Origin of the sequence: Burkholderia sp. AU44665 (assembly GCF_030504405.1) — a bacterium.
In the GTDB taxonomy this organism is placed as follows: domain Bacteria; phylum Pseudomonadota; class Gammaproteobacteria; order Burkholderiales; family Burkholderiaceae; genus Burkholderia; species Burkholderia semiarida.
On record NZ_JAUJRI010000031.1, the window covers coordinates 1 to 57,671 of the forward strand.

The window sequence follows — 57,671 nt, forward strand, 5'->3', positions numbered from 1 at the left end:
GGGCCGGCGGTTGCGCGGTGGCCCGCGCGGCGGCGGGCAGCGGCGGGCGCGGTGCGAGCAATTCGTCGAGCACGTCGGTCGGCTCGCGCGGGACGGCTTCCGGGTCGGCCGGCGCGGGCGCGGTCGCGAGGCGCGCCTGCGGCTCGCGCATCAGTGCCGCGAGCGGCCGCTGGCCGGCCAGCCATTGCGCGAGATGGGATTCGTAGAAGAGGCCGCTTTCGCTCACGGCCTGCGCCAACGCCGCCCGCAACGCCGCGACCGGCGGCGGCGCGGCCGCATCGCGCGCCGCTGCCGTGGACGACGCTTCAGCGGAAGCCGGCGTGGAAGACGCAGCGGGACCGGACGCAGCCGGCGCGCGCGCCGGCACGGGCGTCTCGGTGAGCAGCACGGCGGGATCGGCGAGCAGCGGCAGCCGGCCGACGATCGCCGGCGTCGCGTCGCCGCCCGAGCGCGAGATCGCGTCGAGCACGCGCCCGACGTCGGACAGCGCGGTCTGCGTGGAAGCCGGCGGCGCGGCGCTCGGGCTGCCGGCCGGCGGCGGGGACGACGCGCCGGCGCCGGGCGTGCCGACCTGCGAGGCCGCGCCGCCGCCCGCCGGCGCCGCTACGGTGCCGGTCAGCAGGCTGTCGAGGCGGCTCGCCAGCAGCGCGGCCGCAACGGAGTCGATACCGGTCATGATCGAAGCCTGCCTATATCAGCCACATCGTTGCGAATCGGGGCGCGGCACGCCGGTGCCGCCCGCGGGACCGGCACGCGCCGCGTGCGGCGCCGGGCCCGGGCGCCCCGCACCCGCCTCCGGACCACGGCCCTACCCGCGCGCGCGGTACAGATCGGTCAATACCTGGGTCGAGCGCCGCGCCTCGAACAGCGCGGACAGCCGCGCGACGTCGGGACTCGCGAGATCGCGGATCGCGGCGTCGTCGGCCAGGATGCGACGGATCAGGTCGAGCTTGCGGCCGAGATCCGACTCGTCGAGCGCGACGCCCGGATCGGCCTCCTTCAACCCGTCGACGAGTTGCATGAATTCGGCCTGCAACTCCGGCAACGCGCTCCAGTCGGCGTCGCGCGCGGCGCACAGCATCCGGCCCGACACGGCGGCGAGCGCCTCGTAACGCGCGAAGTATTCGGCCTTGTGATTCATCGTGATGCTTCCGCTACCTGTTGCGCGGCCATCCGCGCGACTTCCGGGGCGATGCCCGTCCATGCTTCCTCGAGCGTCGCGAGCAGGCGGTCGACCTCGACCAGCATCGCGTCGCTCGCCTGCGTGTTCGCTTCGAGCAGGCGCCGGCCGATATACGCATACAGCGCATCGAGCCGGTCGGCGATCTGGCCGCCCGCGTCGCGGTTCAGCGACGCCTGCAGGCCGCTCTCGACGATCCGGATCGCCTTGCCGATCGCCTCGCCGCGCCCGGACACGTTGTCCTGCTGCAAATGCATGCGCGCCAGTGCGATCGCCTGCCGTGCGCCCTGGTACAGCATCGCGATCAGCCGGTGCGGGGAGGCGCCCATCACCCCCGTCTCGACGCCGACACGCGCGTACGCATTGGCTCCAGCGTGTCCTGGGGAAAACATGCGCTTCTCCTTGTTATTTGCGTTGGCTAGTCAGGAGCCGCGGCCGTGCGTTGCACGGGACGGCCTTCACCGGAGTTATCGGAAGGGATTTGAAAAGCTTTAGGTGCGCGGAGGCTGCCGTCGGGCAAGCGATGCCGGCCGCCCGCCTCACCCGGCAAGCCCCGAGCCGTCGCCGGACGGCCGTCCCCTGATGGCCGTCACACCGCCATCTGCATGATGTCGTTGTAAGCGCTCACCAACTTGTTGCGGACCTGGAGCCCGAACTGGAAGCCGATATTGGCCTTCTGCATGTCGACCATCACGTCGTTCAGCGAGATGTTCGGCGCGCCGACCTCGAACGCCTTCGCCTCGCCGAGCGCGTGCTGCTGGTCGCCGCTGATCTTGTCGAGCGATGCCTTCATCGCGCTCGCGAACGTGCCGGCCGTCGCCGCGCCCGCGCCGGCCAGCGCCGCCGTCGGGCTCGCGACGCCGCCGGACGCCTGCGCGGCCATCGACTGCATCTGTTGCAACACCGAACCGATTCCGCTGACGTTCGCAGTCATGCTGTCCCCAGACATAGAGAAGAGACCCGGACGCACCGGGCGACCCGCTGGCGCCGCACCACGCGCACCATGCCGGATCGCGACAAAGGATAGCAGCGCGGTGCGCGTCAAAGCCGCGAAAGTACGGGGGAAACCCCGCTCTTTTCGGTCGATCGGAGTGCGCCGCGGGTCCCGATAATCGCATCGTGTCATTGTCCGCCCGCTCGTCCGAGCGAGCTCAGTCGTCCCGCTCCGGAGAAACTCGACGCATGGATTCGCAGGCCAACTCGCTGATCAACCCAGACGCCCGCGCGGGCCTCAGCCCGGTGCCCGGCGCCGCCGCGGCCGCCGCGTTGCCGGGCGCGGGCGGCGCAGGCGCAGGCGCGGACTTCGGGCTTGGCGGCTTCGCGGAACGCATTCCCGGCATCTCGCGGATGAAGGGCAACCCGAAGCTGCCGTTCGTGATCGCCGTCGCGTTCGCGATCGCCGCGATCACCGCGCTCGTGCTATGGAGCCGGGCGCCCGACTACCGCGTGCTGTACAGCAACCTGTCGGACCGCGACGGCGGCGCGATCATCGCCGCGCTCCAGCAGGCAAACGTTCCCTACAAGTTCGCCGATGCCGGCGGCGCGATCCTCGTGCCGTCGAGCCAGGTGCACGAGACGCGCCTGAAGCTCGCCGCGATGGGGCTGCCCAAGGGCGGCTCGGTCGGCTTCGAGCTGATGGACAACCAGAAATTCGGCATCAGCCAGTTCGCCGAGCAGATCAACTACCAGCGCGCGCTCGAAGGCGAGCTGCAGCGCACCATCGAATCGATCAATGCCGTGCGCGGCGCGCGCGTGCATCTCGCGATTCCGAAGCCGTCGGTGTTCGTGCGCGACAAGGAAGCGCCGAGCGCGTCGGTGTTCGTCGACCTCTACCCGGGCCGCGTGCTCGACGAGGGCCAGGTGCAGGCGATCACGCGGATGGTGTCGTCCGGCGTGCCCGACATGCCGGCCAAGAACGTGACGATCGTCGACCAGGACGGCAACCTGCTGACCCAGACCGCATCCGCTTCCGGCCTCGACGCGAGCCAGCTCAAGTACGTGCAGCAGGTCGAGCACAACACGCAGAAGCGCATCGACGCGATCCTCGCGCCGATCTTCGGCGCCGGCAACGCGCGCTCGCAGGTCAGCGCGGATCTCGATTTCTCGAAGATCGAGCAGACCTCGGAAAGCTACGGCCCGAACGGCACGCCGCAGCAGGCCGCGATCCGCAGCCAGCAGACCAGCAGCGCGACCGAACTCGCGCAGGGCGGCGCGTCGGGCGTGCCGGGCGCGCTGTCGAACACGCCGCCGCAGCCGGCCTCCGCGCCGATCGTCGCCGGCAACGGCCAGAACGCGCCGCAGACCACGCCGGTCAGCGACCGCAAGGACCAGACGACCAACTACGAGCTCGACAAGACGATCCGCCATACCGAACAGCCGATGGGCAGCGTGAAGCGGCTGTCGGTGGCGGTCGTCGTCAACTACCAGCCGGTGGCCGACGCGAAGGGCCACGTGACGATGCAGCCGCTGCCGCCGGCGAAGCTCGCGCAGGTCGAACAGCTCGTGAAGGACGCGATGGGTTACGACGCGAAGCGCGGCGACTCGGTGAACGTCGTGAACAGCGCGTTCTCGACCGTGAGCGACCCGTACGCCGACCTGCCGTGGTGGCGCCAGCCCGACGTGATCGCGATGGCGAAGGAAGCCGCGAAGTGGCTCGGCATCGCGGCGGCCGCGGCGGCGCTCTACTTCATGTTCGTGCGCCCGGCGATGCGCCGCGCGTTCCCGCCGCCCGAGCCGGCCGCGCCGGCGCTCGCGGCGCCGGAGGACACGGTCGCGCTCGACGGCCTGCCCGCGCCGGAGAAGGCGGCGGAGGAAGCCGATCCGCTGCTGCTCGGCTTCGAAAACGAGAAGAACCGCTACGAACGCAACCTCGACTACGCGCGCACGATCGCCCGCCAGGATCCGAAGATCGTCGCCACCGTCGTGAAGAACTGGGTGTCCGATGAACGCTGAAGGCTTGACCAAGAGCGCGCTGCTGCTGATGTCGATCGGCGAGGAAGAGGCCGCGCAGGTATTCAAGTTCCTCGCGCCGCGCGAGGTTCAGAAGATCGGCGTGGCGATGGCCGCGCTGAAGAACGTCACGCGCGAGCAGGTCGAGGACGTGTTGCAGGAGTTCGTGAAGGAAGCCGAGCAGCACACCGCGCTGTCGCTCGATTCGAACGAGTACATCCGCTCGGTGCTGACGAAGGCGCTCGGCGAGGACAAGGCCGGCGTGCTGATCGACCGCATCCTGCAGGGCAGCGACACGAGCGGCATCGAGGGCCTCAAATGGATGGATTCGGCCGCAGTGGCCGAACTGATCAAGAACGAGCATCCGCAGATCATCGCGACGATCCTCGTGCACCTCGACCGCGACCAGGCGTCGGAAATCGCGTCGTGCTTCACCGAACGGCTGCGTAACGACGTGCTGCTGCGGATCGCGACGCTCGACGGCATCCAGCCGGCCGCGCTGCGCGAGCTCGACGACGTGCTCACCGGCCTGCTGTCCGGCAGCGACAACCTGAAGCGCAGCCCGATGGGCGGCATCCGCACCGCGGCCGAGATCCTGAACTTCATGACGAGCGTGCACGAGGAAGGCGTGCTCGAAAGCGTGCGCCAGTACGACGCCGATCTCGCGCAGAAGATCATCGACCAGATGTTCGTGTTCGAGAACCTGCTCGACCTCGAGGATCGCGCGATCCAGATGATCCTCAAGGAAGTCGAGTCGGAAACGCTGATCATCGCGCTCAAGGGCGCGCCGCCCGCGCTGCGCCAGAAGTTCCTCGCGAACATGTCGCAGCGCGCGGCCGAACTGCTCGCCGAGGATCTCGACGCGCGCGGCCCGGTACGCGTGTCCGACGTCGAGACGCAGCAGCGCCGCATCCTGCAGATCGTGCGCAACCTCGCCGAGAGCGGCGCGATCGCGATCGGCGGCAAGGCGGAAGACGCCTATGTCTGATTCGGCGAGCGATCGCGTGGGCACCCTTACCGCGTACCAGCGGTGGGAAATGGCGTCGTTCGACCCGCCGCCGCCCCCGCCGCCGCCCGACGACGCGGCGGCCGCTGCGGCCGCGCTCGCCGAGGAGTTGCAGCGCGTGCGCGACGCCGCGCACGCCGAAGGCCATGCGGCCGGCCACGTCGAAGGCCAGGCGCGCGGCTACCAGGCCGGTTTCGAACAGGGCCGCGAACAGGGTTTCGAGGCCGGCCAGGCCGAAGCGCGCGAACAGGCCGCGCAACTGGCGGCGCTCGCCGCGTCGTTTCGCGAAGCCGTCTCGGCCGTCGAACACGATCTCGCGTCCGACCTCGCGCAGCTCGCCCTCGACATCGCGCAGCAGGTCGTGCGCCAGCACGTGAAGCACGACCCGGCCGCGCTGGTCGCCGCCGTGCGCGACGTGCTCGCGGCCGAACCGGCGCTCGCCGGCGCGCCGCATCTCGCGGTGAATCCGGCCGACCTGCCCGTCGTCGAGGCGTATCTGCAGGACGACCTCGACACGCTCGGCTGGAACGTGCGCACCGACGCGTCGATCGAGCGCGGCGGCTGCCGCGCGCACGCCGCGACCGGCGAGGTCGACGCGACGCTGCCCACACGCTGGCAGCGCGTCGCCGCCGCGATCGGCAAGGTGAGCACGTGGTGACGCGCTCGCCCGACGCGCTCGCGCACGACGGCATGACGCCGCTCGAACGCGAGCTCGCGCTCGCGTCGTTCGGGCCGGCTGCCTCGCACGATCCCGCATTCGACGCCTCGCCGCACGCGGCATCCGAGGCCGCCGGCGCCGCCCCGCGCGCGCCGCACAATCCGCACCTCGCGCACTGGCGCACGCACCTGAACGGGCTCGCCGCGCGCAGCCACCGCGCGCTGCCGCTGCGGCCGTGCGGCCGCCTCACGCGCGCGGCCGGCCTCGTGCTCGAGGCGATCGGGCTGCGCCTGTCGGTCGGCGCCGAATGCACGATCGAACTGCCGCCCGGCAGCACGCTGCCGCACGCGCAAGCCGAAGTCGTCGGCTTCGCCGGCGACCGCCTGTTCCTGATGCCGACCACCGACGTCGCCGGCGTGCTGCCCGGCGCGCGCGTGTGGCCGCTCGAGGCCGCGCCCGTCGCCGATCCGCTCGCGGGCGCGAAGCGGCTGCCGGTCGGCTGGGAAATGCTCGGGCGCGTCGTCGACGCATCGGGCCGCCCGCTCGACGGCCTCGGCCCGCTCGCGTCGAAAGTCGATGCGCCGCTGTCGGCGCCGTCGATCAACCCGCTCGATCGCGAGCCGATCCACCATGTGCTCGACGTCGGCGTGCGCGCGATCAACGCGCTGCTCACCGTCGGCCGCGGCCAGCGGATGGGCCTGTTCGCCGGCTCCGGCGTCGGCAAGTCGGTGCTGCTCGGCACGATGGCGCGCTACACGAGCGCGGAAGTGATCGTGATCGGGCTGATCGGCGAACGCGGCCGCGAAGTGAAGGAATTCATCGAACAGATCCTCGGCGAGGACGGGCTCGCGCGCTCGGTCGTCGTCGCCGCGCCGGCCGACGTGTCGCCGCTGCTGCGGATGCAGGGCGCCGCGTACGCGACGTCGCTCGCCGAGTACTTCCGCGACCAGGGCAAGCACGTGCTGCTGCTGATGGATTCGCTGACGCGCTATGCGATGGCGCAGCGCGAGATCGCGCTGGCGATCGGCGAGCCGCCCGCGACGAAGGGCTATCCGCCGTCGGTGTTCGCGAAGCTGCCCGCGCTCGTCGAGCGCACCGGCAACGGGCCCGAAGGCGGCGGCTCGATCACCGCGTTCTACACGGTGCTGACCGAAGGCGACGACCAGCAGGACCCGATCGCCGATTCGGCGCGCGCGATCCTCGACGGCCACATCGTGCTGTCGCGCGCGCTCGCCGAGGCCGGCCACTATCCCGCGATCGACATCGAGGCGTCGATCAGCCGCGCGATGACCGCGCTGATCGACGAAACGCATCTCGATCACGTGCGGCAGTTCAAGCAGATGCTGTCGCGCTACCAGCGCAATCGCGACCTGATCGCGGTCGGCGCCTACGCACCCGGCCGCGACGCGCAGCTCGACCGCGCGATCGCGCTTTACCCGCGCATCGAGGCCTTCCTGCAGCAGGGCTTTCGCGAATGCGCGCCGTTCGCATCGAGCCTCACCGCGCTCGATGCGCTGTTCGACGCTTACGGAGGCTGATCCCGATGGCCCACGGCTTTCCCCTTCAGTTGCTGCTCGACCGTGCGCAGGAAGACCTCGACTCGGCCGCGAAGCAGCTCGGCACCGCGCAGCGCGACCGCACCGCGGCGGCCGAACAGCTCGACGCGCTGCTGCGCTACCGCGACGAATATCACGCGCGCTTCGCGCAATCCGCGCAGAGCGGGATGCCGGCCGGCAACTGGCGCAATTTCCAGGCGTTCATCGACACGCTCGATGCGGCGATCGCGCAGCAGCGCACCGTGCTCGCCGCGGCCGACGTCCGCATCGACGAGGCGCGCCCGAACTGGCAGCAGAAGAAACGGACCGTCGGCTCGTATGAAATCCTGCAGGCGCGCGGCGTCGCGCAGGAGGCGAAGCGCGACGCCCGGCGCGAACAGCGCGACGCCGACGAACATGCCGCGAAGATCCTGCGCATGCGGGCCGACGCGGCCCGCTCGTCGTAACCGACCACCGCCTTCGAACGAGAGAACCGTCATGCCTCCCCTGCCCCTGCTCGGCGCGCTGCTCGACACCGCCGGCGCCGCACTCAAGGCCACCCGCGGCCCGGGCGCGTCCGCCACTGCCAACGATGCGCCGGCTGCCGCGAGCGCCGTGCCGTTCGCGCAGACGCTGAAGCAAAGCGTCACCACGCGCGGCGACACGGCCAGCACCGGTACGCCGGACGTGCCGGCCAAACAGGCTGCGTCGAAGCCGGCCGCCGGTGCGAAGCCGTCCGGCACGGACGACGACGACGCAACCGACGCCACGGCCGCGAACGCCACCGCCACCGCCAACCCCGATGCAGCCGCGCTCGCGGCTGCCGCGGCCGTGCAGGCGCAACTGCAGGCGCGTCCGGACACCGCGACGCCGGCCGACGCGACGACCGCCGCCGCGGCGGCTGGCGCTGCCGCCGCGCAAAAGACGGCCGTGCCGGGGCAGCCGGACGCCGCGGCCACGCTCGCCGACCATGCGACCCAGGACGCAGCCGCCCTGCCAACCGACCCGGCATCGAGCCGCGACGCGCTGCAAGCGGCGCTCGCCAAGCTGACGGGTGGTGCGAACGCGATTGCGATGCCTGCGACCGGCACGAGCGCCGCCGCCACGCCGACGGCGCCGGCCGCGACCACGTCGAACGCCGCCGCGCCGCTCACGCCGAAAGTGCCGACCTTCGACCGTACGCTCGCCGACGCGAAAGGCGCGCTCGCCACCCAGCAGGCGCCGGCCCAGGTCACGCCGCAGACGCTGCAGGCCGACGCGAACGCGCAATCCGGCGCACAGCACGCGCTCGCGGCAGCCGGCAACGCAACCGACCCGGCCGCCAGCGCGACGCTCGCGGCAGGCGCGGCGGCCACCGCCGCCGCGCAGGCGAACCTGCAACTGTCGCCGGCCGCCGGTGCGATCGCCGCCGCCAACGCGCACGCGCTCGCGCCGCACGTCGGCACGGCCGACTGGACGGATGCGCTGAGCCAGAAGGTCGTGTTCCTGTCGAATGCGCACCAGCAGAGCGCCGAGCTGACGCTCAACCCGCCCGATCTCGGGCCGCTGCAGGTCGTACTGCGCGTCGCGGACAATCACGCGCACGCGCTGTTCGTGTCGCAGCACGCGCAGGTGCGCGACGCGGTCGAAGCCGCGCTGCCGAAGCTGCGCGAGGCGATGGAAGCGGGCGGGCTCGGGCTCGGCAGCGCGACCGTCAGCGACGGCGGCCTCGCGTCGCAGCAACAGCAGCAAAACCCGCAGCAGACCTTCGCCGGCGGCCAGCCGTCGCGACGCGGGAACAGCGGACCGTCAGCCGTCGATGCACCCGTCGACGCCGCGCGATCCGCACCGGTCGCCGCACCCGTGAGCCGCGCCGGCCTCGTCGATACGTTTGCCTGAGCATGGTCGCTGCCGTGCGCGCGCCGCGTCTAGCGACCGTGCACCGCCGCGGCCGCCTCGCCGCGCGGCACGCCGCCCTTGCGCGCCGCGGCGATGAAGTCCGCCGCGCGTTCGCCGATCATCACCGACGGCGCATTCGTGTTCCCGCCGACCAGCGTCGGCATCACCGACGCATCCACCACGCGCAATCCGTCGACGCCGCGCACACGCAGTTGCGGATCGACGACCGCGCGCGCATCCGAGCCCATCCGGCAGGTGCCGACCGGGTGATAGATCGTGTCCGCATGCGCGACGATCGTCGCGCGCAGCTCCGCTTCGCTCTGGTCCGGCCGCGTGTACAGCTCGCGCCCGCCCTGCGACGCCAGCGGCGCCTGCGACAGGATGCGGCGCATCGCCTGCGTGCCGCGCACCAGCAGGTCGAGGTCGCGTGAATCGCTGAAGAAGCGCGGATCGATCAGCGGCGCATCGCGCGCATCGCCGCTCGCGAGCGCGACCGTGCCGCGGCTGAACGGCCGCAGTGCGCACACGTGCAGCGAATAGCCGAAGCCCCAGTGCATCTTGCGGTTGTGATCGTCGACGAGCGCCGTGCAGAAATGCAGTTGCAGGTCGGGACGCTCGAGCGACGGGTCGCTCTTGATGAAGCCGCCGGCCTCCGCGACGTTGCTCGTCATCATCCCCGTGCGGCGCGAGAAATAGCGCACGAGCGCCGGCGTCATCTTCGCGATGCCGCGCAGGCACACGCCGACCAGCTCCGACGAATTCACGCGCGTGTTAATGATGAAGTCGATGTGGTCGATCAGGTTTGCGCCGACGTCCGGCGCATCGTGCACGACCGCGATCCCGTGCCGGCGCAACTGCTCGGCCGGGCCGATCCCCGAACACATCAGCAGTTGCGGCGAATTGAACGCGCCGGCCGACAGGATCACTTCCGCGCGCGCGCCGAGCGTCTCGACCCGCCCGTTGCGCGACACGACGACGCCGACCGCGCGCTTGCCGTCGAACCCGACGCGCAGCACCGTCGCATCGGTGATCACGTGCAGGTTCGGCCGGTTGCGGCCGTAGATATACGCGCGCGCCACGCTGCAGCGCGCGCCGTCGCGGTGCGTGACCTGATAGAAGCCGACGCCTTCCTGCGTCGCGCCGTTGAAGTCGTCGTTCAGCGGATAGCCGGCCGCATGCGCGGCCTGGATGAATCGTTCGGAGAACGGATTGCGAAAGCGCAGATCGGACACCGTGAGCGGGCCGTCCGCGCCGTGCCATGCATCCGCGCCGCGCTCGTTGCCTTCCGCGCGGCGGAAATACGGCAGCACGTCCTGCCAGCCCCAGCCCGTCGCGCCCAGTTGCGCCCACTCGTCGTAGTCGCCCGGGTGGCCGCGCGTATAGATCATCGCGTTGATCGCGCTCGAGCCGCCCATCCCGCGCCCGCGCGGCTGGTAACCGCGCCGCCCGCCGAGGCCCGGCTGCGGCACCGTCTCGTAGCCGTAGTTCGTGCCGAGCTTGAACGGCACCAGCGCCGCGATGCCGACCGGCATGTTGACGAGCAGGTTGCGCTCCGTATGCGAGCCGGCCTCGATCAGCGCGATCGTCGCATCGGGGCAGGCGTCGGCGAGACGGCCGGCAAGGCTCGCTCCGCCCGAACCACCGCCCACGATGATGTAGTCGTATTGCATGTCACGTCTCCGTCGTGTCATGGAGGGCGCCCGGCACTGCCGCGCGACCGTGTCTCCTCTTTGGAGGGTCTGTTTGCAGATGGAACACGCATGCGAATGCCCGAAATCGCTCGTAGGGCAAGGAGCGCCGAGCGACGCCGCCATACGCCCCGAAGGAAGTCCCCTTGGGGGACGGGCGATTTCGGGCATTCCCGTGACATGATTTTTTTAATTTGGAGTTGCCACGAGAACGGCCGCTCGCGAGGCGCGCGACGCCGCGAGCGGCCGTTCTCGTGGCAACGCATGCGTGTTCCATCTGCAAACAGACCCTCGGCGCATTGTAGGAATGGCCGTCCCGTGCGCGGCGCGCCGATTCAAGAGCGATTCCTCTAAACGCCCGCGTGAACTAAATTTAAGATGTGTCGATGCGCTTCGCGCGATGCACCGGCCACGAGAAGCCGATTCGTCGCGAAACGGGAGGAATGACGATGCAGCGCCAGATCCTGCAGGCCGCGTGCCGACCGGGTGATCCAGAGGTCAAGCGCGCGGCCCGCATTTCATTTCAAACGGCGGCCCGCGCGACGCTGCGCGGCGTGATGCGCGTCCTCGGTCGAAATCGAACGGCGCGTGTCGTCGCCGACCGTTTGGACGGTGTCTCGGCGCCGTCGCACGATGCGCGGCGACACGCCGTCACGGCCCCGTCGCGCGACGCTGCCGCGGTGCACCGGCATACGCTCGCAAGACGGCGTCGCGTGCCCGCGCGTCACCGCATCGGGCCGTGCGCGCGTGCCGTGCGGCACGACTTTCGGACACGGACACCGTCGCGCGGATACGACGCCGGCCGCATGCATCAACCGGTTTTCGAGCACCCGTCGCATCCGGCCCCGTGCCGCGCGACCCGCATCACCCGATCCGCGTCGCCGCGCTCGCCGAGCGTGCGGCGTGACGGCCGGCCGACCAGCCCGGCCCAACTGGAGGAGACGACATGAAGAACGACCTGCCCGAACTGGCTCCGCAAGCACGCCCGTCGGTCGATGCGCTGACGTCGCTGCTGCACGACCAGCGCGCGGCGTACCTGCGCGCACCGTACCCGGCGTGGGACACGCGTGCGCAGCACCTGCGCGCGCTGCGCACGATGCTGATCGACCATGCGGATGCGCTCGCCGACGCGATCAGCGCCGATTTCGGCCATCGCGCGAAGCAGGAAGTGCTGCTGTCGGAAATCTGGATGGCGAAGGAAGAGATCGACGACGCGCTGAAGCACGGCAAGCGCTGGATGAAGCCGATCCGCAAGCCGATGAACAAATGGCTGCGCCCGGCGCGCGCGAAGGTCGTGCCGCAGCCGCTCGGCGTGGTCGGCATCGTCGTGCCGTGGAACTACCCGGTGCTGCTCGCGGCCGGCCCGCTGATCTGCGCGCTCGCCGCCGGCAACCGCGCGATCATCAAGATGTCCGAACTGACGCCGCGCACGTCGGCGCTGTTCGAGCAGCTCATCGGCAAGACCTTCACGCGCGACCACGTCGCGGTCGTCAACGGCGACGCGGAGGTCGGCGCCGCATTCAGCGCGCTGCCGTTCGACCATCTGCTGTTCACCGGCTCCACGCAGGTCGGCCGCCACGTGATGCGCGCGGCCGCCGACAACCTCACGCCCGTCACGCTCGAGCTCGGCGGCAAGTCGCCGGCGATCATCGGCCCGAATGCGCGCTTCGACGCGGCCGTCGACGCGATCGTCGCCGGCAAGACGCTGAACGCCGGCCAGACCTGCATCGCGCCCGACTACGTGCTGCTGCCGCGCGGGATGGAAGGCGCGTTCATCGAACGCGCGCGAACCCGCTTCGCGAAGCTGTATCCGGACCTGTCGGCCAACGGCGACTACACGACGATCGTGTCGCCGCGCCACTACGCGCGTCTGCAGCAACTCGCGAACGACGCGCAGGCGGGCGGCGCGCAGTTGCATCCGCTGTCCGACGCGCAGTCCGATCCCGTGTCGCGCCGCTTCGTGCCGTGCGCGCTCACGCGGGTGCCGGCCGCGTCGCAACTGATGCAGGAGGAAATCTTCGGGCCGCTGCTGCCGCTCGTGCCGTACGAACGGCTCGACGAAGCGATCGCATACGTCAATGCGCGCCCGCGTCCGCTCGCGCTGTACCTGTTCGACGAGGATGGCGGCACGGTCGACCGCGTGATGCACGAAACGATCTCCGGCGGCGTAACGGTCAACGAAACGCTGATGCACATCGCGTGCGGCAGTTTGCCGTTCGGCGGCGTCGGCGCGAGCGGCATGGGCGCGTATCACGGCTACGACGGCTTCGTGACGTTCTCGAAGATGAAGCCCGTGCTCACGCAGGCGCGGCTGAACGCGCGCAACCTGCTCGCGCCGCCGTACGGCAAGCGCTTCGCCGCGCTGATCAAGCTGATGCTGAAGTTCTGAGGTAGACGGGCCGCGCGCGTCGCGCCGCGGCCCTTGCCGCACGGCATGGGATGCCGCGCACGCAGCCGTCGTCCATCACACGGGCCAGAGCGGCCCTTCCTGCATCGCGCCGATCTGCTCGCGCAATTCGAGCACGCGCGCTTCCCAGTAACGATGCGTGTTGAACCACGGGAACGCGGCCGGAAACGCCGGGTCGTCCCAGCGCCGCGCGAGCCACGCCGCGTAGTGGATCAGCCGCAGCGTCCGCAGCGCTTCGACCAGATGCAGCTCGCGCGGCTCGAATTCGCAGAAATCCTCGTAGCCGGCGAGCAGGTCCGCCAGCGCGCGCGACGCGCCTTCGCGATCGCCCGGCAGCAGCAGCCACAGATCCTGGACGGCCGGCGCCATCCGGCTGTCGTCGAAGTCGACGAAATGCGGGCCGGCATCGGTCCACAGCACGTTGCTCGGATGACAGTCGCCGTGCGTGCGCAGCAGGCGGATCTCGCCCGCGCGCTCGAACGCGGCCTCGACGCCTTCGAGCGCGAGTGCGACCGCGGTCTCGTACGCCGGCCTTACGTCATCCGGAATGAAATCGTGCGCGAGCAGGTAGTCGCGCGGCTCGTAGCCGAACGTACCGATGTCGAGCACGGGACGCGCGGCATACGGCTGCGTCGCGCCGACCGCATGAATGCGGCCGATGAAGCGGCCGAGCCATTCGAGCGTGTCGCTGCGGTCGAGATCGGGTGCGCGGCCGCCGCGCCGCTCGAAGATCGAGAAGCGGAAGCCGTCGAACGCGTGCAGCGTGCGGCCGTCGAAGGCTCGCGCGGGCACCGCCGGAATCTCGCGCGCGGCGAGTTCGGCGACGAACGCATGCTCTTCGAGGATCGCGTCGTCCGACCAGCGCGCCGGGCGATAGAACTTCGCGACGACCGGCGGGCCGTCTTCGATACCGACCTGGTAGACCCGGTTTTCGTAGCTGTTGAGGGCGAGCAGGCGCCCGTCGGTGCGCAGGCCGGCCGGCATCAGCACGCTGTCGAGCGCGTCGAGCACGCACTCGGGCGTGAGGCCGGCGAACGGCGGGCTGGCGGGAGAAGCGGGAGCGGAAGTGGTGTCGGTCATGCCCCGCATTGTGCCGCTAGCCGGACCGAAAGACGAGCGTCCGGTACGAGCGTCCTTAGTGAAGCGCCGCGCCGGCCGGCAAGACGGATTCGCCGGTGTCGATCAGGTCCTCGAGAAAGAACGGCTCGGTGTTGAGTTCTTTCGACTCACCCGGCACGCCCGCGTACCAGGTCACCATGGCCATGTCGCCCAGGATGCGCTGGACGATGCCGCGCGCGCCCTTCGGCACCGCGATATGGGTAGTGCAGACGATCGACCCGATATGCATGATGGTTCCCCACTCTTGAATCTTGAAACCCGGCCCGCTGGCGAGCCGGCAAATGCACGATCCGCGCCGCTCTCGGCGGAGCGTTGCGCGTGATCCCATTGTTCACGGTTTATCGAAGCGCGAAAAGAAGAAGAAGCGGGCGAAGTGCCGCGAATTCGTCGAATGTCTCCAATCAACCACTGCGCCGGGCACGCACTTGCCCGCCCGGTTACCCCCATCATACCCTGTCGAATGCGGCTGCCTACCGAAACCGTCCGGCGCCGCCGCGCACGCGCGATCGACGCAACGCGCGTCCCGTTTCGCTTGCGCCGCGCGGGATCGTCGGAACACGCCCGCGATCGGCGCTGACATCACCTCGCGCGCGTCGCTTGCCGATCGCCTTCTTCCGGTCGTCGAAAGCTTGCATGCGCATCGGCCAGCGAGCCGGCGCCGTCTTGCATCGCCCCACCCGCGATGCGCCGCCGCCGACAGCAGTTGCGTTCGACGGCTGCCTTGCGGTACCTTTGGCTTTCATTCGCGTTCAATCGCATTCCGACACGATGCATCCGCTCACGTCCGCCCGCGCAACATCCCGGCCGCAGTTCGACTCGCGGCCGCGGGCGTGCGTGCATCCGTCGGTCCTTCCTCCTCCTGTCGCACCGCCGCGCGTCTGCGCCGCGCCGCCCCCGCCGGCGGCACGCGCCGGCTGACTCGCCGGCTTCTTCGTCTTCCGTTCGCCCCGTTGTCTGCACGTGCGTGCGTCATGACGCACGGCACGTTGCCGCGCGCGGATGGAACGTTTCGATCCGTTCGACAGGTGGATTCACATGGTTTCGTTCAAACGCGCGCTTGCCGCGCATGGCGCGACGTCGCTCTTCGTACTGCTGTGGAGCAGCGGCGCGATCTTCGCTGAACTCGGTTTGCGGCACGCCTCCGCGTTCGCCTTTCTCACTGCCCGTTTCGCGCTCGCCTCATTCGTGCTGCTCGTGCTGGCCTTCATGCGCAAACGCTGGCTGCCGCCGCGCGGCGAGCGGCGCATGGCCGCGCTGACCGGATTGCTGATGATGGGCGGCTATTCGATCTTCTATCTGCTCGCGCTCGAGCGCGGCATCGCGCCCGGCGTGCTCGCGACGATCCTCGGCGTGCAGCCGATCCTCACGCTCGCGATCGTCGAGCGGCGCTGGCAGCCGGCGCGCATCGCGGGGCTCGCGCTGTCGCTCGCGGGCCTCGCGCTCGTCGTCGGTCGCGGCGTGAGCGGCGGGACGGGCGGCCTGTCGGCGGCCGGCATCGCGTGCGCGCTCACGGCGCTCGTCGCGCTGACCGTCGGCTCGTTGCTGCAAAAGCGCGTGCGCGCGGCGCCCGCCGACGTGCTGCCGATGCAGAACGCGATCGGCCTCGCGCTGTGCGTCGCGATCGTGCCGTTCCGGCCGGTGTCGTTCGAGCTGAACTGGGCGTTCGTCGTGCCGCTGCTGTGGCTCGGCATCGTGATTTCGGTGATCGCGCAACTGCTGTTCTACCGATTGATGCAGCGCGGCGATCTCGTGAACGTGACGAGCCTGTTCTATCTCGTGCCGGTCGTCACCACGCTGATGGATGCCGCGTGGCTCGGCAACCGGCCCGAGCCGCTCGCGCTCGCCGGCATGGGCGCGATCATCGCCGGGCTCGCGCTCGTGTTCCGCGCGCCGGCCGGCCGCCCGCAATCCGACCGCGCGTGAGCGGGCCGGCCGCCGCGCCCGCGGGTGCGGCGGCCCGTATCGGACACATACGACGATTCCGCGAAAATCGAAAGGAACGGGAAAGATGCGTGCAAGGCGATCGTCTTGTTCGCACGGAAAATGCGGGATTCCCGGGGCTTTCCGCTGATTTTTAATGGTTCGGATAGCGAAAAACGCCGCCGGTTGCCTATACTCGAATGGACCGGCCTGCTCGTAACGGGCCGGACCAACTAGAAACACCCGGCATGGGGCCGGGGTGAGCGCACGCGTGCCGGCTCGGCCGATATCCCGCGGGGATGGAGCCGCCCAGGCACGCACTGAAGCGCTCACCTCGGCCGACACTGGAGACACGCATGACGACCTACTTCACGATCGGCGACTTCATCCTGTTGATTCCGATGGCGCTGGCCGGAGCGCTATTTCTCGGCGCGGTGCCGTGCGCCACCCAGTTCCGTCACAACCTGCTGCGCGTACTCGGCGTCATTCTCGGCGTCGGCGTCGCGGTATTGCTCGTTGAAGGCCTGCCCGCGCTGATCTAGCGCCACCGCCGTGCGCGACACACCTCGCTGCACGGCAGCGACGTGACGCACTGCCTGCGCGTCGACGATACGGCGCGCGATGTTTCGCATGCCGTATCGACTTCCGGTCAGATCGCCTGATCGGTGGACGGCTTTTCCCACAGATTGATGCCGCCTTCCGTCGCGTAGCGATCGATCTCCGCGAGCTCCTCTGCGGAGAATTCGAGGTTCTTCAACGCGCCGACGTTCTCGCGCACCTGCTCCGCCCGGCTCGCGCCGATCAGCGCGGACGTCACGCGGCCGTCACGCAGCACCCACGCCAGCGCCATCTGCGCGAGGCTCTGCCCGCGCCGTTCGGCGATCGCGTTGAGCTTGCGTACATGCTCGAGGTTGTCCGCGCTCAGGTGCTCCTGCTTCAGCGAGCCGCCACCCGGCTTGTTCACGCGCGCGTCGGCCGGCACGCCGTTCAGGTACTTCGACGTGAGCAAGCCCTGCGCGAGCGGCGTGAACGCGATGCTGCCCGCGCCGACGTCGTCGAGCGTGCCGAGCAGGTCGCGCTCGATCCAGCGGTTCAGCAGGTTGTACGACGGCTGGTGAATCAGCAGCGGCACCTTGTACTGCGCGAGCAGGTCGGCCATCTCGCGCGTCTTCGCGGCCGAGTACGACGAGATGCCGATGTAGAGCGCCTTGCCCTGCTGCACGGCCGAGGCCAGCGCGCCCGCCGTTTCCTCGAGCGGCGTATGCGCGTCGAAACGGTGCGAATAGAAGATGTCGACGTAGTCGAGCCCCATCCGCTGCAGGCTCTGATCGAGGCTCGCGAGCACGTACTTGCGCGAGCCGCCACCGCTGCCGTACGGGCCCGGCCACATGTCCCAGCCGGCCTTCGTCGAGATCAGCAGCTCGTCGCGATACGGCCGGAAATCCTCCTTCAGCAGCCGGCCGAAGTTGGTTTCGGCGCTGCCGTACGGCGGCCCGTAGTTGTTCGCGAGGTCGAAATGGTTGATGCCGAGATCGAACGCGGTGCGCAGGATCTCGCGCTGCGTCGAGATCGGCGTCGAATCGCCGAAGTTGTGCCACAGGCCGAGCGACAGGGCGGGCAGTTTGAGCCCGGATTTGCCGCAGGTACGGTATTGCATGTCGGCATAACGTTCGGAAGCTGCTTCGTAGGCCATGAGTCTGTTCCGTCAGGACATCGGGGGAAGGGACGCGCGCCGGCCGCGCCGATGGCGCGACGGCGGCGAAGGAGTCATACGACGACTATGGTAGCGAAAGCGGCCGAATCGCGCACGGCGGCACGGCGATGGACGCGACCGCGGCGCTCGCCTACACTGCGGCGTCTCGAATCACCGTTTCAGCGAGGTTGGTATGTCCCGGGTCATCTCGGTTGCACTGCTCGTCGGCGGCATCGTGCTGCTGTATTTCGGCGGCCAGTCGTTCCATTCGATCAACGACAACGTGTCGCGCTTCTTCACCGGCTCGCCCGCGACGAAGACGATCCTGCTGATCGTCGGCGGCGCCGTCGCGTCGTTCATCGGCCTGATCGGCCTCGCGATGCCGGGCGGCAAGCGCTGATCGCGACGCATCCGCGGCTCGCGTCACGCGCGGGGGCCGCGCCAAACGAAACGGGCGGCCAGGCCGCCCGTCGTTTCATCCGCCCGCGATGCGCCGCATCGCGTGGCCGCGGCGGCTTCACCGGCCGCCAGATCCGCGCCTAGAACTGCACTTCCGGCTTCGACTCCGAGCGCGTGCCGGGCACCGGCCGGTTGCTTGCACCGTGGTACGTGTACACGAGCGAGAACTTCACCTGGTCGGAACGGTTCTGCCCGGCCGAATGCAGCGTGTTGCAGTGGAAGAACACGACGTCGCCCGTCTGCAGCGACGGGCACGTGGCCGCGTCGATCATCCTGCGATTTTCCGGCAGATCGCCGCGGAAGAACTTCGCGTCATCGAACGCTTCCGGCCCGAATTCGGCCGTATGCGAGCCGGGCACCAGCCACAACGCGCCGTTCTCGTTGGTTTCCGGCCCGAGCGCGAGCCACACCGACACCATGTCCGGGCGCTCGAACGCCCAGTAGCGGAAATCGCGATGCCAGCCGGTCAGGCTGCCGTACGCCGGGTGCTTCGTCATCATGCAGTTGTGATGCGCGCGCGACAGCACGGGTTGCTCACCGAAATACTCGCGCATCCACGCGCCGATTTCGGGCGCGATCGCACGCTCGGCGAATGCCGGATCGCGCGCGTACGCATCGAGCAGGCGCCGCACCGTATGCCCGCCCGGCGCATGCTTCGATTCGGGCGCGCCCGGGTAGCGCAGGTCGGCCTCGAATTCGATCGGCTCGGCGGCCTCCCGCAACTGGCGCTCCGCGATCTGCCTGAGCGTCGCGCACTGCGCTTCGCCGACGAGGCCGCGCGCGACGACGAAGCCGCGCTCGCGCAATTCCGCGACTTGCGCGCGGATCGATTCCGACTGCAATGGAGACGACATGGGATGCCAGACGTTTATTGTGTGAATGTGACGATTGTAAATCGGCGCCGGATACCGCGAACAGCGCCATTGTCGTGCGCAGGGGCATGCCAATCGCGGATTTGATCCAGCGCAAGGGAACTGTGCGGCGCGGCACCTGCCTGAGCGACAGGCGGTATGCGGCACACGCGTTGCGGCACAAGGGTTTATCGCGACTTTTGCCCGTCACGAATCCCCTGTAGCCTGACGCGGCCTGTCAATTCTGGCGGGCGCGGCGCGCAACGGGTTTCGGTAAGATCCGTTGCGTCCTCCGAGGCCGTTCATACCAGTGCGCTTTGCAGGGCGCCATCCATACAAGCGAAGCATCGTTCACATGCCATTCCGTCTGACTTCCCGTTTCAACCGCGCCGCGAAGCGCGTCGTGCCGTCCGCTCCCGCCCGCCCGCTGCGCCACCACCGCGCACGCACGCAGGCGCTGGCCGAACGTACGCACCCGCACAGCCGGCTGGACGGCATCCGTGCGTGGTTTCACGCGTTTTTCTCGATGATGAGCACGCAGGCGTTCGCGCGCCGCGCCGGCCTGCGCTCGCTGCTGCAGAAGCCGTCGTCGCTGCGCGCGCTCGCGCTGCGCCGCAAGCTCGGCCCGCAGCGCCGCATCAACCGCCCGCGTCGCCTCGCGGCCAGCAACGGCTGGTTCGGGTTCGGCGCGCGCTGAGAATGTACCCGGCGGGTGTCGTCCGCCCCGATCGGCCGCCACTGCTTCGGCGATCGAACCCATAAAAAAACCCCGGCTTGGCCGGGGTTTTTCATTTCAGGCGAACGACGTTCACGCGACGCGTGCGGTCGGCTCCACGCCGGCCGCTTCGGCCAGCGCGAGCGCCTTGTCGGTCGCTTCCCACGAGAACTCCGGCTCTTCGCGGCCGAAGTGACCGTAAGCCGCGGTCTTCTCGTAGATCGGGCGCAGCAGGTCGAGCATCTTGATGATGCCCTTCGGACGCAGGTCGAAATGCTCGCGCACGAGCTTCGTGATCACCGCATCCGACACGCGGCCCGTGCCGAACGTGTTGACCATCACCGAGGTCGGCTCGGCCACGCCGATCGCGTACGACACCTGGATCAGCGCGCGCGACGCGAGGCCCGCGGCGACGATGTTCTTCGCGACGTAGCGGCCCGCATACGCGGCCGAACGGTCGACCTTCGACGGATCCTTGCCCGAGAACGCGCCGCCGCCGTGCGGTGCGGCGCCGCCGTAGGTGTCGACGATGATCTTGCGGCCCGTCAGCCCGCAATCGCCCTGCGGGCCGCCGATCACGAACCGGCCGGTCGGGTTCACGAGGAACTTGATGTCGCCCTTGATCAGTTCGGCCGGCAGCGTCGGCTTGATGATTTCCTCGATCACCGCTTCGCGCAGCGCGGGCAGCTCGATGTCCGGTGCGTGCTGCGTGGACAGCACGACGGTGTCGATCGAATCGGGCTTGCCGTCGACGTAGCGGACGGTGACCTGCGACTTCGCGTCCGGACGCAGCCATTGCAGGCGACCGTCGCGGCGCAGGCTGGCCTGGCGCTCGACGAGGCGGTGCGACAGATAGATCGGCAGCGGCATCAGTTCCGGCGTTTCGTCGCACGCATAGCCGAACATCAGGCCCTGGTCGCCCGCGCCTTGATCGAGGTTGTCGTCGTGTGCACGATCGACGCCCTGCGCGATGTCCGGCGATTGCTTGTCGTACGCGACGAGCACCGCGCAACCCTTGTAGTCGATGCCGTAGTCGGTGTTGTCGTAGCCGATGCGCTTGATCGTATCGCGCGCGATCTGGATGTAATCGATGTTGGCCGTCGTGGTGATTTCACCGGCCAGCACGACGAGACCCGTGTTGCACAGCGTTTCCGCCGCGACGCGGGAGTATTTGTCCTGCTCGAGGATGGCGTCGAGAATCGCGTCCGAGATTTGGTCCGCGACCTTGTCCGGATGGCCTTCGGAGACGGATTCGGACGTGAAGAGATAATCGTTTGCCACTTTTTCAGGCTCCTGTGTGGTTACGGTTGGTTTCACGTAGCCAGCTTCGTTGGGCCTGAAGCGGCGACGCTTTAGCGGATTACCAGGACCGGGCAGCGTGTGTCGCGCCAGCCGGCTTCGCCCCGCAAGTTGTCAGTTAACTCGGCGAAGCCCGTATTATAGCGGCTTTCCTGAATTGTCACAGAGCGCCGCCCGTGCTGCATCTTCCGCTGTCTTACCACCCTGTTCGCAACGTGCCGGCCAGCCGGCCCCACGGAGATTCCGCATGCTAGGCCGCCTCGGCACGCACCTCGCCATCGGCTTGCTGAAGCTGCTCGCGCTACTGCCGTACGGTCTGACCGCACGGTTCGGCGATGGCCTCGGCTGGCTGCTGTATCAGATCCCCAGCCGGCGAAAGCGCATCGTACATACGAATCTGAAACTCTGCTTCCCCGACTGGAGCGACGAGCGGCGCGAGGACGTGGCGGGCCGGCATTTCCGCCATGCGATCCGCAGCTACGTCGAGCGCAGCGTGCAGTGGTTCGGCTCGGAGAAGAAGCTCGCGAAGCTGATCCAGGTCGACAGCGCGGTCGATCTCACCGATCCGGACCTGCCGCCGACGCTGTTCCTCGGCCTGCACTTCGTCGGCATCGAAGCCGGTTCGATCTGGCTGAACCGGTCGCTGCACCGCCGCTGCGGATCGCTGTACCAGCCGTTCTCGAACGCGGTGCTCGAGGAGGAGGCGAAGAAGGCGCGCGGGCGCTTCGACGCCGAGATGGTCGGCCGCGCGGACAGCGCGCGCGTCGTGCTGCGCTGGCTGCGCGACCGCAAGCCGGTGATGCTCGGCGCCGACATGGACTACGGGCTGCGCAACTCGACGTTCGTCCCGTTCTTCGGCGTGCCGGCGTGCACGCTGACGGCCGTCGGCCGGCTCGCGAAGACGGGCCGTGCGCAGGTCGTGCCGTTCATCGGCGAGGTGTTGCCGAACTACAAGGGCTACCGTCTGAAGGTATTCAAGCCGTGGGATCACTACCCGACCGGCGACGACGATCTCGACGCGCGGCGGATGAACGCGTTCCTCGAGGAGCAGATTCCGCTGATGCCCGAGCAGTACTACTGGGTGCACAAGCGCTTCAAGACGCGACCGCCCGGCGAACCGAGCCTGTACTGAGCCTGCCGCGAGAGACGCGCGGGCGCGCCGTCATGGCCGCGCCTGCGCCCTCGCCACCTTCGGCGCGCCTTTTTCGCGCGCCTGCCAAAGATCGTAGGCCGACTGCTGCGCGAGCCACAGATCGGCCCTTCCCCCGTTTTCCTCGCCGAGCCACGCTTCGAGGCGCAACGCCATTTCCGGCGAGATGCCGGCATGGCCGTGCAGGATCCGCGACAGTGCGGCACGCGTCACGCCGAGTTGCGACGCGGCCTCGGTGACGGTCAGGCCGAGCGCCGGCAGCACGTCGTCGCGCAGCGTTTCGCCCGGATGGGGCGGATTGAAGATGCGGGTCATGGCTTGAATCACCTTAGTGGTAGTCCTGGTAATCGACCAGAACGACGTCGGGGCCGTCGAATCGGAACGTCAGCCGCCAGTTGCCGTTGACGCCGACTGCGTAATGTCCGCCCAGCGCGCCGGCGAGGCCGTGAAAACGCCAGCCGGGCACATTCATGTCGTGCGGCGCGCCTGCGACGTCGAGACGCGCCAGCATGCGCCGCAGCCTGGGCGCATGATCGGGCCGAATGCCCGCCTTGCTCCCGGTGACGAAAAACGCTTCCAGTCCCTTGTGTACCCATGACTTGATCATGGACCTCCCACACTCGAGCGCGACGTCGACAGCATGGCCCGAATGTGTATAGCCAAACTATACGAATCACTTGATTTCCTCGTCAATCTGACCAGTACGAAAACGTTCGTCCGGGTCACCTCACACCTTCGTCGTGCGTGCGAGCACGCATCGCCGGTCCCGCCACCGTTGCGCGCGCCACACCACGCCCATTTGTCTCCTCGCCACGTACCCGACCAGTCGGCCCATCGACATATGCCGCCCACCCGGTCCGCAGGCGCGACCCGGAGCACCGTCCCCGCGCAGGACGCCCCTGTCGGCTGCATGTATCATTTGCGGTTGAGATCGGCACGACGAACGAGGCCGCCCGGCATGGCAGCCGGCCGTCCGTGTCGTGCCGACCGCCTTGTTCGCCATGGAATTCCGGACCCAGTGAAACTCTCGTTCACCAAGATGCACGGCGCGGGCAACGACTTCGTCGTGCTCGACGGCTATTCGCGCGCGCTGCCGCCGCTCACCGAAGCGCAGGTGCGCGCGCTCGCCAACCGCCACTTCGGTATCGGCGCCGATCAGTTGCTGCTCGTCGAGAAACCGACCGTCGACGGCGCGGATTTCAAGTACCGGATCTTCAATTGCGACGGCGGCGAGGTCGAGCACTGCGGCAACGGCGCACGCTGCTTCGTGAAGTTCGTCAGCGACCGCGGCCTGACCGACAAGCGCAGCGTGCGCGTGCAGGTCATGAAGGGCCTGATCACGCTGACGCTGCAGGAGAACGGCGAAGTCGTCGTCGACATGGGCGCGCCCGTGTTCGCGCCCGCGCAAGTGCCGTTCGAGGCGTCGGGCCTCGACGGCCGCAAGGAAGGCAACGACACGCTGTGGCCGCTCGACGTCGGCGGCGCGACGCGCTGGATCTCGACGGTGTCGATGGGCAATCCGCACGCGGTGCAGGTCGTCGACGACGTCGAAGCGTATCCGGTGCTGGAAGAAGGCCCGCTGATCGAGCGCCATGCGCGCTTCCCGCAGCGCGTGAACGCCGGTTTCATGCAGATCGTGTCGCGCCACGAGGTGAAGCTGCGCGTGTACGAACGCGGCGCGGGCGAGACGCTCGCGTGCGGCACCGGCGCGTGCGCGGCGGTCGCGGCCGGTATCCGGCGCGGCCTGCTCGATTCGCCCGTGACCGTGCACACGCACGGCGGCACGCTGACGATCGGCTGGGACGGCGCGCGCGACGAAACCGCCGCGCTGATGATGGCCGGCCCCGCCACGACCGTGTTCGAAGGCGAGATCGACCTGAACGCCTGACCCTGCAACGTCCCTGATAACTGAACGCTCCAGCCACATGAACGATCGCGAAGTCGCCGACTACCTGCTCGCCAATCCCGAATTCTTCGCGCAGCACGCCGAACTGCTCGCGACGATCCGTCTCGCGAACCCGCACGGCAAGGCCGCGATCTCGCTGCAGGAGCGGCAGATGGAAATGCTGCGCGACAAGAACAAGCATCTCGAACGCCGGCTCGCCGAGCTCGTGCGCTACGGCCACGAGAACGACAGCCTGTCCGCGAAGTTCAGCCGCTGGACCGCGCGCGTGATCGCGGAACGCGATCCGTATGCGCTGCCGCGCACGATCGCCGACGGCATCGCCGACGTGTTCGACGTGCCGCAAACGGCGCTGCGCGTCTGGGACGTGGCCGACACCTACGCGCAAGCCGATTTCGCCCGCCAGGTCGGCGAGGAAGTGCGCCTGTTCACGAACGGGCTGTCGACGCCGTACTGCGGCGCGAACACGGGCTTCGAGGCCGCCCAGTGGCTCGCGCCCGCGCGCGCCGCCGCGAGCGCGGCGGAAGGCACCGAAGCCGCGCCGGCCGGCGACGGCTCGGCCGCGTCGGTCGCGCTGCTCGCGCTGCGTGCGCCGCTCGCCGGCAACGATGCACCCGCGTTCGGCCTGCTGGTCCTCGGTTCGCCCGATCCGCGCCGCTTCCACGACGGGATGGCCACCGACTTCCTCGCGCAGATCGCGACGCTCGCGAGCGCCGCGCTCACGCGCCTGCTGCCGCACTGATCCGCCGCACGCGATGACCGACGATCCGATCGCCGCCTACCTGTCGAACCTGAAGCACGTCAGGCAACTGTCGGAACACACGCTGCGCGCATACACGCACGAGCTCGACGAACTGAGGAAGCTTGCCGCCGGCCGGCCGCTCGAAGCATTGACCGCCGCCGACATGCGCGGCGCGGTCGCGCGCGCGCACGCGGGCGGGCTGTCCGCGCGCTCGATCTCGCACCGGCTGTCCGCCTGGCGCGCGTTCTACCGCTGGCTCGCGCAACGCATCGAGATGCCCGCGAACCCGGTCGCCGCGGTACGCGCGCCGAAGCGCCCGAAAACCCTGCCGAAGGCGCTGTCGGTCGACGACGCATCCGCGCTGATGGATGCGCCGCTCGCCGGCACGACCGAAGGCATCCGCGATCACGCGATCCTCGAGCTGTTCTATTCGTCGGGGCTGCGCCTCGCCGAATTGATCGGGCTCGACGTCCGGTACACGCAGGCCGACGGCTACCGCTCGGCCGGCTGGCTCGATCTCGCCGAGGCCGAAGTCACCGTGCGCGGCAAGGGCAACAAGGAGCGCAAGGTGCCGGTCGGCCGCAAGGCGATCGACGCGCTGAACGCGTGGCTCGCGGTGCGCGGCGAGTTCGTGAAGCACGATCCGCATCCGCTGTTCGTGTCGGTGCGCGGCAACCGGATGTCGCCGGGCGTGGTGCGCGAGCGCGTGAAGCGCGCGGCGCTCGCCGCCGGCATCCCCGCCAACGTCCACCCGCACGTGCTGCGCCATTCGTTCGCGACGCACGTGCTGCAGTCGAGCGGCGACCTGCGCGCGGTGCAGGAACTGCTCGGCCACGCGAGTGTCGCCGCGACGCAGGTCTATACGTCGCTCGACTTCCAGCATCTCGCGAAGATTTACGACAGCGCGCATCCGCGCGCGAAGAAGCGCGACTGACGCGCGTCCCGTGTTACCCGCCGCGCGCGGCGGCCGGCACCGGCCGGCGTCGCGCCCGGCCCCTTTCGATCTCACCATGCAAACCGTCACCCTCAAGCCGTCCAAGGAAAAATCGCTGCTGCGCCGCCATCCGTGGATCTACGCCAATGCGATCGACCGCGTCGACGGCAAGCCCGCGCCCGGCGCGACCGTGCTCGTGCGCGCGCACGACGGCCGCTTCCTCGCGCGCGGCGCGTACAGCCCCCAGTCGCAGATCCGCGTGCGGGTGTGGAGCTTCGACGAGCACGAACCGATCGATCACGCGTTCTTCAAGCGCCGCGTGCAGCGCGCGGTCGCGCACCGCACGACGATGGTGTCGGGCACGGGCGCGGTGCGGCTCGTGTTCGGCGAAGCCGACGGGCTGCCGGGGCTGATCGTCGACTACTACGTCGCGGACACCGCCGAAGCCGGCGCCGCGCCGCGCGGCCAGCTCGTGTGCCAGTTCATGGCCGCGGGCGTCGAAGCGTGGAAGGACGCGATCGTCGCGGCGCTCACCGGCGCGACCGGCTGCCCGAACGTGTACGAGCGCTCGGACGTGTCGATCCGCGACAAGGAAGGGCTCGAACAGACGACGGGCGTACTGGCCGGCGACGCGCCGCCCGCGACGCTGATCGCGAACGAAAACGGCGTGCGCTACCACGTCGACGTGCCGAACGGCCACAAGACGGGCTTCTACGTCGACCAGCGCGACAACCGCGCGCTCGTCGCCCAGTACGCGGCCGACCGCGACGTGCTGAACTGCTTCTGCTACACGGGCGGCTTCTCGCTCGCGGCGCTCAAGGGCGGTGCGAAACGCGTCGTCTCGATCGACTCGTCGGGCGACGCGCTCGCGCTCGCGCAGCAGAACGTCGTGGCCAACGGCTTCGACGCGGCGCGCGCGACCTGGCTCGACGCCGATGCGTTCAAGACGCTGCGCCGCCTCGTCGACGAAGGCGAGCGTTTCGACCTGATCGTGCTCGATCCGCCGAAGTTCGCGCCGACGCGCGACAGCGTCGATCGCGCGGCGCGCGCGTACAAGGACATCAACCTGAGCGGCTTCAGGCTGCTGCGTCCGGGTGGCCTGCTGTTCACGTACTCGTGCTCGGGCGCGATCGACATGGACCTGTTCCAGAAGATCGTCGCGGGCGCGGCCGCCGACGCGAAGGTCGACGCGCGGATCCTGAAGCGGCTCGGCGCGGGCGTCGATCACCCGCTGCTCGCGGCGTTCCCGGAAGGTGAATATCTGAAGGGCCTGCTGTTGCAAATCGTCTGATCGCCCCGATCTTGGCGGACACCCCGGTCCGCCGGCCCCGCCTGTCGGGCCGACGCTTGCCCCTGTCGTCCGGACGACGGGCGGGGGCTTGACAGGTATGTTTCAATGGATGGTTGTGCGCCCCGGCTCGCAGCGCGAGGGCGCGACGCACATCCTGGTTTTGACCCCGATTCACGAACCACAGGCGACCGACATGGCCACTCCCGTCACCATCCTTACCGGCTTCCTCGGCAGCGGCAAGACGACGCTGCTCAAGCGCATCCTGAACGAACAGCACGGCATGAAGATCGCCGTGATCGAGAACGAGTTCGGCGAAGAGAACATCGACAACGAAATCCTCGTGCAGGATTCGAACGAGCAGATCATCCAGATGAGCAACGGCTGCATCTGCTGCACGATCCGCGGCGACCTCGCCCGCGCGCTCGGCGACCTGGCCGCGAAGAAACGCGAAGGCAAGCTCGACTTCGACCGCATCGTGATCGAGACGACCGGCCTCGCGAACCCGGGCCCCGTCGCGCAGACCTTCTTCATCGACAGCGAGATCGCCGACGATTTCCTGCTCGACGCGATCATCACGCTGGTCGACGCGAAGCACGCGAACGCGCAGCTCGACGAACACGAAGTGGTGCAGCGCCAGGTCGGTTTCGCCGACCGCCTGTTCATCACGAAGTCGGATCTCGTCGACGATCAGACCGTCGCCGGCCTCAAGCACCGCCTGATGCACATGAACCCGAAGGCCGCGATCAAGGTCGTGAATTTCGGCGAGGCGGACATCAAGGAAATCTTCGACCTGCGCGGCTTCAACCTGAATGCCAAGCTCGAGATCGATCCCGATTTCCTCGCCGAGGACGATCACGCGCACGACCACCACGATCACGGCCATGATCACGATCACGCGAATTGCGACCACGATCACGGCCAATGCGCGCACGATCACGACCACGGCCACCACCATCACCACCACGCGCACCACGACGACAAGATCAAGTCGTTCGTGTACCGCAACGACCGCCCGTTCGATCCGAACAAGCTGGAAGACTTCCTCGGCGGCATCCTGCAGATCTACGGCGAGCGGATGCTGCGCTACAAGGGCGTGCTGTACATGAAGGGCGTCGACCGCAAGGTCGTGTTCCAGGGCGTGCACCAGATGATGGGCAGCGACCTCGCGGCGAAGTGGCTGCCGGTCGAGAAGAAGACCAACAAGATGGTGTTCATCGGCGTCGATCTGCCGCAGGACCTGATCACCGACGGCCTCGACGCCTGCCTCGCCTGACCCGCGCAGGCGCCCGCCGCACCCTTGCTGCCCGGCCGCCTGCGAGGCGGCGGGGGCCGCCGCGCGACGCCTTTGCCGGGCAGGGTTTCGCCGTCATCGCTTTTTCGCGATTTGCGCGTTATATTTTCTAGATATTGGCGCAGCCGACGGGGATCGACCCGATACGGCGCCCGCTTGCGATTCAGTTACAATACGTGCCCGCTGGAGTACGGCAACAAACAGGCCCGGTTCTTGCTGAACCAGTTTTCCGGGCATCGCAACCGCGCCGGATCGCCAATCCGCCTCCCGGCCGCGGCCGATGCGATGTGCCGCGCAGCACACCGGTTCGCAGCGCGCGCAAATCTGCGCCAGGCCTATCCTGGTATTTGAGAACCGGTTTTCCAGAGGCTTTCGGCCCCGCGGCGGCAAATCGCAAATGATTGCAAGCGCGGTTGCGGGTAATCCCAAAGTGCAGGCAATATCTGTTGATTTGCCGCACATTGAAGAAGCAAGCAGATGACGAAGAAACTCTTGACCGAAGCCGAAATCCTGAAGATGAGCGACAAGGATTACATGAATGAGGATCAGCTCGCCTTCTTCAAAAATCGGCTCGAACAGTTGCAGGCGGACATCCTCAAGAATGCAGGCCAGACGACCGAGAACCTGCGCGAGACGGTGATCGTCCCCGATCCCGCCGACCGCGCGACGATCGAGGAAGAGCACGCGCTCGAGCTGCGCACGCGCGATCGCGAACGCAAGCTCCTCAAGAAGGTTCAGCAGTCGCTCGCCCGCATCGATTCCGGCGATTACGGCTGGTGTGAGGAAACGGGCGAGCCGATCGGCATTCCGCGCCTGCTCGCGCGTCCGACCGCCACGCTGTCGCTCGAGGCGCAGGAGCGCCGCGAGCTGCGCCAGAAGCTGTTCGGCGACTGATCGAGCGGCATTCCGCTCCGACACACGCTGCTTCCCGAAAGCGCGCGGCCTGCCGCGCGCTTTTTGTTTTCCGGCACCGGTTCAGAGCCTGTTCCCGCCAATAACGGGCTTGCGCCGGCCGATTTGCCTCCCCCTCTTGATATCCCGGCGCCCGCCCTAAAATGAAACGGACGCGCGCCGGGCCGCTCCCTGGCGCACTGCGGATTCACGCGGCGGCGCGTCGCGCCGCCCGACTCTTCCCCGTTTTTCTCAAGGAACGCAGATGGAGCAATTTCACGGCACGACCATCGTTTCGGTCCGGCGCGGCGACAAGGTCGCGCTCGGCGGCGACGGCCAGGTAACCCTCGGCAACATCGTCATGAAGGGTGGCGCGCGGAAAGTGCGGCGGATCTACAACAACCAGGTACTGGTCGGATTCGCGGGCGGCACCGCCGATGCGTTCTCGCTGCTCGACCGCTTCGAGGCGAAGCTCGAGAAGCACCAGGGCAACCTGACCCGCGCGGCCGTCGAGCTCGCGAAGGACTGGCGCACCGACCGGATGCTGCGCCGCCTCGAGGCGATGCTGATCACGGCCGATGCGAACACCACGCTCGTCATCACCGGCAACGGCGACGTGCTCGATCCGGAAGGCGGCATCTGCGCGATCGGCTCGGGCGGCGCGTACGCGCAGGCAGCGGCCCGCGCGCTCGTCGAGAACACCGAACTGTCGCCGCGCGAGATCGTCGAGAAGTCGCTCGGGATCGCCGGCGACATGTGCATCTACACGAACCACAACCGCATCATCGAAACGATCGAGTAAGGACCGCCCCATGAGCACCATGACCCCTGCCGAGATCGTCTCGGAACTCGACAAGCACATCATCGGCCAGAACAAGGCGAAGAAGGCCGTCGCCGTCGCGCTGCGCAACCGCTGGCGCCGCCAGCAGGTCGCCGATCCGCTGCGCACGGAAATCACGCCGAAGAACATCCTGATGATCGGGCCGACGGGCGTCGGCAAGACCGAAATCGCGCGCCGCCTCGCGAAGCTCGCCGATGCGCCGTTCATCAAGATCGAGGCCACCAAGTTCACCGAAGTCGGCTACGTCGGCCGCGACGTCGACAGCATCGTGCGCGACCTCATGGAGACCTCGGTCAAGCAGACGCGTGAGACCGAAATGCGCAAGGTGCGCAGCAAGGCCACCGACCAGGCGGAAGACCGCATTCTCGACATCCTGCTGCCGCAACCGCGCGCGGTGGGTTTCGGCGGCAATGCCGATCACGCCAACGACGACAACAACGCGACGCGCCAGACCTTCCGCAAGCGCCTGCGCGAAGGCCAGCTCGACGACAAGGAAGTCGAGCTCGACCTCGAGCAGCCGTCGGTCGGCATGGACATCATGGCGCCGCCGGGCATGGAAGAGATGACCGAGCAGATCCGCTCGATGTTCTCGAACCTCGGCAGCGGCAAGAAGCAGCGCCGCAAGGTGAAGATCAAGGAAGCGCTGAAGCTGCTGACCGACGAGGAAGCGGCGAAGATGCTGAACGAAGAGGAAGTGAAGACGAAGGCCGTGCAGAACGTCGAGCAGAACGGCATCGTGTTCCTCGACGAGATCGACAAGATCACGTCGCGCAACAACGAAGGCAGCGGCGGCGAAGTGTCGCGCCAGGGCGTGCAGCGCGACCTGCTGCCGCTCGTCGAAGGCACGACGGTCAACACGAAGTACGGGATGGTGAAGACCGATCACATCCTGTTCATCGCGAGCGGCGCGTTCCACCTGGCGAAGCCGAGCGATCTGATTCCCGAACTGCAAGGCCGCTTCCCGATCCGCGTCGAGCTCGATTCGCTGTCGGTGAACGATTTCGAAGCGATCCTCGTCGCGACCGACGCAAGCCTCGTCAAACAGTACCAGGCGCTGCTCGCGACCGAGGACGTGCAGCTCGAATTCGCCGACGACGGCATCCGGCGCCTCGCCGAGATCGCGTTCGCGGTCAACGAGAAAACCGAGAACATCGGCGCGCGCCGGCTGTACACGGTGATCGAGAAGCTGCTCGAGGAAGTGTCGTTCTCGGCCGGCAACCATGCGGGCGAGCGCGTGACGATCGACGCGAAGTATGTCGATCGCGCGCTCGGCGAAGTGTCGCAGGACGAAGACCTGTCGCGCTACGTGCTGTAACGCGCGCAGTGCGGGACGAGAGACGGGCGGCCCCTTCGGGGGTCGCCCGTTTTCATTGGTGCGCCCGCTTACTGCCGCACCGGCTTCTTCGCGAGCTTGCGCTGCAGCGTGCGGCGGTGCATGTTCAGCGCGCGCGCGGTCGCCGAAATGTTGTTGTTGTTCTCGGCCAGCACGCGCTGGATGTGCTCCCATTCGAGCCGGTCCACCGACAGCACGACCGGATTCTCGAGCGCCTCGTCGGCCTGCACTTCGGTCGCGTTGGTCTGCAGCGCGGCCAGGATCGACTCGACGTTCGCCGGCTTCGCGAGGTAGTTGTCGGCGCCTTCCTTCACGGCCTGCACGGCGGTCGCGATGCTTGCGTAGCCGGTCAGCACCAGGATCCGCGCATCGGGCTGCAGGTCGCACAGCGGCGCGATCAGGCTCAGCCCCGAATCCTCGCCGAGATGCAGGTCGACGGTGATGAACTGGAACTTGCCGCCCGCGGCGAGCCTGAGCGCCGCTTCCTTGTCGTGCGCCTGCTGGACCGCGTAACCGCGGCGCTCGAGGCCGCGCGCGAGCGTGCCCGCGAACACCTCGTTGTCGTCGATCACCAGGAAATTGTTCTCGCTCATGTGGTTTCTCCGTCTACGTGTTGGTTGAGGCCGCCGGCATCGCGACGCGCACGACCGGCAGGCGCAGCACGGCCCGCGTGCCGCGCCCGGCCGCGGGTGCGCTCAGGCGGCCGTCCGGCGTGCCCGCTGGCCGTTCGGCGGTACCCGCGCTCGTGCGCGAGCCTGTCCGTTGTCCCGATGCAGCAGCGGCGTGACCATTCGCCGCACCGCCTGCCCGCCCGTTGCCCCCCGCCGCGCGCGGCGTGACATCGGACAGTTCGATCTCGCCGCCGAGCCGCGCGGCTGCACTGAACGCGAGATACAGGCCGACGCCGTGGCCGCCCTGCGTGCTGTCGACCGGCATCGCGCCGAGCGATTCGCGCAGCGCGGCCGGAATGCCGGGCCCGTCGTCGCATACCTCGAATTCGATTTCGTCGGCCGTGCCGCGATGCGCGACCTTCGCGGCCAGCGTCACGCGCTGCGGGCTCGCGCGCGCGGCGTTGTCGAGCAGGATCGTCAGGATCTGGCCAGCCGCGACCGTATCGTCGAGCGCGACGCCGGCCGGGCGCGCGCCGAGCAGCTCGAACTGCACGTGCGGATGCCGCAGGCGCCAGTGCTCGACGAACGTGTCGAGCCAGTCGTCCACCGGCTGGCGGCTCGCCGGCGCGCTCGCGCGGCTGCGCAGGCGCGCGAGCGCCGACGTGCAGAGCGTCATCTGTTCCTCGAGCACCTTCAGGTCGGCCTCGTAGCGCGCGAGCCCCGGATCGGCGCGCGCTGCGTCGCGCAGCTCCTCGGCGAGCATCGCGATCGTCGACAGCGGCGTGCCCATCTCGTGCGCGACGGTGGCGGCCTGCACGCCGAGCGCGACGGCCCGCTCGTCGCGCAGCAGGTGCTGCTGCGCTTCGCCGAGCGCCGCATCGCGCTGGCGCAGCGCATTCGACATGCGCGCGACGAACCACGCGATCAGCCCGACGCTGACCATGAAGTTCGCCCACATGCCGGTACGGTAGTAGTCGAACAGGTTCGCCGGATTGTCCATGTTGAGCGGCACCGAATCGAAGCCGAGCGCCGCGTAGCAGGCGACCGCGAACGCCGCGAGCCAGATCATCAGGTGCCACGGCAGCACGGCCGCCGCGATCGCGAGCGACGGCAGGTACAGCGACACGAACGGGTTGGTCGTGCCGCCCGACAGGAACAGCAGCGCGGACAGCGCACCGAGGTCGACCCACAGCTGGCCGAGCAGCTCGAAATTGGTCTCGGGCCGCGCGCGCAGCACGCGCACCCAGGTCAGCGCATTGAAAACGATTTCGAGCGCGATGACCATCAGCATCGCCGGCAACGGCAGATGCACACCGAAATAGGTCTGCACGACGCCGATCGTCACGAGCTGGCCGATGATCGCGAGATTGCGGAGCCAGAACAGGTGACTGAGGTTGACGCGCCCGGTGGTGGTGATTCGTTGCATGCGAGCAGTTTACCCGTTTAGCGGGCGGCGCCTCTAGCGGGGGCCGGATCGTGGCGGACGAACGCACGCACGAACGCATGAAGGAACGGCCCGACGAGCCGGCGTCTCGGCCGGTGGCACGAGCCCGCGCCGTCAGCCGGCCGCACCGGCCATGCGCTGGGCGATCTCGTCGGCGAGGCACTCGGGGCACCGGCAGCGCGTGCCGGCCGCCGGCGGCACACCGCCGGGCACGACCGGCATCGACGCGCACCAGCAGTCGAACGGCTGGGTGTGGGCGCCGCAGTCGAAGCCGCGCCCGCAATGCGGGCAGCGCGCGCGGCGCGGGGTCGAACGGGCGTCGACGGCGGAATCGGTCATGGCGAAGGCGCGGTAACGGGCATGAACGTCACCCTACGCGACAAGCATAGCGCGGCGGACGGATTTTGCACGTCGGCCGGTCGGCCGATGCGTCCCGCAAACACGTCCGGGTACGCGTGTCGCCCACCCGGCCCGCGTCGCCGTCGCGGGGCCCGGCGCCATGGCCGGCGGGCCGCCGCGTATGGCCGACGGCCCGCCATACCCACCGTCCGGCCAGCCCAAAAACCCGATGCTGCGCTGCGCCACTCCTGTACAATTCGCCCTGTTTCAACCGTTCCCAGCCTGAGCCGCCGCCATGTCCGAGCCCATCGACCTCTCGCAGATCGCCCCCACGCTGAAAGCAGAAATCCTCGCGGAGGCGCTGCCGTACATCCGCCGCTACCACGGCAAGACCGTGGTCATCAAATACGGCGGCAATGCGATGACGGAAGAGCGGCTCAAGCAAGGCTTCGCACGCGACGTGATCCTGCTGAAACTGGTCGGCATCAATCCGGTGATCGTCCACGGCGGCGGTCCGCAGATCGATCAGGCACTGAAGAAGATCGGCAAGGCCGGCACCTTCATCCAGGGCATGCGCGTCACCGACGAAGAGACGATGGAAGTCGTCGAATGGGTGCTGGGCGGCGAAGTGCAGCAGGACATCGTGACGCTGATCAACCATTTCGGCGGCCATGCGGTGGGCCTGACGGGCAAGGACGGCGGCCTGATCCACGCGCGCAAGCTGCTGATGCCGGACCGCGACAACCCGGGCCAGTACATCGACATCGGCCAGGTCGGCGAAGTCGAGGCGATCAACCCGGCGGTCGTGAAGGCGCTGCAGGACGACGCGTTCATCCCGGTGATCTCGCCGATCGGCTTCGGCGAGGACGGCCTGTCGTACAACATCAACGCCGACCTCGTCGCGGGCAAGCTCGCCACGGTGCTGAACGCCGAGAAGCTGCTGATGATGACCAACATCCCGGGCGTGATGGACAAGGACGGCAACCTGCTGACCGATCTGTCCGCTCGCGAGATCGATGCGTTGTTCGAGGACGGCACGATCTCCGGCGGCATGCTGCCGAAGATCTCGTCGGCGCTCGACGCGGCGAAGAGCGGCGTGAAGTCGGTGCACATCGTCGACGGCCGGATCGAGCATTCGGTGCTGCTGGAAATCCTGACCGAGCAGCCGTTCGGCACGATGATCCGCTCGCATTGAGCGCGCGCCGCCCGCCTGCCCGCCCCGACCTGCCGGCCCCGCTACGGCGCCGGCGCATCTCGCGCAGCCGGCCGCGCGCCGGCGCGCCCGTCTGGCTGTTCGACCTCGACAACACGCTGCACCACGCCTCGCACGCGATTTTTCCCGAAATCAATCGTGCGATGACGCAATACATCATCGATGCGCTGCAGGTCGGACACGCCGAAGCCGACCGCCTGCGCAACCGCTATACCGAGCGCTACGGCGCCGCGCTGCTCGGCCTCACGCGCCATCACCCGATCGACCCGCACGACTTCCTGCGCGTGGTCCACACGTTTTCCGACCTGCCCGCGATGGTGCGCGCCGAGCGCGGCCTCGCGCGCATCGTCGCCGCGCTGCCGGGCCGCAAGCTGATCCTGACCAACGCGCCGGAAAACTATGCGCGCGCGGTGCTGCGCGCGCTGGGCATCGAGCGGCTGTTCGAGCGCGTGATCGCGATCGAGCACATGCGCGACCGCCGCACATGGCGCGCGAAGCCCGACCATGCGATGCTGCGCCGAACGCTGCGCGCCGCGCATGCGCGGTTCGCCGACGCGATCCTCGTCGAAGATACGCGCAGCCACCTGAAGCGCTACAAGCGGCTGGGCATCGGCACGGTATGGATCACCGGCCACCTGCCCGGCCATCTGCCGGCAACCGGACGCCCTCATTATGTCGACCAGCGCATTCGTTCGTTAAAATCGCTGCGACTGGGCACACGATCGGGGCGACAAAAATGCAGCCGACTTACCCGCAGGACCAAGCCGTAACGGAAGGCCAGGCCACACCCTCCCGCCCGCGCCCGAAGCCGGGCGAGCGGCGCGTGATGATCCTGCAGACGCTCGCCGCGATGCTCGAGGCGCCGAAGCCGGAGAAAATCACGACGGCCGCGCTCGCGGCCCGGCTCGACGTGTCGGAAGCCGCGCTGTACCGGCATTTCACCAGCAAGGCGAAGATGTACGAAGGGCTGATCGAGTTCATCGAGCAGGCGCTGTTCGGGCTCGTGAACCAGATCGTCGCGAAGGAGCCGAACGGCGTGCTGCAGGCGCGCACGATCGCGCTGACGATGCTCAATTTCGCCGCGAAGAACCCGGGGATGACGCGTGTGCTGACCGGCGAGGCGCTGGTCGGCGAGGACGAGCGGCTGACCGACCGCGTGAATCAGTTGCTCGACCGGATCGAGGCGACCGTCAAGCAATGCCTGAGGGTCGCGCGCACCGAGGCCAACGCGCCCCAGGACGGCGCCGCACCATTCGTGTTGCCGGCCGACTACGATCCCGCCGCCCGCGCGAGCCTGCTCGTCAGCTATGTGATCGGGCGCTGGCATCGTTTCGCGAAGAGCGGGTTCAAGCAGGTGCCGGGTGAACAGGCCGATGCACATCTGCTGCTGATCCTGCAGTGAACGCGTGACACGGATTCCGGCCCGGCACTGAAGCGCCCGGGCAAGCAGCGACTTTCACAGCCCCCCCCATCACCACTCCGTCACGCGCCGGTGGTCGGTCAGGCGAGCCGACGTCTGCGCAGCATCGCCTTCTACCGCCGCCGGTATTGGCTTGCTCGCTTCCCGGTGCTTCAGCTCGACCCGCAACGCGCGCAGCGCGTCGCCACATGGCCAGTCGGCGCCGCATCGATCGGGCGCTCCCGATACGGACGGCTCTGCCGGCCCCGCTGGTCGAGGCTGCGCCGGCACGCGACGCAACGTAGCTTTCGCGGATACCGACCGCCCCGCCTCGGGTTCGCGGGCGCGCCCGCGCCCGCTATCGGGCCGCCGAAGTGGCGTCGCCCGCAACGCCGGTACCGGATGCCCGCTCGCCCCGCGGACTGGATGGGGTAACGCGTCCGCGGGGCTGACGATCGGCCCAGGGGGTGGCACCAAAGTCGACGCGGAATCCAAAACCGGCGTTGAAGGCGGCACCGGCACCGCCTCGGGGGCCGCCGCAACAACCGACGCGGACGCCCGTTTGCCCGCGGGCAGGCTGCCCCCGGCCAGATCGCCCAACTCCGTGCCGCGGACTGCCATCATCCAGCCGAGCAACGCGGTCAACGCCGCACCGAGCAATGCGCCGCCGATCGCGGCCAATACGCGGCGGCTGCGACCGCGACCGCGCTGTAGCGGCTGGCGGCTCCATGCCAGATTGTCGTGCCCGAAATCGGCCGCGCACACGTCGGCGGCGATAACAAAACGACGGCTCGACAGGTAGACCGCCCCCGGCGACGAGCGCGCGAAGCAGTCGGTGACGCCGTGCCGGACGCCATAGGGGGCGGGGAGGTAGGAAGCCGCCCTCGGCGGCGGCAATGCAAACCAGTTGTCGATCGATTCTGGATTCATGGTTTCCCTCGTTGCTCGGCCGATGCTGGACATGCGTCATCCCTCACGCAACCATTGCACGAGCATGCCCGCCGAAGCGTAGCCGCGCAGCGTCGCGGCATAGCCATCGAATCGGTACGCCACCTCGTTGACGCGATTGTTGTAGTCGTCGTTCTCGGCAATCAGTACGTCCAGCAGCGAGCGGCGCCCGAGGTGATACCACTGGTCGAAAAACGCGCTGCGCACGCGCGCCGACTCGACCGACAGGTCGCGATACTGATCCGCCCGCTCGCCGAACGCCTGCGCATCCTCCTCCGCGCTGCGCACCTGATATTCGAGATCCAGGCGCATCTGTTCGACTTGACTCCAGCTCGCCGACGCACGGAATGTCGCCGCGTCCGTCGCCGCAGTCGCCGAGCCGCCGGTGAACGCATTCCACGTCAGCGTGAGCATCGTCTGCCACGGCATGCGGCGTCCGATGGCATCGTGGCCGGTATTCGTGCTGACCACCCAGTTCAATTGCGGCTTGGACGCCGCGCGCACCGCATCGCGGTTCAGTTCGGCCGCGCTCGCTTCTGCGCGTGCCTGTCGGAGGCGCGGGTTTTCATCGAGCGCGGACATCAGCCGGTCGAGATTGCCGGGATGCAGCGGCCAGTGCGAGTCCGTCAGCATGAGCATCGGCACCGGCCGCTCGCCCACCAGCTTGCGAAGATTCAGCTCGACCGTTCGGTATTTCGCAAGCGCCGCATCGCGACTCGCCTCCGCCTGGAGCAAACGGGCCTTCGCCTGGGTGAGCTCGCTGCCGCGACCGCGATCGACCGCGACGATCTCCTCGAGCATCCGCACGAGACGCGTCATCCGGTCGACGAAGCGCTGACTCAACGTGGCGATGTTGCGCTGCTTCGACAGCTCGACGAGGGTGGCCGTGACCTGATAGGCGGAATCTTCCATCTGCGCAACGTAGCGCTCCTGACCCGCGCTCGCGAGATCCTGCCGGCTGCCGATCGTTTTCGCGGTGCGGCCCCAGTCGAACAGCGTCGTCGTCAGGTTCACGCTCAGCGCGTTGCCCGGATCGTATGCGTTGCCGGCGTTCGAGCCGAACTGCGCGGCGCGCGTCTGGCCGTTCAATTGCAGTTGCGGCCAACGCGCACCTTTCGCCTGATCGACATCCGACTGCGCCGCCTGGTACTCCGCGTAAAGGCGCCGCACCTGCGGACTGACGTCGACGGCCGCTTCCGCCGCGGCATACAGCATCTGCCGCAATTCGCGCTCGGTCATCGCGCGCTGCGCGGCAGGTGCCGACGCGGAATCATCGCGCGTCGGCGCGGATGCGCCCGTGGGTCCGTCTGAGCCGGTGGGCGCAGCCTGCGCGGCAGTCGATGCCGACGCCATCGCAACGCGTGGCGGCACGATATTGGCGGCGTGCGCGGTCCCGGCCGATTGCCACATCGACAAGACAAGCAGCGCCGCCGATGCGGCAACACGAAGCCCCGCGCGAGATTCGCACGCGCCATTCATTCGAAATCCGCTCATGCTCACCGCTCCCTGAAGGCCTCGCGGGCCTTGAAGATCGGCTTGAGCAGGTAATCGAGCACCGTCTTCTCGCCGGTGCGGATATCGACCGTTGCCTGCATGCCCGGCAATACCGGTAGACGCTTGCCGGCCGCGACGAGCGCGTCCGTGTCCGTCTCGACCATGAGCCGGTAATAATTCGCGTCGGGACGCCCCATCGCGGCCTTCTGATCGTCCTTCAACGTATCCGGACCGAGGCTGACAACGTGCCCGTGCAATCCGCCGTAGATCGCGAAGTCGTACGCGCTCAGCTTCACGAGCACCGGCAACCCCGGCCGCAGGAACGCGACGTCGGACGGCTTGATCCGCGCTTCCACCAGTACCCGGCCGTCGAGGGGCGCAATCTCCATGATGTGTTCGCCCGACTGCACGACACCGCCCGCCGTGCGGATGCGGATGTTCTTCACCACGCCGCGCATCGGCGCGACGACATCGGTGCGCGCCAGCACGTCCGCGCGCCCGGCCAGCACCTCGTTGGTTTGCGCGAGCTCCTGCTCGAGCCGAGACAACTCGGTACTGGCCTCCGCGGTGAAACGGCTGCGGCGCTCGGCGATCTGCGCGGCGATGTCCGTCGCCTGACGCCGCATGCGCAGAATCTCGACTTCCGAGACCAGCCCCTTTGCCGCGAGCGGCTCCGACATCGCGATCTCGCGCTGGACGAGCGCCTGGCTCTGCCGCAACGCGGCGACCTGCCCGTCGAGCGCAAGGCGGCGCGCCCGGTAGGTCGCCGTGGCCTGCGCGACAAGGCCGGGTTCACGCTTCACGTCCTCCGGAAAAGCCAGCGGCGCCCCGTAGGCCTCGGCGCGAGCGCGCGACACATTCGCCTTCAGCTCCAGCGCCTTCGTCAACACCTCGCGATAGCTGGACTGCGCACGCACCGGATCGATCTTCGCAAGCAACTGCCCCTTTTCGACCACGTCGCCCTCGCGCACCGCCACGGCCTGTACGATGCCGCCCTCGAGACTCTGGATCCATTGTTCGCGGCTCGGCGACACGACCGTGGCGTCGCTGCGCGTCACTTCCTCGACACGCGCGAAGTGTGCCCACACGAGCCCCACCCCGAACACCACGGCAACCACGTAAAGAATCGCCTGCGCGCCGACTGACGAGCGCACTAGCAGCGCCTCGCGAATGTCGCTCATGTAGGCAACGTCGCCCGCGCCCAGGCGCGGCGCCGGCTTGCGGCGCAGCATCGACCGGATCCGCCACGTCATGACGCCTCCGCAGTTGACGACGCCACGGCCTCTGTCCGCTCCGCGGGCGACGCACCGGGTTCCGCGCCGCGCTCGACCACCCGGATTTTCGGCTCACGGTTTCGCTGCGACTCGGGCGGCACATGACGTTCGCCCGTCTCGGGCTGCCCCGACAGTGCCGCCAGCACACGCGCCTTTTCCCCGTCCATCACGATCTTGCCCTGATCGACGATCACGATCCGGTCGACGAGCGCCAGCAGCGACGTGCGATGCGTCACCACGACCAGCGTCTGGTCGGCGCTCGCGTGCTTCAAGTGCTCGATGAACTGCGACTCCGTCTGAGCGTCCATCGCGCTCGTCGGCTCGTCGAGCAACAATGTACGCGGACGCGCGATCAGACTGCGGGCCAGCGCGACAAGCTGGCGCTGCCCGCCCGACAGATCGCGGCCGTTTTCGCCGACCGGAAGGTTCGCGCCGAGCGGATGCTGGGCGACCAGCGCATCGAGCCCAGTCAGCTGGAATACGCGCAGCAGTTCCGTGGCCGGCACGTCAGGACGGCCGATCGTCACGTTCTCGCGCAGCGAACCGTAAAACAGCCGACTGTCCTGGCCGACGTAGCCGAAGGTTCGGCGCCAGTCGGCCGGCGCAATCTGCGCGGCATCGAGCCCGTCGGCGAGCAGCTTGCCCTCCGTCGGTTGATAAAGCCGCGCGATCAACCGCAGCAGCGTCGATTTCCCGCTGCCGACCCGGCCGAGTATCGCGACGCGCTCGCCGGGCCGAATCTCCACCGACACCTGGTCCAGCGCGAGCGCGTTTTGCCGCAGGCCGGCCGACGGATACTGGAACGACACACCGTCGAGCTTCACATGGCCGCTGAGCGGCGGCTGCGCCAGATAATCCTGCCCTGGCTCGTGCTCGACCGGCATCGCCATCAGTTCGTTGAGCGAATGCATCGCGGTCTTCGCCTGCTGAAAACGCAGCGCAAGCCCCATGACCTGCCCGAGCGGTGCCGTCACACGGCCAGCCAGCATCACGGAGCCGATCAGCGCGCCCTGGGTGAGCTTGCCTTCGCCGATGAGGTACACGCCGACGATCACGATCGCGACGGTCTGCATCTGCTGCAGGAACGACACACAACTGGTCGCCATGCTGGACAACGCGCGCGACTGCATCGATGCGGCTGCCGTCTTCGCACTGAACGCGTCCCAGCGGTGGCGCATCGCGCCTTCGCCACCGACTGCCTTCAGCGTCTCGAGCCCGTCGATCGACTCGATCAGCACGCCCTGCTTGAGCGACGCCTCGCGCAGGTTTTCGCGCATCGCACGCGCGAGCGGCCATTGCACGATCGTGCCGAGGCCGACGATCAGCGGGATCATCATGAGCGGAATCCAGCCCAGCGGGCCGCCGACCGCGAATACCACGCCGACGAACAGAAACACGAACGGCAGATCGGATACTGCCGACAGTGTCGCCGACGTCGCGAAGTCCCGCACCGATTCGAACTCGCGCAACCGATGCGCGAAGGAGCCGGCCGACGCCGGCCGGTGCTCCATTCGGATCGCCAGCGCCTGCCGAAACAGCAGCGTGCCGAGCACCAGATCGGCCTTCTTGCCTGCGGCATCGAGCACATGGGCACGCACGTGCCGCGACACTGCTTCCATCAGCATCGCGAGCGCAACGCCGATCGCGAGCGACCAGAGCGTCACATACGCCTGGTTCGGAACGACACGGTCGTAGACGTTCATCGTGAAGAACACGCTGGCGAGACCCAGCACGTTGATCAGAAACGCGCCGACCGCCGCGCTCGCGTAATAGCTGCGATAGCGCCACAGCGTCCCCAGCAACCAGTGCCCGGCCGTTTCGGTCGGGAGGTCGTCCGGACGCGCGTCGACCTTCGCTGCCGGCTTAACGAGGATCGCGTAGCCCGAGTAGGTTTCACTCAGTTCCGCGTCGGTGCATTCGACCGGCCCTTCGCCGAGTTCAGGCAGCACAGCGTGATACCGGATCTGTGGGCCGTGCTCCGCCGAATCGTCGATGCGCCAGCCGATCAACACGCACGCGCTGCCGTTCCGGCGCAACAGCACGGCCGGCAACAGATGTTCGGGCAACTGCGTCAGCGGACGCTCCACCAGCTTCGCCGCCAGACCGGCCTGCGTCAGCGCCTCGATGGCCAGCGACGGTGTCAGCCGGCCGTATTTGGCAAGACCGGAAACGAGGACTGCATGGCTTCTGCCCAAACCGTAGTGCGCGCAAAGCCATGCGACTGAATCGAGCAGGCTGTCATGGGGGAGGGTGTCCGGAAAGTTCGGCGCGTTACCGCCACCGGCCTCGGGAGGTTGGGCATTCATATCGAAATCGCTATCTGGCCACTGGAATTCACGGGACCCCGACGCGCTCCAGAGCATGGCTGTTTCGCACGAGCGACAGGGTAGGTGCATACACCGATGCGGCTGAGTCTCCCGTCGCATGATCTGGACGGGACGGCTATCGCAGGACGCCAATGGGACCGCGACAGGAAAGCAACCAGTTTACGAAATGGGCCTGAGCGCAAAAATGGGACGAATCCTAAAAGGAATCTCGAACCATTAGGACAATTTCGAATAGCGTTTTCAGATACTCAGACATGCGTAGCCCGCCACTCGCTGCGGGCTACGCATGAAGAAACAACAGAAAGAACCGGACCGCTGGGCCTCTGCACAGCAGGAACAACACACGGGCCGGGACGGCGTCCTGACTGACGCGATTCCGGCCCGCACCCGCGGGTCAGACCAATTGGGTCGATACGGACGATTGCACGAGCAGTTCGACATGCAGCGCCGCGTTCTCGTACACCCTGTAAGCCTGCCCGTCGACTGCAATCAGGCCCTGGTCCGTCCACTGGCCGCGTCCGAGGCTGAGCCCGTCCATACCCGACAACTGGACCCGATCGCCGGCATTGCCGTTCACCATCAATTGCGTGTGGCCGTCGTTTCGGAACACGTTCTCGTGGCCGAGTTCCAGCACGTCACGCATCGACAGCTTCAGCGTGTTGTTGCCCGTACCGGTGATGTCGATGACCTCGATCGACGAAATCTTGTCGTGGCCGCCGACGTTCATCAGTTTCGACACATCCAGCGTCTGACCGGCACCCATGAGCTTCAGCGTATCGATGCCCGCACCACCGTGCAGAGCGGCGTGCTGGTTCGTGAAGTACGACACGTTATCGAGCTGGAATTCCGTACCGTGAGCCGAACCGAAATACTCGGCATCCACGTTCGTCAGCACGTGCTGCACGTCGGCCGGAGGAACGAGTTCCGTGACCGTTTCCCAGGTCGATTTGGCGAAACTGCCACCGGAAAAACCAACGTTGTCGACCCAGAGCCCAGCCAGGCCATTCAGTCCCCCGTTGACCGCATACGATCCGATGCCAAAAGACGCGAACTGCAGGTTGTCCGGCAAGACGACCTGATGCGTATGAATCTCGGCAGTCAGTGATTTCCCGTCGATCTTCAGATCCTGTACATGAATCACTTTGCCGGCGTCGTCATAGAAATAGATCGCTAAAGGTTGGGGCGAGCTGTGGCTGATGGCGATATCGACCGTCAGTGCACGCGCGTGCGCCCCGTTTTTAAGATAAAACCGAGGCATCGAACTGAGGTTGATCAGCAGCCCGGTGTCCCCGCTTTCCGGCACGATCTTGTCGTTCGCCAGCCCGAAGCCTGCGCCGCCGCCAGTACGAATACCCTGCTCGACAGCCCGACCGCTGACCGGCACCGGCTTACCCAGCACGGCGGTAAACGTGCCAAAGTCGATCGGCACGCCGCCGTTCAAGTCTTGCGGCTTTTTATCGTTGAAGTCGACATTCACCCCGGGCGATAACGTCGAAAAGTCTCCACCCGCAAATCCGACATTGTCGACCCAGAGCCCAACCAGGCCATTCAGTCCTCCGGTGACCGAATACGATCCGATACCAAAAGACGCGAACTGCAGGTTGTTCGGCAAGATGATCTCATGCGTATGAATCTGGCCATTCAGCGATTTCCCGTCGAACTTCAGATCCTGTACATGAATCTGTTTGCCGGCGTCGTCATAGAAATAGACCGCTAAAGGTTGGGGCGAGGTAATGCTGACGCCGATATCGACCGTCAGTGCACGCGCGTGCGCCCCGTTGTTGAGGTAAAACCGAGGCATCGTGCTGAGGTTGATCAGCAGCCCGGTGTCCCCGCTTTCCGGCACGATCTTGTCGGGCGCCAGCCCGAAGCCCGCACCGCCGCCAGTACGAATCCCCTGCTCGACACCCCGACCGTTGACCGGCACCGGCTTACCGAGCACGGCGGTAAACGTGCCGAAATCGATCGGCACGCTGCCATTCAAGTCTTGCGTTTTTTTATCGTTGAAATCCACGGTCCGATATTCGATGCCCGTACCCGTTCCCGAGTTCACTTTCTCGACAAACCTTGTCACCAGATAGTCGGAGATGTTCCCGCTCCGATCCACCAGCGCGACACCGTAGCTCGCGTGCTCGTCCATCGTCGCGGCGATGCCCGCCGGGATCGTCACCTTCACCCGACCGCCCGCTATATCGGCCGCCGTCAGGTTGTACGAGATGCGCTGATCGCCGATCATCACGTTGATCGCATCGCCCACCACCATGTCCTTGCCGGCGAACGAAACGTCAATCACATTGCCCGAGCGAACCGCCGACAGCACCGGATCGGGTGACGTCGTGTCCAGTTCGACGTCGTACACCTTCACCTCGCCTGCGGCACCGTCGCCATTCACCACCCGCGTCTGGATCATCCAGCTGCCGCCGTGCGCGTTCGTGTCGGCCACCATCCATGTGCCGTCCTGGTTCACCAGCGCGTCCAGCCACGTCCGTCCGCCATCCGTCGACACCTGCACCTTCTCGCCCGCCGCCAGCGCACCAATGAGGTGGCCAGTCAGCAAGCGGCCGCCCGTGCCGTCGTTCGTCAGACGGTCGAAATTCAAATTCCCGCTGTCGTGCCCCATGTCGTCGAGCACCGCCTTCGCCAGCGGCACCTCCGGCGCCACCGGCCCGACCGTCACGTCGAAACCGTCCGAGCGCGCGCTCGTATTGCCCGCCGGATCCGTCGCCGTTACCGTCAGTGCATGCGTGCCGTTCGACAGGGGCGACGTCAGCTGGAAGGTCCATGTTCCGTCGATATTCGTCTTCGTCGTACCCAGCAGCGTCGTGCCGTCGTAGATCGCGACCGTCGAATACGCTTCTGCTTGACCCGACAGCGTCGGCTGCGCACCCTGCGTCGCCGCTTCGATCTTCGGCTGCGACGGCGGCGTCACGTCCACCTGAATGCCGTACGAGGTCGACGGTATGCTCATGCCGACGTCGTTGCTCGCGCGCGCCGTCAGGCGATACTCGCCGTCCTTCAACGGCTGCATGAGCGCCAAACTCCATGTCCCGTTTGCACCGACCACCACAGTTCCGACCGCGATGCCATCCACCAGAAGGTGGATCGTCGAGCCAGGGTCGCCGCGACCGTTCACCATCGGCCGCGGGTCGTTGGTCAGCCCGCCTTTTTCAATCACGCCGGTGTGCGGCGGCACGTTGTCGGTCACTGCGTCGATCGTCGGACGCGACGGGCGCGTCGTTGCTTTTTGCTCTGCCATTTTTACTTTTCCAGTATCAGTCCAGAATGCCCCGGAGCCATCCGGACAGTTCAATCCGCGCTCCGCGGCGACCATCGCTGGTGACCGCGGAGTCGTCAATCACGTTCGTTATGCCTTCTCGAGTTCGATTTCGACTCGCCGGTTCTGCGCGCGCCCTTCGGCCGTCGCATTGCTCGCGACGGGTTCTGCCGCGCCCTTGCCGACGGTCGTGAAGTGTTCTGCACGCAACCCGCCCGTGCGCAGGTAAGTGGCCACAGCACGCGCGCGCGCTTCGGACAGTCGAACGTTATGGGCGTGCGCGCCCTGCGAATCGGTGTAGCCCGTGACTGTCACACGGCCAAATCGGGCATCGCGATTCACGTCCAGAAAGCGATTGAGTTCCTGGCGGGCGCTCGGCGTCAGCGCCGCGCTGTCGAACGCGAAGTTCGTGCTGCCTTGCAGCAGCACCTGACGCTGCGCGACCGGTGCGACAGCCGGCTGCGGCTGCGCGACCGGTTGCGGCTGCGCGGCGACAGGCGGCTCGACGCGCGCCTGAGGCGGCACACCGCACATGAACGTCAATTCACGTGGATCGCCCATCGCGGCGCCGCGACGAACGCGATCGATCGCCTGCAGCGGCGTGACCGGCTTGTCGGCACAGAATCTCTGCGCTGCCGCTTCGCATGAGCGCGTGCTGGCTATCAGCCCCTCGCATGTCACGCGAAAAACCGGCCCAGGCTGATCGGGCGCCTTGATCGCCCGGACGGTGTACGTCGGACCGGATTGCGTCGTGCATGCGCTCAACAGGACGACGAACGCGCCGAGCAGGCCTCGGCGGACAAAGTGTTGTGGTGTTTTCATGATGGTTCGGTCCGCTCAAGGCGGACTCCAGGATATTGATCGGTGGAAGTGAAGTCGCTCGCGCGTGGTGTGGCGGCTGGCAAGTGCCCGCCACACCACGCATCAGGTGATCACGCGGGCCGAATGGCCCGCGTTACCGCCTTACCACTGATACGACGCACCTGCGCCGAAGGTGTTGCCGCCGCTGCTGAGGCTGACGCCGGCACGCATCTTCAGGTTTTCCGTGATGCGCGCTTCACCGCCCATCGCGACTGCCTGATAGCCCTTGAACGACGCACCGGCGACACCGAACGACAAGGTCTTGCCCGGATCGACGCCCGGAATCATCGTCAGCGCGGTAGCCGCTGCAATACCCGAATAGGCGTTACGCGAGATGTCGTTGATCTGGCCTTGCATACCGCCGAGTGCACGGTCGAACTGCCCCTTGCTGACGGCGTCCGTGGCCTTCACCCCGTCCGCGACGTTGACGATCCGGCGCTCGTGGCCATCAGAGCCGACCGACACGGTGTTGGCTTCGGTCGCCATCGAGCCCTGGCCCAGCGCAACCGAGTTGTCCGCACCGGACGACACCGACGCGCCCTGGCCAAGCGCCGTGCCGTTGTCGGCCGACACCTTCGAACCAGCACCGATTGCCGCGGCGTTGTTCTTGCCGTCGACGATCTGCGAGCCGGAGCCGACAGCAACGTTGCCGTTGCCGTTGCCCGGTTTCGCGGCGACGACTTCAGCGCTGTTCGTGCCACTGCCGCCCGTACCGCTGATCAGGTCGTTGCCATTCGTACCCGAACTGCCGTCGTTGCCGATGCCCGGGGTGATCGCCGTGGTCAGACGGTCGTCGATGTTGTCCACACGCCCTTTCAGCTCCGAATACTGGCCGAAGTTCACGGCGTCGTACTTGCTCTTGCCGTCCTCGACGTTGGTCAGCACCACCGGCCCCGACGACGAGCCGTTGCCCAGCGTCACCTTGTTGAAATTCACACTGCCGTCGCCGTTCTTGTCGTACGCGACAGCGCCGACCAGCTTCGTGGCTTCACCCAGGTTGTTCTGGATCTGCGTGACCCGGTTATCGATGTTGGACAGTGCATCGCCTGCGTTGTTGAAGGTGTTGCCCCCCACGTCGTAGGTCGGCGCGACGACATTGCCGGTTTCCCCGTCGATCTTCGCACCGCCGCCGAGCGCATCGGTCACACCACTCAACTGGCTCACGTTCACCGCATCCGTCGCAACCTTGCCGGCCGCCACGTTGTGCAGCGCGACCGGTGTCGTCGCCCCAGCGCCGCCGAGCGTCACCGAACCGTAGTTCGGCGTGCCGTCCGCGTTCTTGTCGTACACGACCGCCGACTGCAGCTTGCCGTCTTCACCGACCAGGCCGGCCGAACGCAGTTGCCGCACGTTGACCCCATCGGTTTCGTCGACACCGTCCGCGACGTTCTTCAGCCGGACGGGCACCGCACCTGCGCCGCCGAGCGTGACGGAGGCATGCGTTGCGTCGTCGTACTGAACCGCATTCGCGACACCCTTCTGCAGCGTCTCGATCTGCGTCGTGTGCGTCGACACGCGCTCGTCGACGTGCTTGAACGCGTCACCGACGTTGTCGTACGCCGTCTTCAAGCCATCCGCCGCAGTCAGTTCATACGTCGGCGCGGAGATACCGCCGGTCACCGGGTCGAACTTCGCACCGCCCCCGAGACTGTCCGCGATGCTGTGCGCAAGGGAACTCACCTGACGGCCGTTGACAGCCTCGGTGCTGCTATCCGCAAGCGAGCCGTCCGCGACGTTACGAATCACCGTGCCGTTCGCACCTGCCAACGTCACCGCCGCCTTGGTTGCGTCGTCATAGGCGACCGCGTTCGGGTTCGTACCGTTGCCGGTGCCGCCCTCGCGCTGCTCCAGCGCCTTGATTGCATCGCCGACCGACGCGTAGTCCTTGCCGTCGACGTTGTAGACCGGCGAGGTAACCTTGCCGTCTGCGTCGATGCCTGCGCCACCGCCGATGATGTCGGTTACGCCCTTCAACTGCGACACGTTGACTGCATCGGTCGATACCTTGCCGGCTGCAACGTTGTGCAGCGCGACCGGGACGCCGGCATTCATGCCACCGAACGTCACCGAAGCGAAGTTCGTGGTGCCGTCGGCATGCGTGTCGTAGGTCACGGCTGCAAGCGCCTTGCCGTTCTCGCCGATCAGGCCCGACGACTTCAGCTGCGACACGTTCACCGCGTCCATGTCGGCCGTACCAGCCTTCACGTTCGACAGCGTCGTACCGGTCTGGCCGCCGGCCAGCGTCAGCTTGTCCTTCGACGTGCTGTCGTACACCACTGCCAGCGATTCGCCCGTCGTCTTGTCGATCACGCCGCCATCCGTCAGGGAGTCCTTCAGGTTGCCGAGGTTCTCGTTCGTCGCGAACAATTGCGAGCCGTTCACTGCGTCCGTGCTCGTCGCCGACAGTGCACCGGCCTTCACGTTCGTCAGCGTCGTGCCGCCGTCACCTGCCAACGTTGCCGACGTGAAGTTGGGCGTGCCGTCCGCGTTCTTGTCGTACGTCATCGCAGCCGCCGCGTTGCCGTCCTTGTCGATCAAGCCCGACGACTTCAGTTGCGACACGTTCACTGCGTCCGTGTCGGCCTTGCCTGCCGCCACGTTCGACAGCGTCGTACCGTTCTGGCCGGCCAGCGTCACCTTGTCCTTCAGCTCGCCGTCATAGGCCACCGCATTCGGATCCGTGCCGTTGGTGCCATCACCGCCACTCTTCGCCGCAGCCTGCAGCGCGTCGTTGACGTTGTGGTACTCCTTGCCGTCGATCGTGTACGTCGGTGCGGTCACGTCGCCGTTCGCGTCGAAGCCCGTACCGCCACCGACCACGTTGGCCAGGCCTTTGAGCTGGCCGAGGTTGACCGCATCGGTGTTCTGCGTACCGTTCGCGACATGGATGATCTGCCGTTCGGCGCCTGCCTTGCCGATCGACAGCGCGTTTGCACGATCCGCGATCGAGCTGGCACCCAACGCGACGCTGTTCGACTGAAGCGCTTTCGAGTTCGCCCCGAGCGCGACTGCGTCGGCCACGCTCTTGGCCACGTTCGCATTCGTACCCACTGCAATGCTGTTCGTGCTTCCGCCCATCGTCGTCGCCTTGTCGCCCACGGCGATCGAGCTCTGACCCAAAGCCATCACGCCGTTGTTACCGACCGCCACCGCGTTTTCGGCGTTGGCCTTTGCTCGGGAACCGATCGCCAACGCACCTGCGCCGTTCGTCGTGACCATGCTGCCCATCGCGACCGAGAACGGTTGGTCGACCCCCGTCTGCGCATAGCTGCCGAGCGCAACCGCGCTCTCTGAAAGGGCGACCGCCTGCAGACCGATCGCGACCGTATCGAGGCCGCCCGCAGCGCTCCCCACGCCGATGGCCGCGGCCGTTCCCAGCGTCGGATCCCCGCCGTTGATCGACGCCACGTTCGGCATGGTGCCGTCCGCGCCCATCCCTTCGATTGCAACGAAGGTACCCGGCTTCGATTCGACGTCACGCGTCATCCGCTGCATCTTGTGATCGATGTCCGTATTGGCGGTTTTCATCGCCTCTGTCAGCTGCTTCAGCGTGACGGCATCGGTTTCGTTGACGCCATCGCTGACGTTGACGATCCGGCGCGTCGCGTCAGTGTCGCCGACCGACACAGTCCAAGCTTCGTCAGCGACCGAATTGGCACCGACTGCAACCGAATAGTCGCCACTTGCGCGCGAGCCCGCCCCCAAAGCCAATGTATGTGTCTTGCTTGCCACCGCGCCGGAACCAATCGCGACAGCGTCCTTACCGCGCGCGAGTGCCGCGATACCACCTTCCTTTGTGTAGACCTTGATGTACTTGAGATCGATCGCGCCATTGACGAGCCTGTCATACAGACCGTCCAACTGATCGACGTTGACGGCATCGGTACCGGCCACACCGGCGGCCACATTCGACAACGTCACCGGCCCCGTCGACTTCCCGCCGCCCAGCGTCACCGAGTTGAAGTTCGGCGTGCCGTCCGTCTTCTTGTCGTACGTCACCGCGGCAATCGACTTGCCGTCCTCGCCGATCAGACCCGACGACTTCAGTTGCGACACGTTCACCGCGTCCATGTCGGCCGTACCGGCCTTCACGTTCGACAGCGTCGTGCCTGCCTTGCCAGCCAGCGTCACCTTGTCTTTCGACGTGCTGTCATACACCACCGCCAGCGATTCGCCCGTCGTCTTGTCGATGACGCCGCCGTCCGTCAGGGTGTCCTTCAGGTTGCCGAGGCTCTCGTTCGTCGCGAACAGCTGCGAGCCGTTCACCGCATCCGTGCTCGTCGCCGACAGTTCGGCCGCCTTCACGTTCGTCAGCTTCGTACCCGTCTTGCCCGCGAGCGTCACCGACTCGTGGTTTGCCGTGCCGTCCGCATTTTTGTCATACGTCACCGCAGCGATCGACTTGCCGTCGTCACCGATCAGACCCGACGACTTCAGCTGCGATACGTTCACCGCGTCCTTGTCCGCCTTGCCGTCTGCAACGTTCGACAATGTCGTGCCGCCAACACCGGCCAGCGTCGCCGACTTGAAGTTCGGCGTGCCGTCCGCGTTCTTGTCGTACGTCACCGCAGCAAGCGACTTGCCGTCTTCACCGATCAGGCCCGACGACTTCAGTTGCGATACGTTCACCGCGTCCTTGTCGGCCTTGCCGTCTGCAACGTTCGACAGCGTCGTGCCGCCAACACCGGCCAGCGTCGCCGACTTGAAGTTCGGCGTGCCGTCCGCGTTCTTGTCGTACGTCAGCGCAGCGCGCGACTTGCCGTCACCATCGACCAGACCCGATGACTTCAGTTGCGATACGTTCACCGCGTCCGTGTCGGCCGTACCAGCCTTCACGTTCAACAGCTTCGTGCCGCCTTCGCCTGCCAGCGTCGCCGACTTGTAATTCGGCGTACCGTCCGCGTTCTTGTCGTACGTCAGCGCAGCAACCGACTTGCCGTCTTCGCCGATCAGGCCCGACGACTTCAGTTGCGATACGTTCACCGCGTCCTTGTCCGCCTTGCCGTCTGCAACGTTCGACAGCGTCGTACCGCCAACGCCTGCCAGCGTCGCCGACTTGAAGTTCGGCGTACCGTCCGCGTTCTTGTCGTACGTCAGCGCGGCCAGCGTCTTGCCGTCGTCACCGATCAGGCCCGACGACTTCAGTTGCGATACGTTCACCGCGTCCCTGTCCGCCTTGCCGTCTGCAACGTTCGACAGCTTCGTACCGCCTTCGCCCGCCAGCGTCGCCGACTTGAAGTTCGGCGTACCGTCCGCGTTCTTGTCGTACGTCAGCGCGGCCAGCGTCTTGCCGTCTTCGCCGATCAGGCCCGACGACTTCAGTTGCGATACGTTCACCGCGTCCTTGTCCGCCTTGCCGTCTGCCACGTTCGACAGCGTCGTGCCGCCAACACCGGCCAGCGTCGCCGACTTGTAATTCGGCGTACCGTCCGCGTTCTTGTCGTACGTCAGCGCGGCCAGCGCCTTGCCGTCTCCGCCGATCAGGCCCGACGACTTCAGTTGCGATACGTTCACCGCGTCCGTGTCGGCCTTGCCGTCTGCAACGTTCGACAGCGTCGTACCGCCAACACCGGCCAGCGTCGCCGACTTGTAGTTCGGCGTACCGTCCGCGTTCTTGTCGTAAGTGATTGCAGCCAGCGTCTTGCCGTCCTCGCCGATCAGGCCCGACGACTTCAGTTGCGATACGTTCACCGCGTCCTTGTCGGCCTTGCCGTCTGCCACGTTCGACAGCGTCGTGCCGCCAACACCGGCCAGCGTCGCCGACTTGAAGTTCGGCGTGCCGTCTGCGTTCTTGTCGTACGTGATTGCAGCAAGCGACTTGCCGTCCTCGCCGATCAGGCCCGACGACTTCAGTTGCGACACGTTCACCGCATCCAGGTCGGCCTTGCCGGCCTTCACGTTCGACAGCTTCGTGCCGCCTTCGCCGGCCAGCGTCGCCGACTTAAAGTTCGGCGTGCCGTCCGCGTTCTTGTCGTACGTCACCGCAGCAAGCGACTTGCCATCCTCGCCAACGAGGCCCGACGACTTCAGTTGCGATACGTTCACCGCGTCCATGTCGGCCGTACCGGCCTTCACGTTCGACAGCGTCGTGCCCGCCTGGCCCGCCAGCGTCACCTTGTCCTTCGTCATGCTGTCGTAAGACACGGCCAGCGGGTTCATGCCGCCTTCCACGTCGCTGATCGCTTTCGTCAGTTGATCGACGTTCACCGCATCCGTGCCGGCCGTGCCCTGTGCAACGTTCGACAGCGTCACCGGGCCCGTCGACTTCCCGCCGCCCAGCGTCACCGAGTTGTAGTTCGGCGTGCCGTCCGCCTTCTTGTCGTACGTCACCGCGGCAATCGACTTGCCGTCGTCACCGATCAGGCCCGACGACTTCAGCTGCGACACGTTCACCGCGTCCAGATCCGCCGTACCGGCCTTCACGTTCGACAGCGTCGTGCCTGCCTTGCCCGCCAGCGTCACCTTGTCCTTCGACGTGCTGTCGTACACCACCGCCAGCGATTCGCCCGTCGTCTTGTCGATGACGCCGCCATCCGTCAGGGTGTCCTTCAGGTTGCCCAGGTTCTCGTTCGTCGCAAACAGTTGCGAGCCGTTCACCGCGTCCGTGCTCGTCGCCGACAGTTCGGCCGCCTTCACGTTCGTCAGCTTCGTACCCGTCTTGCCCGCGAGCGTCACCGACTCGTGGTTTGCCGTGCCGTCCGCATTTTTGTCATACGTCACCGCAGCGATCGACTTGCCGTCGTCACCGATCAGACCCGACGACTTCAGCTGCGACACGTTCACCGCGTCCATGTCGGCCGTACCGGCCTTCACGTTCGACAGCGTCGTGCCTGCCTTGCCAGCCAGCGTCACCTTGTCTTTCGACGTGCTGTCATACACCACCGCCAGCGATTCGCCCGTCGTCTTGTCGATGACGCCGCCGTCCGTCAGGGTGTCCTTCAGGTTGCCGAGGCTCTCGTTCGTCGCGAACAGCTGCGAGCCGTTCACCGCATCCGTGCTCGTCGCCGACAGTTCGGCCGCCTTCACGTTCGTCAGCTTCGTACCCGTCTTGCCCGCGAGCGTCACCGACTCGTGGTTTGCCGTGCCGTCCGCATTTTTGTCATACGTCACCGCAGCAAGCGACTTGCCGTCTTCGCCGATCAGGCCCGACGACTTCAGCTGTGACACGTTTACCGCGTCGAGGTCGGCCTTACCCGCCGCCACGTTCGACAGCGTCGTGCCACCTTTACCCGCCAGTGTTGCCGATTGGTAGTTCGGCGTGCCGTCCTTGTTCTTGTCGTACGTCACCGCGGCACGCGTGTCGCCATCCGCATCCACCAGGCCCGTGTTCGTGAACTGGTTCTTGATGTGCGTGATGTCGCCCGTGTTGCCTGCCACTCGACCGTCCAGGTTCTCCAGCGCATCGCCTACCGTGTGGTAATCGACCTTCTTCGTATCGTCCGCCGGATCGGCCAGCGTGTACGTCGGCGCCTTCAGCTTCCCGCTTTCGTCCACCATCGAGCCACCACCCAGCGCGTCCGCCACGCTCTGCGCCGTGCCATGCAGCTGCGAGCCGTTGACTGCGTCCTTGCTGTCCGCGCTCACCTTGCCAGCCGCCACATTCGACAGCGTCGTGCCCGCCTGGCCCGCCAGCGTCACCTTGTCCTTCGTCACGCTGTCGTAAGACACGGCCAGCGGGTTCATGCCGCCTTCCACGTCGCTGATTGCTTTCGTCAGTTGATCGACGTTCACCGCGTCCGTGCCGGCCGTGCCCTGTGCAACGTTCGACAGCGTCACCGGGCCCGTCGACTTCCCGCCGCCCAGCGTCACCGAGTTGAAGTTCGGCGTGCCGTCCGGCTTCTTATCGTACGTCACCGCGGCAATCGACTTGCCGTCCTCGCCGATCAAACCCGACGACTTCAGCTGCGATACGTTCACCGCGTCCATGTCGGCCGTACCGGCCTTCACGTTCGACAGCGTCGTGCCTGCCTTGCCCGCCAGCGTCACCTTGTCCTTCGACGTGCTGTCGTACACCACCGCCAGCGATTCGCCCGTCGTCTTGTCGATGACGCCGCCATCCGTCAGGGTGTCCTTCAGGTTGCCCAGGTTCTCGTTCGTCGCGAACAACTGCGAGCCGTTCACCGCGTCCGTGCTCGTCGCCGACAGTTCGGCCGCCTTCACGTTCGTCAGCTTCGTACCCGTCTTGCCCGCGAGCGTCACCGACTCGTGGTTTGCCGTGCCGTCCGCATTTTTGTCATACGTCACCGCAGCGATCGACTTGCCGTCTTCGCCGATCAGGCCCGACGACTTCAGTTGCGATACGTTCACCGCGTCCTTGTCGGCCTTGCCGTCTGCCACGTTCGACAATGTCGTGCCGCCAACACCGGCCAGCGTCGCCGACTTGAAGTTCGGCGTACCGTCCGCGTTCTTGTCGTACGTCACCGCAGCAAGCGACTTGCCGTCGTCACCGATCAGGCCCGACGACTTCAGCTGCGATACGTTCACCGCGTCCAGATCCGCCGTACCGGCCTTCACGTTCGACAGCGTCGTGCCTGTCTTGCCCGCCAGCGTCACCTTGTCCTTCGACGTGCTGTCATACACCACCGCCAGCGATTCGCCCGTCGTCTTGTCGATGACGCCACCATCCGTCAGGGTGTCCTTCAGGTTGCCCAGGTTCTCGTTCGTCGCAAACAGTTGCGAGCCGTTCACCGCGTCCGTGCTCGTCGCCGACAGCTCACCAGCCTTCACGTTCGTCAGTGTCGTGCCGCCTTCGCCGGCCAGCGTCGCCGACTTAAAGTTCGGCGTGCCGTCCGCGTTCTTGTCGTACGTCACCGCAGCAAGCGACTTGCCGTCCTCGCCAACGAGGCCCGACGACTTCAGTTGCGATACGTTCACCGCGTCCATGTCGGCCGTGCCAGCCTTCACGTTCGACAGCGTCGTGCCCGCCTGGCCCGCCAGCGTCACCTTGTCCTTCGTCACGCTGTCGTAAGACACGGCCAGCGGGTTCATGCCGCCTTCCACGTCGCTGATCGCTTTCGTCAGTTGATCGACGTTCACCGCATCCGTGCCGGCCGTGCCCTGTGCAACGTTCGACAGCGTCACCGGGCCCGTCGACTTCCCGCCGCCCAGCGTCACCGAGTTGTAGTTCGGCGTGCCGTCTGCCTTCTTGTCGTACGTCACCGCGGCAATCGACTTGCCGTCCTCGCCGATCAGGCCCGACGACTTCAGCTGCGACACGTTCACCGCGTCCAGATCCGCCGTACCGGCCTTCACGTTCGACAGCGTCGTGCCTGCCTTGCCCGCCAGCGTCACCTTGTCCTTCGACGTGCTGTCGTACACCACCGCCAGCGATTCGCCCGTCGTCTTGTCGATGACGCCGCCATCCGTCAGGGTGTCCTTCAGGTTGCCCAGGTTCTCGTTCGTCGCAAACAGTTGCGAGCCGTTCACCGCGTCCGTGCTCGTCGCCGACAGTTCGGCCGCCTTCACGTTCGTCAGCTTCGTACCCGTCTTGCCCGCGAGCGTCACCGACTCGTGGTTTGCCGTGCCGTCCGCATTTTTGTCATACGTCACCGCAGCGATCGACTTGCCGTCTTCGCCGATCAGGCCCGACGACTTCAGTTGCGATACGTTCACCGCGTCCTTGTCCGCCTTGCCGTCTGCCACGTTCGACAACGTCGTGCCGCCAACACCGACCAGCGTCGCCGACTTGAAGTTCGGCGTACCGTCCGCGTTCTTGTCGTACGTCACCGCAGCAAGCGACTTGCCGTCCTCGCCGATCAGACCCGACGACTTCAGCTGCGACACGTTCACCGCGTCCATGTCGGCCGTACCGGCCTTCACGTTCGACAGCGTCGTGCCTGTCTTGCCCGCCAGCGTGACCTTGTCCTTCGTCGCGCTGTCGTAAGACACGGCGTTCGGGTCGGAGCCGCCGTTCTTCGCCATCGCGTCCAGCGCGTCGCCGACGTTGTTGTACGTCGTGTCGCCGACCTTGTACGTCGGTGCCGTGATGTTGCCATCGGTGCCGATGCCCGCGCCCCCGCCGAGCGCATTCGTCACGCCCGTCAACTGGCTCACGTTCACCGCATCGTTGTTTTTGGTACCCTTTGCGACGTTGACGATCTGGCGCTGCATCGAGTTCGACCCGACGGAAAGTGCATTACCGCGATCGGCGACGGAGTTAGCGCCCAGCGCGATACCGCCACTATTGCCTGATGTCACGCTTGCGTTGGCACCCAACGCCATTGCATCGGTTACGTTTTGCGCAACCTTCGCGGACTTGCCGAGCGCCACGCTGTTCGCGCTCCCGCCCATCGTCGCCGCCTTGTCGCCCATGGCAATCGAGCTCTGACCCAAAGCCATCACGCCGTTGTTACCGACCGCCACCGCATTTTGCGCGTTGGCCTTCACGTGGGAACCGATGGCCAACGCACCCGCGCCATTGGTCGTGACCATGCTGCCCATCGCGACCGAGAACGGTTGGTCGACCCCCGTCTGCGCAATACTGCCGAGCGCGACCGAACCCTCCGAAAGGGCGGCGGCCTGCAGACCGATCGCAACCGTATCGAGGCCGCCCGCAGCGCTCCCCACGCCGATGGCCGCGGCCGTTCCCAGCGTCGGATCCGTGCCGTTGATCGATGCCACGTTCGGCATGGTGCCGTCCGCACCCATCCCTTCGATTGCAACGAAGGTACCCGGCTTCGATTCGACGTCACGCGTCATCCGCTGCATCCGCTTGTTTGCGGTTTGCATCGCATTGGTCAACTGGTGCATCGTGA

The 57,671-nt window shown here is 67.2% G+C and carries 45 protein-coding genes and 1 pseudogene (1 of these 46 running past the window's edge); 24 read left to right on the forward strand and 22 right to left on the reverse strand.

All coding sequences use genetic code 11. The annotated features are described in order from the left end of the window. The 4 genes and pseudogenes from QZM15_RS31570 to fliE form a co-directional block, all read right to left on the reverse strand. Nucleotides 1-676, reverse strand: a pseudogene (locus tag QZM15_RS31570) (flagellar hook-length control protein FliK); the annotation flags it as partial. Between the two features lie 132 nt (nt 677-808). Then, nucleotides 809-1,141 carry a flagellar protein FliT gene (locus QZM15_RS31575; RefSeq protein WP_059583960.1) on the reverse strand — a complete coding sequence of 111 codons (333 nt, stop codon included), beginning with the start codon at nt 1,139-1,141 and terminating at the stop codon, nt 809-811. Then, complete coding sequence (gene fliS, locus QZM15_RS31580; RefSeq protein ID WP_059583963.1) at nt 1,138-1,572, reverse strand: flagellar export chaperone FliS; 435 nt, start codon at nt 1,570-1,572, stop codon at nt 1,138-1,140. The genes QZM15_RS31575 and fliS overlap by 4 nt, the downstream gene beginning before the upstream one ends. A 197-nt stretch (nt 1,573-1,769) precedes the next feature. Further along, nucleotides 1,770-2,114 carry a flagellar hook-basal body complex protein FliE gene (fliE, locus tag QZM15_RS31585; RefSeq protein WP_059583964.1) on the reverse strand — a complete coding sequence of 115 codons (345 nt, stop codon included), beginning with the start codon at nt 2,112-2,114 and terminating at the stop codon, nt 1,770-1,772. 248 nt (nt 2,115-2,362) lie between these two features. Between fliE and fliF the strand changes: the two genes are divergently transcribed. Genes fliF through QZM15_RS31615 form a run of 6 tightly spaced genes read left to right on the forward strand, consistent with a single transcriptional unit; the run spans nt 2,363 to nt 9,206 of the window. Then, nucleotides 2,363-4,132: a flagellar basal-body MS-ring/collar protein FliF gene (fliF, locus tag QZM15_RS31590; RefSeq protein WP_059583966.1), complete on the forward strand. Its 1,770-nt coding sequence runs from the start codon at nt 2,363-2,365 to the stop codon at nt 4,130-4,132. Further along, nucleotides 4,122-5,117 carry a flagellar motor switch protein FliG gene (fliG, locus tag QZM15_RS31595; RefSeq protein ID WP_050014223.1) on the forward strand — a complete coding sequence of 332 codons (996 nt, stop codon included), beginning with the start codon at nt 4,122-4,124 and terminating at the stop codon, nt 5,115-5,117. Before fliF ends, fliG begins: the two co-directional genes overlap by 11 nt. Next, nucleotides 5,110-5,793 carry a flagellar assembly protein FliH gene (gene fliH, locus QZM15_RS31600; protein WP_059583968.1) on the forward strand — a complete coding sequence of 228 codons (684 nt, stop codon included), beginning with the start codon at nt 5,110-5,112 and terminating at the stop codon, nt 5,791-5,793. Before fliG ends, fliH begins: the two co-directional genes overlap by 8 nt. Continuing rightward, nucleotides 5,787-7,331, forward strand: coding sequence for a flagellar protein export ATPase FliI (gene fliI / locus QZM15_RS31605; RefSeq protein ID WP_302107879.1), 1,545 nt, complete (start codon nt 5,787-5,789; stop codon nt 7,329-7,331). Before fliH ends, fliI begins: the two co-directional genes overlap by 7 nt. A 5-nt stretch (nt 7,332-7,336) precedes the next feature. Further along, nucleotides 7,337-7,795, forward strand: coding sequence for a flagellar export protein FliJ (gene fliJ, locus QZM15_RS31610; protein ID WP_059583972.1), 459 nt, complete (start codon nt 7,337-7,339; stop codon nt 7,793-7,795). A 31-nt stretch (nt 7,796-7,826) separates the two neighbouring features. Next, entirely contained in the window at nt 7,827-9,206 is a 1,380-nt protein-coding gene (locus QZM15_RS31615; RefSeq protein ID WP_302107880.1) for a flagellar hook-length control protein FliK, read from the forward strand. 29 nt (nt 9,207-9,235) lie between these two features. Here the strand turns inward: QZM15_RS31615 and QZM15_RS31620 are convergent, their stop codons facing one another. Then, entirely contained in the window at nt 9,236-10,876 is a 1,641-nt protein-coding gene (locus tag QZM15_RS31620) for a GMC family oxidoreductase (RefSeq protein WP_226234223.1), read from the reverse strand. 467 nt (nt 10,877-11,343) lie between these two features. Between QZM15_RS31620 and QZM15_RS31625 the strand changes: the two genes are divergently transcribed. Both QZM15_RS31625 and QZM15_RS31630 read left to right on the forward strand, forming a co-directional pair. After that, nucleotides 11,344-11,844 carry a hypothetical protein gene (locus tag QZM15_RS31625; protein ID WP_302107881.1) on the forward strand — a complete coding sequence of 167 codons (501 nt, stop codon included), beginning with the start codon at nt 11,344-11,346 and terminating at the stop codon, nt 11,842-11,844. Beyond that, nucleotides 11,841-13,283, forward strand: coding sequence for a coniferyl aldehyde dehydrogenase (locus QZM15_RS31630; RefSeq protein WP_302107882.1), 1,443 nt, complete (start codon nt 11,841-11,843; stop codon nt 13,281-13,283). Before QZM15_RS31625 ends, QZM15_RS31630 begins: the two co-directional genes overlap by 4 nt. A gap of 75 nt (nt 13,284-13,358) precedes the next feature. On the opposite strand, the gene QZM15_RS31635 is transcribed toward QZM15_RS31630, so the two are convergent. Together QZM15_RS31635 and QZM15_RS31640 are read right to left on the reverse strand one after the other, a co-directional pair. Continuing rightward, nucleotides 13,359-14,390, reverse strand: a complete 1,032-nt coding sequence (locus QZM15_RS31635) for a serine/threonine protein kinase (RefSeq protein ID WP_124658838.1) — start codon at nt 14,388-14,390, stop codon at nt 13,359-13,361. A gap of 46 nt (nt 14,391-14,436) precedes the next feature. Then, nucleotides 14,437-14,649, reverse strand: coding sequence for a hypothetical protein (locus tag QZM15_RS31640; protein ID WP_006477514.1), 213 nt, complete (start codon nt 14,647-14,649; stop codon nt 14,437-14,439). An 806-nt stretch (nt 14,650-15,455) separates the two neighbouring features. Between QZM15_RS31640 and QZM15_RS31645 the strand changes: the two genes are divergently transcribed. Both QZM15_RS31645 and QZM15_RS31650 read left to right on the forward strand, forming a co-directional pair. Beyond that, on the forward strand, nt 15,456-16,343 hold the full coding sequence (locus tag QZM15_RS31645) for a DMT family transporter (protein ID WP_060966957.1): 888 nt from the start codon (nt 15,456-15,458) through the stop codon (nt 16,341-16,343). A 353-nt stretch (nt 16,344-16,696) separates the two neighbouring features. Then, on the forward strand, nt 16,697-16,882 hold the full coding sequence (locus tag QZM15_RS31650) for a hypothetical protein (RefSeq protein WP_006482800.1): 186 nt from the start codon (nt 16,697-16,699) through the stop codon (nt 16,880-16,882). 107 nt (nt 16,883-16,989) lie between these two features. On the opposite strand, the gene mgrA is transcribed toward QZM15_RS31650, so the two are convergent. Beyond that, nucleotides 16,990-18,033, reverse strand: coding sequence for an L-glyceraldehyde 3-phosphate reductase (mgrA, locus tag QZM15_RS31655; protein WP_060312242.1), 1,044 nt, complete (start codon nt 18,031-18,033; stop codon nt 16,990-16,992). Between the two features lie 193 nt (nt 18,034-18,226). On the opposite strand from mgrA, the gene QZM15_RS31660 reads away from it, so the two are divergent. Further along, nucleotides 18,227-18,433 carry a DUF3185 family protein gene (locus QZM15_RS31660; RefSeq protein ID WP_059583985.1) on the forward strand — a complete coding sequence of 69 codons (207 nt, stop codon included), beginning with the start codon at nt 18,227-18,229 and terminating at the stop codon, nt 18,431-18,433. Between the two features lie 139 nt (nt 18,434-18,572). On the opposite strand, the gene QZM15_RS31665 is transcribed toward QZM15_RS31660, so the two are convergent. Further along, nucleotides 18,573-19,346 carry a phytanoyl-CoA dioxygenase family protein gene (locus QZM15_RS31665; protein WP_302107883.1) on the reverse strand — a complete coding sequence of 258 codons (774 nt, stop codon included), beginning with the start codon at nt 19,344-19,346 and terminating at the stop codon, nt 18,573-18,575. 352 nt (nt 19,347-19,698) lie between these two features. On the opposite strand from QZM15_RS31665, the gene QZM15_RS31670 reads away from it, so the two are divergent. After that, on the forward strand, nt 19,699-20,040 hold the full coding sequence (locus QZM15_RS31670) for a hypothetical protein (protein WP_059583988.1): 342 nt from the start codon (nt 19,699-19,701) through the stop codon (nt 20,038-20,040). Nucleotides 20,041-20,151: 111 nt separating this feature from the next. On the opposite strand, the gene metK is transcribed toward QZM15_RS31670, so the two are convergent. Then, nucleotides 20,152-21,339: a methionine adenosyltransferase gene (metK, locus tag QZM15_RS31675; RefSeq protein WP_011546455.1), complete on the reverse strand. Its 1,188-nt coding sequence runs from the start codon at nt 21,337-21,339 to the stop codon at nt 20,152-20,154. 265 nt (nt 21,340-21,604) lie between these two features. On the opposite strand from metK, the gene lpxL reads away from it, so the two are divergent. Then, entirely contained in the window at nt 21,605-22,489 is an 885-nt protein-coding gene (gene lpxL, locus QZM15_RS31680) for a lauroyl acyltransferase LpxL (RefSeq protein ID WP_059583990.1), read from the forward strand. A gap of 30 nt (nt 22,490-22,519) precedes the next feature. On the opposite strand, the gene QZM15_RS31685 is transcribed toward lpxL, so the two are convergent. Continuing rightward, nucleotides 22,520-22,822: a HigA family addiction module antitoxin gene (locus tag QZM15_RS31685; RefSeq protein ID WP_302107884.1), complete on the reverse strand. Its 303-nt coding sequence runs from the start codon at nt 22,820-22,822 to the stop codon at nt 22,520-22,522. Nucleotides 22,823-22,835: 13 nt separating this feature from the next. Continuing rightward, entirely contained in the window at nt 22,836-23,114 is a 279-nt protein-coding gene (locus QZM15_RS31690) for a type II toxin-antitoxin system RelE/ParE family toxin (RefSeq protein ID WP_060312246.1), read from the reverse strand. 411 nt (nt 23,115-23,525) lie between these two features. Here QZM15_RS31690 and dapF point away from each other — a divergent pair, with 411 nt between their 5' ends. The 8 genes from dapF to hslU all read left to right on the forward strand — a co-directional run bounded on the left by dapF (nt 23,526) and on the right by hslU (nt 31,715). After that, complete coding sequence (gene dapF, locus QZM15_RS31695; protein ID WP_060312248.1) at nt 23,526-24,395, forward strand: diaminopimelate epimerase; 870 nt, start codon at nt 23,526-23,528, stop codon at nt 24,393-24,395. A gap of 37 nt (nt 24,396-24,432) precedes the next feature. Then, nucleotides 24,433-25,152 (forward strand): DUF484 family protein, encoded by a 720-nt coding sequence (locus QZM15_RS31700; RefSeq protein ID WP_059642547.1) that lies wholly within the window; start codon nt 24,433-24,435, stop codon nt 25,150-25,152. Nucleotides 25,153-25,165: 13 nt separating this feature from the next. After that, entirely contained in the window at nt 25,166-26,086 is a 921-nt protein-coding gene (gene xerC, locus QZM15_RS31705; RefSeq protein ID WP_059642549.1) for a tyrosine recombinase XerC, read from the forward strand. 76 nt (nt 26,087-26,162) lie between these two features. Then, nucleotides 26,163-27,377, forward strand: a complete 1,215-nt coding sequence (locus tag QZM15_RS31710) for a class I SAM-dependent rRNA methyltransferase (RefSeq protein ID WP_011546461.1) — start codon at nt 26,163-26,165, stop codon at nt 27,375-27,377. A 97-nt stretch (nt 27,378-27,474) separates the two neighbouring features. Further along, a complete protein-coding gene (locus QZM15_RS31715) occupies nt 27,475-28,650 on the forward strand; it encodes a GTP-binding protein (protein ID WP_226225974.1) in 1,176 nt (391 codons plus the stop codon). Between the two features lie 495 nt (nt 28,651-29,145). Beyond that, the gene (gene dksA, locus QZM15_RS31720) at nt 29,146-29,562 is read left to right on the forward strand and encodes an RNA polymerase-binding protein DksA (protein WP_006477498.1); all 417 of its coding nucleotides are present in this window, start codon (nt 29,146-29,148) and stop codon (nt 29,560-29,562) included. A gap of 262 nt (nt 29,563-29,824) precedes the next feature. Then, nucleotides 29,825-30,361, forward strand: coding sequence for an ATP-dependent protease subunit HslV (gene hslV / locus QZM15_RS31725; RefSeq protein WP_059583998.1), 537 nt, complete (start codon nt 29,825-29,827; stop codon nt 30,359-30,361). 10 nt (nt 30,362-30,371) lie between these two features. Further along, the gene (hslU, locus tag QZM15_RS31730) at nt 30,372-31,715 is read left to right on the forward strand and encodes an ATP-dependent protease ATPase subunit HslU (protein ID WP_059584000.1); all 1,344 of its coding nucleotides are present in this window, start codon (nt 30,372-30,374) and stop codon (nt 31,713-31,715) included. A 68-nt stretch (nt 31,716-31,783) separates the two neighbouring features. Here the strand turns inward: hslU and QZM15_RS31735 are convergent, their stop codons facing one another. The 3 genes from QZM15_RS31735 to QZM15_RS31745 form a co-directional block, all read right to left on the reverse strand. Beyond that, nucleotides 31,784-32,326: a response regulator transcription factor gene (locus QZM15_RS31735; RefSeq protein WP_021156278.1), complete on the reverse strand. Its 543-nt coding sequence runs from the start codon at nt 32,324-32,326 to the stop codon at nt 31,784-31,786. A gap of 13 nt (nt 32,327-32,339) precedes the next feature. Further along, nucleotides 32,340-33,770 (reverse strand): ATP-binding protein, encoded by a 1,431-nt coding sequence (locus QZM15_RS31740; RefSeq protein ID WP_226226182.1) that lies wholly within the window; start codon nt 33,768-33,770, stop codon nt 32,340-32,342. A gap of 132 nt (nt 33,771-33,902) precedes the next feature. Then, entirely contained in the window at nt 33,903-34,127 is a 225-nt protein-coding gene (locus QZM15_RS31745) for a cysteine-rich CWC family protein (RefSeq protein ID WP_226226180.1), read from the reverse strand. Nucleotides 34,128-34,422: 295 nt separating this feature from the next. Between QZM15_RS31745 and argB the strand changes: the two genes are divergently transcribed. From argB to slmA, 3 genes are read left to right on the forward strand one after another with little or no spacing between them, the layout of a single operon-like run. Further along, nucleotides 34,423-35,322: an acetylglutamate kinase gene (argB, locus tag QZM15_RS31750; protein WP_006754950.1), complete on the forward strand. Its 900-nt coding sequence runs from the start codon at nt 34,423-34,425 to the stop codon at nt 35,320-35,322. Continuing rightward, nucleotides 35,319-36,110, forward strand: coding sequence for a pyrimidine 5'-nucleotidase (locus QZM15_RS31755; RefSeq protein WP_226226178.1), 792 nt, complete (start codon nt 35,319-35,321; stop codon nt 36,108-36,110). The genes argB and QZM15_RS31755 overlap by 4 nt, the downstream gene beginning before the upstream one ends. Continuing rightward, nucleotides 36,077-36,742 (forward strand): nucleoid occlusion factor SlmA, encoded by a 666-nt coding sequence (gene slmA / locus QZM15_RS31760; protein WP_226226176.1) that lies wholly within the window; start codon nt 36,077-36,079, stop codon nt 36,740-36,742. The genes QZM15_RS31755 and slmA overlap by 34 nt, the downstream gene beginning before the upstream one ends. A gap of 69 nt (nt 36,743-36,811) precedes the next feature. On the opposite strand, the gene QZM15_RS31765 is transcribed toward slmA, so the two are convergent. The 7 genes from QZM15_RS31765 to QZM15_RS31795 form a co-directional block, all read right to left on the reverse strand. Then, nucleotides 36,812-37,669: a hypothetical protein gene (locus tag QZM15_RS31765; RefSeq protein WP_226226175.1), complete on the reverse strand. Its 858-nt coding sequence runs from the start codon at nt 37,667-37,669 to the stop codon at nt 36,812-36,814. Between the two features lie 36 nt (nt 37,670-37,705). Continuing rightward, the gene (locus tag QZM15_RS31770) at nt 37,706-38,926 is read right to left on the reverse strand and encodes a TolC family protein (RefSeq protein WP_226226173.1); all 1,221 of its coding nucleotides are present in this window, start codon (nt 38,924-38,926) and stop codon (nt 37,706-37,708) included. A gap of 257 nt (nt 38,927-39,183) precedes the next feature. Beyond that, on the reverse strand, nt 39,184-40,434 hold the full coding sequence (locus tag QZM15_RS31775; protein WP_302107885.1) for an HlyD family type I secretion periplasmic adaptor subunit: 1,251 nt from the start codon (nt 40,432-40,434) through the stop codon (nt 39,184-39,186). Further along, nucleotides 40,431-42,761 (reverse strand): type I secretion system permease/ATPase, encoded by a 2,331-nt coding sequence (locus QZM15_RS31780; RefSeq protein WP_302107886.1) that lies wholly within the window; start codon nt 42,759-42,761, stop codon nt 40,431-40,433. The genes QZM15_RS31775 and QZM15_RS31780 overlap by 4 nt, the downstream gene beginning before the upstream one ends. Before the next feature lie 415 nt (nt 42,762-43,176). Continuing rightward, on the reverse strand, nt 43,177-46,038 hold the full coding sequence (locus QZM15_RS31785; protein ID WP_302107887.1) for an Ig-like domain-containing protein: 2,862 nt from the start codon (nt 46,036-46,038) through the stop codon (nt 43,177-43,179). Nucleotides 46,039-46,146: 108 nt separating this feature from the next. Next, the gene (locus tag QZM15_RS31790; RefSeq protein WP_226226168.1) at nt 46,147-46,878 is read right to left on the reverse strand and encodes an OmpA family protein; all 732 of its coding nucleotides are present in this window, start codon (nt 46,876-46,878) and stop codon (nt 46,147-46,149) included. A gap of 141 nt (nt 46,879-47,019) precedes the next feature. Then, nucleotides 47,020-57,671, reverse strand: partial view of a YadA-like family protein gene (locus tag QZM15_RS31795; RefSeq protein WP_302107888.1) — the 3' portion only. It continues 1,993 nt past the right edge of the window; the window shows 10,652 of its 12,645 coding nt (coding positions 1,994-12,645); the start codon falls outside the window, past its right edge; its stop codon occupies nt 47,020-47,022.

Bases quoted from the DNA above. Each gene is read 5' to 3' on its own strand.
- mgrA (WP_060312242.1), bottom strand. From the start codon at position 18,033: ATGGCCTACGAAGCAGCTTCCGAACGTTATGCCGACATGCAATACCGT.
- slmA (WP_226226176.1), top strand. From the start codon at position 36,077: ATGCAGCCGACTTACCCGCAGGACCAAGCCGTAACGGAAGGCCAGGCC.
- QZM15_RS31665 (WP_302107883.1), bottom strand. From the start codon at position 19,346: ATGTCGTCTCCATTGCAGTCGGAATCGATCCGCGCGCAAGTCGCGGAA.
- QZM15_RS31765 (WP_226226175.1), bottom strand. From the start codon at position 37,669: ATGAATCCAGAATCGATCGACAACTGGTTTGCATTGCCGCCGCCGAGG.
- QZM15_RS31615 (WP_302107880.1), top strand. From the start codon at position 7,827: ATGCCTCCCCTGCCCCTGCTCGGCGCGCTGCTCGACACCGCCGGCGCC.
- QZM15_RS31650 (WP_006482800.1), top strand. From the start codon at position 16,697: ATGACGACCTACTTCACGATCGGCGACTTCATCCTGTTGATTCCGATG.
- QZM15_RS31735 (WP_021156278.1), bottom strand. From the start codon at position 32,326: ATGAGCGAGAACAATTTCCTGGTGATCGACGACAACGAGGTGTTCGCG.
- xerC (WP_059642549.1), top strand. From the start codon at position 25,166: ATGACCGACGATCCGATCGCCGCCTACCTGTCGAACCTGAAGCACGTC.
- QZM15_RS31645 (WP_060966957.1), top strand. From the start codon at position 15,456: ATGGTTTCGTTCAAACGCGCGCTTGCCGCGCATGGCGCGACGTCGCTC.
- fliS (WP_059583963.1), bottom strand. From the start codon at position 1,572: ATGTTTTCCCCAGGACACGCTGGAGCCAATGCGTACGCGCGTGTCGGC.
- hslV (WP_059583998.1), top strand. From the start codon at position 29,825: ATGGAGCAATTTCACGGCACGACCATCGTTTCGGTCCGGCGCGGCGAC.
- QZM15_RS31620 (WP_226234223.1), bottom strand. From the start codon at position 10,876: ATGCAATACGACTACATCATCGTGGGCGGTGGTTCGGGCGGAGCGAGC.
- QZM15_RS31785 (WP_302107887.1), bottom strand. From the start codon at position 46,038: ATGGCAGAGCAAAAAGCAACGACGCGCCCGTCGCGTCCGACGATCGAC.
- QZM15_RS31715 (WP_226225974.1), top strand. From the start codon at position 27,475: ATGTTTCAATGGATGGTTGTGCGCCCCGGCTCGCAGCGCGAGGGCGCG.
- QZM15_RS31710 (WP_011546461.1), top strand. From the start codon at position 26,163: ATGCAAACCGTCACCCTCAAGCCGTCCAAGGAAAAATCGCTGCTGCGC.
- QZM15_RS31640 (WP_006477514.1), bottom strand. From the start codon at position 14,649: ATGCATATCGGGTCGATCGTCTGCACTACCCATATCGCGGTGCCGAAG.
- hslU (WP_059584000.1), top strand. From the start codon at position 30,372: ATGAGCACCATGACCCCTGCCGAGATCGTCTCGGAACTCGACAAGCAC.
- QZM15_RS31790 (WP_226226168.1), bottom strand. From the start codon at position 46,878: ATGAAAACACCACAACACTTTGTCCGCCGAGGCCTGCTCGGCGCGTTC.
- fliH (WP_059583968.1), top strand. From the start codon at position 5,110: ATGTCTGATTCGGCGAGCGATCGCGTGGGCACCCTTACCGCGTACCAG.
- QZM15_RS31660 (WP_059583985.1), top strand. From the start codon at position 18,227: ATGTCCCGGGTCATCTCGGTTGCACTGCTCGTCGGCGGCATCGTGCTG.
- fliF (WP_059583966.1), top strand. From the start codon at position 2,363: ATGGATTCGCAGGCCAACTCGCTGATCAACCCAGACGCCCGCGCGGGC.
- QZM15_RS31740 (WP_226226182.1), bottom strand. From the start codon at position 33,770: ATGCAACGAATCACCACCACCGGGCGCGTCAACCTCAGTCACCTGTTC.
- QZM15_RS31690 (WP_060312246.1), bottom strand. From the start codon at position 23,114: ATGATCAAGTCATGGGTACACAAGGGACTGGAAGCGTTTTTCGTCACC.
- QZM15_RS31635 (WP_124658838.1), bottom strand. From the start codon at position 14,390: ATGCGGGGCATGACCGACACCACTTCCGCTCCCGCTTCTCCCGCCAGC.
- fliE (WP_059583964.1), bottom strand. From the start codon at position 2,114: ATGACTGCGAACGTCAGCGGAATCGGTTCGGTGTTGCAACAGATGCAG.
- QZM15_RS31770 (WP_226226173.1), bottom strand. From the start codon at position 38,926: ATGACCGAGCGCGAATTGCGGCAGATGCTGTATGCCGCGGCGGAAGCG.
- QZM15_RS31745 (WP_226226180.1), bottom strand. From the start codon at position 34,127: ATGACCGATTCCGCCGTCGACGCCCGTTCGACCCCGCGCCGCGCGCGC.
- dksA (WP_006477498.1), top strand. From the start codon at position 29,146: ATGACGAAGAAACTCTTGACCGAAGCCGAAATCCTGAAGATGAGCGAC.
- argB (WP_006754950.1), top strand. From the start codon at position 34,423: ATGTCCGAGCCCATCGACCTCTCGCAGATCGCCCCCACGCTGAAAGCA.
- QZM15_RS31630 (WP_302107882.1), top strand. From the start codon at position 11,841: ATGAAGAACGACCTGCCCGAACTGGCTCCGCAAGCACGCCCGTCGGTC.
- QZM15_RS31685 (WP_302107884.1), bottom strand. From the start codon at position 22,822: ATGACCCGCATCTTCAATCCGCCCCATCCGGGCGAAACGCTGCGCGAC.
- QZM15_RS31625 (WP_302107881.1), top strand. From the start codon at position 11,344: ATGCAGCGCCAGATCCTGCAGGCCGCGTGCCGACCGGGTGATCCAGAG.
- QZM15_RS31575 (WP_059583960.1), bottom strand. From the start codon at position 1,141: ATGAATCACAAGGCCGAATACTTCGCGCGTTACGAGGCGCTCGCCGCC.
- lpxL (WP_059583990.1), top strand. From the start codon at position 21,605: ATGCTAGGCCGCCTCGGCACGCACCTCGCCATCGGCTTGCTGAAGCTG.
- QZM15_RS31700 (WP_059642547.1), top strand. From the start codon at position 24,433: ATGAACGATCGCGAAGTCGCCGACTACCTGCTCGCCAATCCCGAATTC.
- fliG (WP_050014223.1), top strand. From the start codon at position 4,122: ATGAACGCTGAAGGCTTGACCAAGAGCGCGCTGCTGCTGATGTCGATC.
- fliJ (WP_059583972.1), top strand. From the start codon at position 7,337: ATGGCCCACGGCTTTCCCCTTCAGTTGCTGCTCGACCGTGCGCAGGAA.
- QZM15_RS31775 (WP_302107885.1), bottom strand. From the start codon at position 40,434: ATGACGTGGCGGATCCGGTCGATGCTGCGCCGCAAGCCGGCGCCGCGC.
- QZM15_RS31780 (WP_302107886.1), bottom strand. From the start codon at position 42,761: ATGAATGCCCAACCTCCCGAGGCCGGTGGCGGTAACGCGCCGAACTTT.
- QZM15_RS31670 (WP_059583988.1), top strand. From the start codon at position 19,699: ATGCCATTCCGTCTGACTTCCCGTTTCAACCGCGCCGCGAAGCGCGTC.